Source organism: Streptomyces sp. NPDC056738 (genome assembly GCF_042790435.1).
Taxonomy (GTDB): Bacteria; Actinomycetota; Actinomycetes; order Streptomycetales; family Streptomycetaceae; genus Streptomyces.
The window spans coordinates 342,393-399,145 of record NZ_JBHTZF010000001.1; the positions used below are offsets into that span (position 1 = coordinate 342,393).

Below are 56,753 nucleotides of genomic sequence, written 5' to 3' on the forward strand. Positions count from 1 at the left end.
CTCTGTCGTGATGGCCAAGAGGATTGAGTCGGAACTGGTGGTTGACCTGCGAGGTAGGGCGATCGAGACGCTCGACGATTTCTGGGACGCCGTGGCTGAGCCTTGCGGACTGCCGGATTGGTTCGGTCGGAACACGGAAGCCTGGCGGGACACCATCCAGACGCGGGGCATCTCCGAGGTCATCGATGGCTATGACGTCCTGGTCGTGCACGTGGACAAACGAGGAGTCTTCGCTGCCCGGAACCGTGAGGGCCGAGCCCTGCGAAGCGCCTTTTCGGGGAAGCAGTCGCGCCTGGTCGTGCACGAGCCGCTCTGATCACCGCGTCGAGCGCGACCAGATCAGGATGGCTGCCAAGTGCCAAGCAGCCTCGTAGGTCAGGGCAAACTTGTCCGTGCGCATGACCAGACCACGCCATTGCTTCAGACGGTTGAACCACCGTTCGACGGTGTTGCGCTGCTTGTATGCCTCCGCGTTGAAACCTGGCGGCCGACCTCCGCCTCGCCCTCTCCGCAGGCGGTGTCCGACCTGGTCAGCAGGCTGCGGGATGACGGCGCGAATGCCCCGCCGTCGGAGATGGCTGCGGATCGCGCGCGAAGAATAGGCTCGGTCCGCGAGGACGGCCTCCGGTCGAATCCGGGGCCTGCCGAGTCCGTGTTGGGGGACGCGGATCCTGGCCATGACGGCCTCGAATGCCGGAGCATCGCCCGCCTGACCAGCGGTGAGGCAGAGGGCCAATGGCCGTGCCAGGTTGTCGCTGGCCAGATGTACTTTCGTAATCAGGCCGCCACGAGAACGTCCGAGTGCGTGGTCGACGGGTTCTGACCCTCGCGCAGCCCCTTTTTCACAGCCCCGGCCGCGTGCTGATGGGCCCGGCAGGTGGTGGAGTCCACCGAGACCGTCCATTCCACGTCGTCATCGGCGTCGGCGGTGGCCAGGACGGCGGCCAGGATCCGTGCCCAGACGCCGTCGGCGGCCCACCTGATGAGGCGTTTGTGGGCCGTCTGGAAGGAGCCGAGTTCCCCGGCAGGTCCCGCCAGGGCGAGCATGCGGTACTTCCACGCAATGCCCTCAAGGGTGCGGCGGTGGTCGGCCCATCGCCGACCGCAGACTGGATCGGCCGGCATCAGCGGCTCGATCCGGTCCCACATCGCATCAGTGATCACTAACCGGATGGACATGTTCGCTCAACTGACCAGCCCACCAAAGAGACACGCTCTAGGCCGGTACGGCGGGACGTGCTTCGAGCGCCCCATACCGTCGGCCCCGTCGAGGGCAAGGCTCAGCTGGGCAGGCTGCCCCCTGAGTGTTGTGATCGGCCAACGTTCGTCCTGTGCAGCGGACCAGCGAGAGCAGACGGCAACGGTCGAATCGTCCGAGGCGTCACGCAGCGTCATGCCAGGGCTTGTTCTCTGCCCAGTGTCGGACCCAGCCGGCGAATCCAGGCTCGGCGGTGGTGAAGCCGAACTGCGCGCCGAAGGGGAGAGCGCCGACGTCGCTGATCATCCAGATGTGCCCTCGGTGACGCCCGCTGACGATGAGGTGCCAGTTCAACGCACAGCCATCGGTGCCGAGCACGATCGAGCCATGATTGAAGACCTGTTCAAGGACCTCGTCGGCGTCCTCGGCAGGGTCCGCGTCGTCCTCCCACGTCCAGGCCTCCGCCAAGGGGAACGGCTTGCTCAGGTCACGTTCCTGTTCTTCGCCGCCCCAGTCGTTCGGCAGCTCCGCGACTGGCATGAGTCCATACTCAGGCGGACCGGAGTGTGAGCCGTCCGATATCTCAGCGACGAAGGTCCGATACGGCTCGGGCAGCACGATCCCGTGTTCTGCCTCGAAGGCATGCACTGCCTCCCACCCAAGAGCCGACTCGTCTCCGTCGTCCACGGCGAACGCCGCACGGAGCGCCGCCAGCTCAGCAGGGTCAGCCTGATCAATGTTCATGCGGCATGGATACCACCCCGCACTGACAACCCCCTGCGCCCCTCTAGGGATGGCTGTGGGGTATCCGGCCGCACGGTCGATGATGCGGTCCGCTGCCGACCTGGAACCTCGAAGAGCGGGGCGAGCTGGCGCATCGTCAAGTTTGTTCGCCAGTAAGCCGCGACGGGTGGGACCCGGTCCACCTGCGGAAGCTCCATGGCCGACCCTTTCGGGCGGCTTTGACGCCATGATCACACCAGAGACGGCAAGATCTCGCGCGTGACCAGCAGTGAAGAGGCGACACTTAGCAGTGGTAGCCCTCCGGGCACTCAGGGAACAGCACTCCGAAGAACAAGAAGCAGAGAATCGGCACACTGGACACCGTGGCCATGATCAGGAATCGTCCGCGTGCCTCTCGACGGTCCTTGACCTGAGCCACTACGAAGCCCGCGGTCGGTGCGACCGCGGCGGTGAACAGCGCCGTCAGGCCGAACATCCAGCCGATCTCTCGCCGCACGTCCGGTAGCCCCATCGCATACGCGATCGCCGGGGCGAACAGAAGGACGGGGGCAGATGCCCACCACCACGACAGAGCGCTGATGATCCGATCCGTTCGTGCAAGCTCCAGACCAGTCGATCCTCTTACCCCGTGACGGCTCTCCGGAGCGATCCCAGACGATGGCATGCCCACATCGTAGGCACCTCAGAGAAACACGTGGCAGTCTTGAGCGGGGACCATCTCGTCAACGGGGCTATCCAGCACGGCTCCGAAGCCGCGAGCACACCAGATGCTCCAAGCGGAGCTCCTCAAGGCCCGTGAGCGGCTCGTCCGGATCGAACAACTCGCGGAGCGCGTCAAAGAACCTGCGGTACAACTCAGGGAGGCCGAGCTCGGTACCAGGGACCACGCACATCCCTGCAACCCGACCTGCGTGCACACCTCGTGGAATGCAGGTTGCCGGGTGAAGCCTCGAGGCCAGCGAGATTGCACCTGTCCGGGTCCTCAGCGTCGGTGACCGCCAGGCAATTCCGCAGAGCATCGTAAGATCAGCGCTCTCACTGGGGGTGCAATGCGAATAGCGGGGCAGGACGGCGAGCGGCAGAAGTACGCGCTGACCTCGGACGAAGACGACAACGACTTCTGGGGCCCGGCGTACGAAGCCGAGGGCCTTTTCACGCCGCTGCCGGATGAGAAGGGCGCACGCCGAGTGCGCCTAACAGGTCTCCTCCCACAGGGGGGCCTACTGAAAAGTGTCGGCCATGTCGGCAGTCGTCGCGCCCCGGCGGGGAACGCCTGGATCAACCTCCTTGATGGCGACGGTGTCACCATGGGGTCCTACTTCGTCGGCCAGGTCACCGTCGTCGATGTCGAGCCCTCCGCTCGCGGAGCCGGCCTGGTCGACGTCACGGTGACACTGTGGTGCGAGGACGCGCTACCCGGGGCGGACGCGGCATGGGACTTGATCCGCGCCGGTCAGCTTGATCACACCGGCACGTGGCACGATCTTGCCTCCGAGGACAGACGCGCGTGGCTGTCGGTCGCGCTGTGGTCCCGGGGGTACCGGCAGCAGGGAAGGCCCGATGCTCCGACAGGGCAGGTGTTCACCATCGATGGCCAGTTCATCGTCGACGAGGACAGCTTCTACTGCGCGATCGGCGAGGCCATCAATGGGCCCGGCGGATACTTCGGCTGGAACCTGGACGCTCTGGATGACTGCCTGATCGGTGGATGGGGCGCCTCCACACCATTCACCCTGCTCTGGGGTTCCTCAGCCCAGGCTCGGGCGCGGTTGGCCGAGCGCGTGCCAGTGGGCGATCGGGACGTTTCGTTGTTCGACCTGCTCCTGGAAATCTTCGAGGGGCAGGGCGTGAGCGTCGTCCTTCGATAACAGGCATGGAGAGAATCCCGGCATGGTGATGGCACGGCACTGGTACTCCTCGTCGCCCGTCGTGGACGGGCATCCACTCTTGGACGAGCCGAGCTTCTGGCCCGCGTACCTGGTGAACTTGTCCGAGGGGCACCCACCGAAGGGCTTCGGGTCCGATGCGGGCGATGCCGCAGCCATGCTGGACCGGCTCCACGATCCTTCGGCCTGGCCGACGTTCACAGTGCCGCTGGCGGGCGGCTTCGCGGTCGTCGTGCATTTCAACAGCGGCGAGGAGTTCACGTCCACGGACTACTTCCTCACGCATCCCGAGTGGAGTCAGGATCTCGTCCTGGCCAGCGACGACGAGGACCGTATCGGTCCAGGGCTGTGCTGGCCCGAACTCGCCGCCCTGCTTGAGGGGCCACCGGATGCGGCAGGTGTCACCGACCCTCACGCCCGTCTCCTCCTTCTGCTGCCTGTTCTCGGGGACAAAGCCGTTCCGGAGGATGCCGCGACGGCGGTGGTCGAGGCTCTGGTCGCTCAGGGTGCGCCCGAGGCGGGCGAAGCGTTGGCCAGACAGCTCCTCCATGGGCATCCCATGTGGGGTGCCCAGCACTGGTGGTTCGACGATGACGAACAGAGTTGGCTCTGCGAGGGCAGCCACAGTCCCCGCAAGACCCCCCTCGGTGACTATTTGCCGCCACACCAGCGAGCCGCACTCGAAGCCTGCCTCACTCTCCGCCAACCGTCACACGCCGCGGTGACGACAACCTGGTGAGTGGGGCATCGAAGGCCGGCAACTGGACCTAGGTCGTGCCCTGCTTGGGCGGTGTCTCGATTGGTGATCGGGTTGCGTCTACAGGTCCCGCCACTCACCCAGCTCGTAAGGTCTCCCCGTCCGGATGAAGTCGCGCACGAGGGCTCAGGCTCGATCGACGGAGAGGACGTAGTCGCCACTGAAGACAGCCAGGTCGTCCATGATCGGTACGTGTACGACTGCATCCGCCGCGGCCGTGCCATCGCCGACGAGGAGAGACGACCTCTCAGCGTTGCTGAACAGATGGATGACTGCTTGATCATCTTGGAAGCCCAGGGTCAGCCGGGGATACTCGCGCCCCGTCAGGCCGACTTCCAAGTACCCGCGACCACGCGAGCGCAGTGCGGTGAAGTGGTCCGTCAGACCCGCAAGGTCGGAGCTTTGTTCGTTCGTTGACAGTCGTCGCGATTCCAGGTCCGTTGCCGTCCACGACACGTCCATCTCTGCCACCTCCCTTCGCGTAGCCAATCTGCCCGGACTTCAAGCATGCCCTGAGCAGCAAGGGCCCGGGCGGTGGATTGCCTCGAATCCAGGGCGGAGAACGGGGAGAGTGCCGCCGAGCTGCGGGTGGGCGAGCGGGTCGGTGGAACGGTGGTGCCGAACCCGGCGTGAACGGGGCTAGGCCGGTCCTGGCGAAAGGGTCGCCGGGCCCTCCCCGGCTCAACGAAGCCCGGCCCGACACGAGGGCCACGTCGCCCCGTCCGCGCGCACGCACGTTCCGCACGAGGCAGGACCGTGCGTGCGCGCATCCCGGGAACCGGCATGGCGTACCGCCGATCAGGCTCGTACCGTCAGACCCGGAACTGGTTCTCCGGGACCGGAAGGCCGTAGTGCTCGCGCAGCGTCGTGCCTTCGTACTCCTCTCGGAACAGGCCCTTCTCGCGCAGGATCGGTAGCACGTGGTCCACGAACGCCGCGAGGCCCGACGGCAGGGCGGGGGCCATGATGTTGAAGCCGTCGGCGGCTCCGCCCTCGAACCAGGCGATGATCGTGTCGGCGACCTGTTCGGGTGTGCCGACGAACTCGAAGTGGCCTCGTCCGCCGCCGAGTCGGGAGATGATCTGGCGGACCGTGAGCCGTTCGCGTACGGCGAGGTCGATGATCAGGTCGGAACGGCTCTGTGCACCCTCCAGCTTCGGTCTCGCGAGGATGAAGTCCGGGAGCGGCTCGTCGAGTTCGAAGACCGTGGGCTCGGTCTCGAACACGGCCGCCAACTGGCGCAGCCCGTACTCCGGGATACGCAGCTCGTCGAACTGCCGGGCCAGTGCGCGGGCTTCGGACTCGGTCGACCCGATGTACGGAACGATGCCGGGCAGCACGATCACGCCCTCCGGGTCGCGGCCCGCGGCCACGGTCCGTGCCTTGATGTCCGCATAGAAGGCTGCCGCTCGCTCGTAGGTCGTGTGGGCGGTGAAGATGGCCTCAGCGTGGCGGGCCGCGAAGTCCCTGCCGTCCTCGGACGAGCCGGCCTGGACGAGAAGCGGGTAACCCTGCGGCGGGCGCCGCACGTTGAGGGGGCCGGCCACCTTGAAGTGGCTGCCCTGATGGCCGAGCCGGTGCAGCCGTTCGGGGTCGGCGTAGCGTCCGGTGGCCTTGTCCGCGACGACGGCGTCGGACTCCCAACTGTCCCACAGGGCCTTGGCGACCTTGAGGAACTCGTCGGCGCGGGCGTAGCGCTCGGCGTGGCTGGGGCGGTCGTCGAGTCCGAAGTTGGCCGCCTCGTCCGCCCCCGCCGAGGTGACGATGTTCCAGCCGGCGCGGCCGCCGCTGACGTGGTCGACGGAGGCGAGCCGGCGGGCGAGGTTGTAGGGCTCGTTGTACGTCGACGAGACGGTCGCGATGAGGCCGATGCGGCTCGTCGCCTGGGACAGTGCGGTCAGCAGGGTCAGGGGTTCGAGCTGGCCCGGTGGCCGGAACTCGCCCGTTCCGATGAGGGCCGGGCCGTCCGCCAGGAACAGCGAGTCGAACTTGGCGCTCTCGGCGAGCTGCGCCAGCTCGATCCAGTGCCGCAGGTCGAAGTCCGCCCGGGGGTTGCTGTGCGGTAGCCGCCACGCCGCCTCATGGTGGCCCGCTTCCATGAGAAAGGCGTTGAGGTGGAGCCGACGCTGTCGCTCGGTCACGGGTTGTCTCCTTCGTGTGTCGAGGTGGATGGCGGTGTCAGTTGAAGGTCAGCTTGGAGCTGTCGTAACCGGCCGGGAGGAGGTTGTCGGTGATGGAGTCGAGGTCGACCTTCTTGGTGATCTGGCCCGCTTCCAGGAAGGCGTCCGCGAGCTTCTGCTCCAGTTCGATGTCCGACTTCTCGACCGGCGTCACCCTGTTGGAGTAGGCGGCCAGGGAGGCCTTGGCGTCGGCCAGCGGGATGCCCTGTTCCTGCGCAAGCGCCTTCGCGTACTGATCCGGGTGCTTGATGGCCCAGGCGTACTCGCGGGACAGCCTCTTCAGGGCGTCCGTGAGCGCCGCGCGCCTGGTCTTGTCCTTGAGCGACGTGTCACTCGCGACGTAGTAGCTGCTCGTCTGGTCGATCGGCGGGAGGCCCTTGACCAGGATCCGCGCGCCGTTCTTGACCGCGATCGCCGACTGCGGGTTCCAGATCGACCAGGCGTCGACCTTGCCGGTGTTGAACGCCGTCGCGGCGGCTGCCGGGTCGAGGAAGACCAGCTTCGCGTCCTTGGGGCCGAGACCGACGCTCTTCAGCGCGTTCAGGGCCAGTCCGTGGGCGGAACTGCCCTGCGGGACCGCGATCCGCTTGCCCTTGAGGTCGGCGGCCGTCCTCAGCTTCGAGCCCTTCGGCACGATGATGTTCTCCACCGCCTGGTCGGGCGTGAGCGAGCGGTTCACCGCGACGATCTTGAAGCCGTACTCCTTCGCCGCGCCGGTGATCGGGGGCACGTCGCCGACGCTGCCCAGGTCTATGTCTCCCGAAGCGGCGGCTTGCACGAGTGGTGGGCCGTAGGTGAAGCGCGCGAACTTCACCTTGTAGGGCGCGTTGTCGAAGACGCCGGTCAGTTTCGCCAGCGCCTCGCTGCCGTCACCGCCGTTGTCCCCGATCGTGAAGGTGTACTTGCTCCACTCGGGGTGCTTCTCGCTGCTCGCGTTGCCGGCGTTGCTCAGCGGTGCGGTGGTCTCGGAGGACGATCCGCAGGCGACGAGGGTGCTTGCGAGGGTGAGGGGAGCGACCACGGCGACGAGTCGGGAGGTTGTCTTGCGCATGGGATGTCCTGGGCTTTCTGTGATCGGTACGAGCGTTGGCGGTCGTGCCTTTGCTCGAACGGGCAGTCGTGCACTTACTGGAATCGGTGTTGGTGTTGGTGTTGGTGTTGGTGTTGGGATCTGGGGGTCAGTGCTGTCCGGCCAGGCCGAGGTCTTCCAGGAGCCGGGCGCGGAGTTCCTCGCGGGCCACACTCGCCTCGCGGTCCGCGGCGGAGAGGTGAACCGCGTGTGCGGCACCGATGCGTCCGTCGCTCATGACGAGGATGCGGTCCGCCAGAGCGATCGCCTCGTCGATGTCGTGGGTGACCAGCAGCATCGCGGCCTGGTGTCGGGTGCGCAGTGCGCGCACGAGGTCGTGCATGCGCAGCCGCGTGATGGCGTCGAGGGCGGCGAACGGCTCATCGAGCAGGACAAGTTCAGGCTCTGAAACCAACGCCCTTGCCAGGGAGACCCGTTGGGCCTCTCCGCCGGAGAGCTCCTTGGGCCATGCCTTCTCGCGGCCCGCGAGCCCGACCTCGGCGAGCACGTCACGGGCCCGCTGGTCCGCGTCGGCTCCGTGCAGGCCGAGTGTGATGTTGCGCTGGACGCGCTGCCACGGCAGCAGCCGGTCGGCCTGGAAGACGACGGCCCGCTTCGCGGGGACCTCCACGCGGCCTCCGTCGGGCCGGTCCAGTCCGGCGAGCAGCCGCAGGAGCGTGCTCTTCCCGCAGCCCGAGGGGCCGAGCAGGATCACCAACTCGCCGTCTTCGATGGTGAGATCGAGCCGGTCGAGGACGACCCGGTCGCCGAACTGCCGGACGACCCGTTCCACGATGACGCCGGTCCGGCGGCGGAGGTCGGTCGCGACTGTGCTGCTCATGACGCCTCATAACTCGGGCGCCACCGCAGCAGCACCCGTTCGAGAACACGGACGAACTGGTCGGCGAGCAGGCCGAGGAGCGAGTAGATCACCAGCCCCACGAAGACCTGGTTGGTCTGGAGATAGGTCTGTCCCTGTGTGATGAGGAATCCGAGTCCCTTGTCGGCGTTGACCGTCTCCGCGGCGACGAGGCCGAGGACGCTGTACGCGAGGGAGAATCGGAGACCCACCAGGAAACCCGGCAGCGATCCAGGAACCAGGACCCTGGTCACCAGGCGCCACCTGCCGGCTCCGGTCGTGCGGGCCATCTCGATGAGGCGCTGGTCGACGCCGCGGATCGCGGCGAACAGGTTGAGGTACATCGGCACGCCGGCACCGAAGGAGATCAGCAGCACCTTCGTGAGCTCGTCGATGCCGAACCACACGATCATCAGGGGCAGTACGGCGAGCAGGGGGATCGTGTTGAGGACCTGTACGAGGCCGTTGAACAGATACTCGCCGCTGCGCAGCAGCCCGCCGAGCACGCCGGTGACGATGCCGACGGACAGGCCGATCGCGAGACCGATACCGGCCCGCTGGAGCGAGACGGCCACGTCCGGGCCGAGCACGCCCTGCTGCCACAGGTCGACGGCGGACCGCACGATCGAGGTCGGCGCCGGAGCGTAGGTCTTCGTCACCACACCGGCCCGGGCGAGCAGCTCCCAGAGCAGGAGGATCGCGACCGGGGTCGTGTAGATGCCCAGCGGCCAGCGCAGCCGGTCACGAAGTGTCGCGAGCGCCGTCCGTCGGCGCGCGTCGCGGGGAAGGAACACCTCGCGTTCCCGTACGGCGTCGGTCGCGGCGTCAGGGCCCTTGAGAACGGCCGGCGCCGGGATGCGGACCTCCGTCATGCCGCCACCGCCAGGACGCTGGTGTAGTGCGAGGCGTCGCCCACGAGTTGTTCGCTGCGGCGTCCGTCGACGCCGACCGGGACCTCTCCCGCGACGGTCACCCGGTTCAGCAGTCGCGGGTGGTCGTCGTAGTTGTCGACCGCGTAGTGCTGGGTGATCCGGTTGTCGAAGATCAGGAGCTGCCCGGGAGACCAGGTCCAGCGCAGGATGTTCTCCGGACGCGTCACGTACGACTGGAGGATGCGCAGCAGATCCGCCGAGTCGCTGTTCGGCAGACCGACGATCCGCTTGGCGAACCCGCCGATGAACAGGCCCCGTTCACCGGTCAGCGGATGGACGCGTACGACCGGGTGCTCGGCCTCGTACGGCGTCGAGACGAAGATCCTGTCGTACTCCCGCTGTTCCGCCGTGGCGGCCGCGGGGCGCGCGTAGTCGTACTGGTTGGTGTGCACGACGCGCAGCGAGTCAGCGAGGTCGCGGAGCGGCCGGGGCAGATCGCGGTAGGCAGCGGCGGCGTTGGCGATGAGTGTCTCGCCGCCGTAGGGCGTGGTCACCAGGGACCTCAGGGTGGTGACCTGCGGCGGGTTGACCACGAAGGTGACGTCGGTGTGCCACTCGTTGGCCTTGGAGGTCTCGCTGTCGACGGCCAGCACGTTGGTCGTGCCGTCGGCGGCCGCCACGTTCGGGTGGGCGGTGGTGAGTTCGCCGAACCAGCGGGCCACGCGCTCCTGGCCGGAGTTGTCGAGACCGGCCTGGTCGAAGACGAGCGCCTTGTGCTCGTTGAGGGCGTCTCGGAGTGCCGTGAGCGTGGAGTCGGCCTGTGGAGCCGTGAGGTCGACGCCCTCGACCAACGCGCCGATGCGGCCGGTGAGTTTACGGATGGACACGGGCATGAGGTGGTCCTTCTCGGGGAGGTGGCACGCCACCGGGTGTGATGGGGCACGCCACCGGGTGTTGGGGCATGGAAGACGGCAGCGACGGATCGCCTCACGGACCGAACGACCGGAGACCGAGCAGATGTCGTGGTGGCGACACAGGGGCCGACGGCCTTTGGTCACGCGGGAAGGCCGGCCGTGCGAGCCGTTCGAGGGGGCTGACGTCAGCTCGCCGCACCGGGGCCGCCCTCCTCACCGACCGCGGTCGGTGCGACGGCTCACCCGCTCTCCGACGACTGGGACGACTGCCGACCCGTCCGCGCGGCCTCCCCGCTCATGCGGGTCCCGCACGGCGGACAGCTCAGCCCGCAGCCGGGAAGGGGGAAGCGCAAGGTGAGGTCATGGAAGCAGTCGCTCAGACGTCGGAGGCGACGATCCCGCGCGGCAGCGGCGCGGCACAGGCGGTTCGGTACCGCCTCGGTCAGACGCGCACCGTCGGTGCGAGCCGACGGCCGCCGGGGACGATCAGCCGGGTCAGCGACAACAGAACGTACTGGCGACGTGCGCCAGATCGATGTGGCGCCGCCGGGTGAGGTCCACGCGCGGATTCATGAGACGGGAGTTCAGCAGACGGTCACCACGGCGGTCAAGGAAATCAGGGCGGGTCTTGCATGGCGGACACGGAGGGTTTCTCCGGTTGTCCGGGCACGACGTCGTGCCGGGCGGTGCTTGCCCTCGACGCGTACGGCAGGACTTGGCGTGTGCGAGGCCGCCTGGCACAACGGACCGGTCAGGTCTGAGCCTTCGCACGCCCGGAGCGAGCCGGTCCGGCACGCCCTCGAACGCATGAAACACCGCCGTCTGGCTGGTTCCTGACGACGCCGTGTGGTTACCTGGGCTCATGACCGTGCTCGTGACCCGCCGCCACGTCGATTATGTGCGTGTCACCACCACTGGTTGTCCGGCCGCGAGCTGACATCGCGCTCAGGCCTCTGACCAGCACCTTCTTCACCGCCCAGCGCTGACCGCTGCCGCCGTACCGGCCGTGGTCGATACGCCGTGGGTCCTTCGTCCGTCCTCGGCGACGTAGGTCCTTCATGCGTCCTCGGCGCCGTGGCTCCTCCATACGTCATCGCCGACGCGGTTCATCCATACGTCCCCGGCGACGTGGTTCCTCACGTCCCCACGGCGCCGTGCGCCCCCGCGCGCACGTTCCCGTTCCCACCCTCCGTACAGGGAGCAGCACCATGACCCAGCCCATCGATTCCGTCACCGCCGGCCACACCCCCGAAGAGTCTCCCGGGGGACCTGACACCTCGGCATGGTCGTTCGAGACCAAGCAGATCCACGCCGGAGCCGCGCCCGACCCGACGACCGGCGCCCGGGCGACGCCGATCTACCAGACGACGTCGTTCGTGTTCCGTGACACCCAGCACGCGGCCGACCTCTTCTCGCTGGCCGAACCCGGCAACATCTACACCCGCATCCACAACCCCACCCAGGACGTATTCGAGCAGCGGATCGCCGCGCTGGAGGGCGGTGTCGCGGCCGTCGCACTGTCCTCCGGACAGGCCGCGGAGACCCTGGCGATCCTGACGCTCGCCCGTGCGGGCGACCACATCGTCTCCAGTACCTCGCTGTACGGCGGTACGTACAACCTCTTCCGCCACACGCTCCCCCGGCTGGGTATCGACGTGTCCTTCGTCGACGACCCCGACGACGTCGAGGCGTGGCGGGCGGCGATCCGGCCGAACACGAAGGCGCTGTTCGCCGAGACGCTGGGCAACCCCCGTGGCAACGTGCTGGACGTACAGGCCGTCGCCGACGTGGCCCACGCCGGAGGCGTGCCGCTGATCGTGGACAACACGGTCCCGACTCCCTATCTTCTGCGGCCACTTGAGCACGGCGCGGACATCGTCGTGCATTCCGCCACCAAGTTCCTGGGAGGGCACGGCACCACCATCGCGGGGGTGGTCGTCGACGGCGGCACGTTCGACTTCGGCGCGCACGCGGACCGGTTCCCGGACTTCACCGAGCCGGACCCGAGCTACCACGGCCTCCAGTACTGGCCGGCGCTCGGCCCGGGCGCCTTCGCCGTCAAGCTTCGGGTGCAGTTGCTGCGCGACCTGGGCCCGGCGCTGTCCCCGCACTCCGCCTTCCTGCTGCTGCAGGGTGTGGAGACGCTGAGCCTGCGCATCGAACGGCACTCGGCCAACGCCCAGGCTCTCGCCGAGTGGCTGGAGGGCCGCGACGAGGTCGCCGCCGTCCACTACCCGGGGCTGGAGTCCAGCAGGTGGTACGACGCCGGGCAGAAGTATCTGCCGCGCGGTGCCGGTGCCGTGGTCTCCTTCGAGCTGCGGGACGGGGTGGAGGCGGGCAAACGGTTCGTGGACGCGGTCGAGTTGTTCAGCCATCTCGCCAACATCGGCGACGTACGGAGCCTGATCATCCACCCGGCGTCCACCACCCACAGCCAGCTCGACGACGAGCAGCTCGCGGCCACCGGCACCTCGCCCGGTCTCGTGCGCCTGTCGGTCGGCATCGAAAACCTCGCCGATCTGAAGGCGGACTTGGAGGCAGGCTTCCGCGCCGCCAAGGAAGCGTCCTGAACACCGCATTGACGTCCCATCAGGAGCCCCTCCCACCGGCCACCGGTGCCTGGCGGGAGGGGGACCCGCCGGGGTTGCGCCAGTGGTTCACCCGGGAGAAACCTCTCGCGCTGGAGGCGGGCGGTGAACTGCCCGGTGTGCGGCTGGCGTTCGAGACGTGGGGACGGCTCGCGCCGGACGCCTCCAACGCCGTTCTGGTGCTGCACGCCCTCACCGGGGACAGTCACGTGGCCGGACCGGCCGGACCCGGACATCCCACCCCCGGCTGGTGGGACGGCCTCGTCGGACCGGGCCGCGCCCTGGACCCGGACCGCTGGTTCGTCGTGGCCCCGAACGTCCTCGGCGGCTGTCAGGGAAGCACCGGGCCGTCCTCGCTCACACCGGACGGACGCCGCTGGGGCGGGGACTTTCCGTTTCTGACACAGCGCGACCAGGTGGCGGCCGAGGCCAGTCTGGCCGATGCGCTCGGCATCGACCGCTGGGCCCTGGTGGTCGGCGGATCGATGGGGGGTATGCGGGCGCTGGAATGGGCCGTGTCGTATCCCGAGCGGACCGGTGCGCTCCTGGTCCTCGCCACGACCGCCGCGGCGAGCGCCGAGCAGATCGCCTGGGCCGACGTCCAACTGCGTGCCATCCGTTCCGACCCGAACTGGCGGGGAGGCCACTACCACGACAGCGGCCCGGGCCCGGACACCGGACTCGGGCTGGCCCGCCGGATCGCCCACGTCACCTACCGCAGCGAGCCGGAGCTCCGCGTCCGCTTCGGCCGTACGCCGCAGGGCACGGAGAATCCCTGGAACGGGGGCCGGTACCAGGTCGAGTCCTACCTCGGCCATCACGCGGCCAAGCTGGTGAGACGCTTCGACGCGGGCAGCTATGTCGTGCTGTCGGAGGCCATGAACAGTCACGACCTCGGCCGGGGCCGCGGCGGCGCGCGCGCGGCCCTGCGCCGGGTGACGGCCCCGACGCTCGTGGCCGGAGTCGACTCGGACCGCCTCTACCCACCGGCGCAGCAGGCGGAGCTGGCGGCCGGTATCTCCACCGCGGACGGTCTCCGGCTGATCGAGTCCGATCACGGCCACGACGGCTTCCTCATCGAGGTGGAGCAGGTCGCCGCGCTGGTCGACGAACTCGTTGCGCGGAAACCCGTCGGGCAGGAGGGGGCGGGGCGACAGAGGCCCTGACCGATGGGTGCATGAGGCCCGACCGGGCCCTCTTCAGGGACCGATGGCCCCTGCCGGACCGCCGCCTTGAGGGACCAATGGCCCCTGCCCGGCCGACGCCGCGCGAGCCTTCCATGGAAGGGGCGGAGGGCATTCCTCCGCTGCACCGCCACCGCGGGGAGGCGAGACACGTGTGCACGCTCGCCCAGGCCGAAGGGGCGGATGGGACGTCACGCGGAAGGTGAGCACCGTGAACGCAGCACCTCTTGACGCGAACACCATCGAGGACCTCGTGGCGGACGCCACCGCCGCACCCTCGCTGCACAACGCGCAGCCCTGGGCATTCCGCTTCCTGCGGGACTCGGGCGTCCTGCGGCTCTACGCCGATCCGGACCGCGCGCTTCCGCACACCGATCCGGAGAACCGCGGCCTGCACATGGGGTGCGGCGCCGCGTTGCTCAACCTGCGCGTGGCCGCCGCTGCGGGCGGGCGGGCGCCGGACGTCCGGCTGCTCCCCGATCCCGCCGACCCCAGGCTCCTCGCCGAGGTGGGTCTGATCGGCACGGGCCCGCCCGACAGCGCGCTCGCCCGGCTGGCCCCCGCGATCCGGCGCCGTCACTCCAGCCGCTTCCCCTTCCGCGACGAGGAGATCCCCGTACCCACGCGAGAACGGCTGGCCGAGGCGGCCCGTCTCGAAGGCGCGGACCTGTTCTTCCCCGACCCTTGGCATGTGCGATCGATCCTCGAACTGGTCCAGGACGCCGAGGCCACGGAGGCGTTCGCCCCGGGAGTGCACGAGGAGACGATTCGATGGACGCGGCCTGAGCCGTCGACCGGCGACAAAGCGTCGGACGGTATCCCCGGCGAGGCGTTCGGTCCGCTGCAGCGCGGCACGTCGGTCCCCGTACGGGACTTCGCCCTCGGCCGTCCAGTGCCCGGGCGGGGCTGGGCGGCCTTCGAGAAGAACCCGAACATCGCTCTGCTCGGGACGGCCCGTGACAAGCCCCGGGACTGGCTGTGCGCCGGTCAGGCACTGGAGCGGGTCCTGCTCCAGGCCACCGCGGACGGACTGGTCGCCTCCCTCACCTCCCAGCCGACGGAGTGGCCGGACATCCGGTGGGCCGTCCGCGACCCCGCCTCCGCCATGGCGAACGTCCAGATGGTGATCCGGCTCGGCCACGGTCCGCAGGGCGCGGCAAGCCCACGCCGGCCCGTGACCGACGTGCTCGACGTCCGCTGACGCCACCCGCTCCAGTACGCGCAACCCTGCCGCGCCCTCCCCACCACTCGGCGCTCAGCACTCGGCACTCGACACGCAGCACGCAGCACGCAGCACGCAGCACGCGGAGACGTGTTCGTCCATGCATCCCGCCTCAGCCGTGTCCGTGACCCGACAGGGCCGAATGTCGCAGGTGAGGGCTGAACGGCCCCTGCCGTCACGCATCCGTCGGGACGACCGTGAAAGTGACCCTTGAACCGCGGATTCGCGGCCGAGTGAACCGCGGGTTCACGGCCAAGACGGAAGGCGGTGGAGACAATGACACTCCCCCTCGTCGTGGGTGTCGACGGATCGGACGGCAGCCTGCTGGCCCTCGACTGGGCGATGGACCTGGCCGCACGCGGTCGGCTTCCGCTGCGGGTGGTCCACGCGTCCGCATGGGAGCGCTACGAGGCAGCGCTGCCGGCGCTGAGCCGCGAACGCTCCTCCGGCCAGGTGCTGGCGGAGCACATCGTCGCTTCGGCGGCGGAACGGGTCCACCGGCACAACCCCGACCTGGACGTCTCGACGGAAGTGACACCGGCGGAAGCCGTTTCCGCGCTCCTGGCGGAAGCCCGGAACGCCACGGCCCTGATCACCGGTTCACGAGGCCGCGGAGAGCTCAAGGGGGCCCTGCTCGGTTCCGTCGGACTGTCGGTCGCGGCCCGCGCCGACTGCCCTGTCATCGTGGTCCGGGGCGACAAGGCGGCTCTCGCCGGATCCCATGGCCGCATCCTGCTCGGCGTCGGCGACCCCGCCCTGTGTCGTGAGGCGGCCCGCTTCGCGTTCCGGGAAGCCGAGGCGCGTGGATGTGAGCTGGACATCGTCCGCGCCTGGCGATGCCCGGCCGGCGAAGGGGCCGACGCCGCCGGACCGGCCGAGGACCCGGCGCACCGGCACGAGCGACAGGCCGCTCAGCTCATCGAGGACCTCGTCGCCGACGCGTCCGTCGCCCGTCCCGACGTCCGGTTGCGCCGGACGACCGTGGAGGGCGAGGCACGCAAGGCGCTGGTCCACCGGTCGGCCGCGGCCGACCTCGTGGTCGTCGGCGCGCGTCGCAGGTCCGGTCACTTCGGACTGCAACTCGGACGCGTGGCCCACACCTTGCTCCACCACGCCGCCTGCCCCGTGGCGGTCGTACCGGAAGGGGACTGATCTCCATGACCGGCACTCCGCACATCGTGAGTGATGTGATGACTCATACGGTCGTGGCCGTGGGGCGCGACGCTCCGTTCAAGGAGATCGTGCGGACCCTGGAGCAGTGGAAGGTCAGCGCCATGCCCGTGCTGGAGGGCGAGGGGCGTGTCATCGGGGTCGTCTCCGAGGCCGACCTGCTGCCCAAGGAGGAGTTCCGCTACGAGGAACAGGACCTCTCCCGGCAGCGACAGCGCCTGCACGACACGGCCAAGGCCGGTGCGACCAGGGCGGCGGAACTCATGAGTACCCCGGCCGTCACGGTCCACGCGGACGCCACGCTCGCTCAGGCGGCCAGGATCATGGCCGTCCGGCACGTCAAACGGCTGCCCGTCGTCGACGGCGTCGGCATGCTCGTCGGCATCGTCAGTCGCGCCGATCTGCTCAAGGTGTTCCTGCGGTCCGACGACGAGATAGCCGAGGAGGTCCGCCGCACGGTGGTGTCGTGCCTCTTCCCGAGCTTCAGCCACGCCATCCACGTGAGCGTGAGCGAGGGAGTCGTCACCCTGCGCGGTCACATCCACGACACCTCACTGATCTCCGTCGCGGTGCGCCTGGTCCGCGCCGTCGAGGGCGTAGTGGACGTCGAACCCCGGCTCACCGGTGAGTCGGAGGCCGTCGGCGGGCCGCGGACGAGCGGTTCCTGAACCGCGGGCTGCGCCGACGGCCCCTGGCCGCTGCCGTTCGGGCTTTCGGCGGCCCGAACGGTCCCCGTGGGACGCTCACACCACCGGAAGCTCGGGGCGGACGAGCGTGCCCGAGGTCCCGTGGACGATCTCGTACGCGGCGTCCAGTGCACCGATCGCGGCCAGTCCCCCGGTGCGTTCGACGAACCGGGCCGCCGCCTCCGCCTTGGGGCCCATCGAGCCCTCGGGAAAGTCTCCGCCGCGCAGTTCGGCGGGCGTGGCGCCGAGTACGGGACGCTGACCGGCGGTGCCGTATTCGGTGTAGACGCAGGGCACGTCGGTGAGGATGAGCAGGAAGTCGGCCTTCAGGTCCTCGGCGAGCAGGGCCGCCGTGAGGTCCTTGTCGACGACGGCCTCCACCCCGGTGAGCGCTCCGGTGTCGAGGTCGGCGGTGACGGGGACACCTCCGCCGCCCGCGCAGACGACGATCGACCCGCCGACGAGAAGTTCGTGGACGGTCTCGGTCTCCAGGATCCCATCGGGTGCCGGTGAGGGAACGACACGGCGCCAGCCGGTGGTGTCGGCGGCGATGTGCCAGCCGCGCCTACGGGCGAGGGCGCTCGCGATGTCGTACGGATACACCTGGCCGATGAACTTCGTGGGGTGCTCGAAGGCCGGGTCGTCGGCCCGGACGAGGGTGTGGGTGACCAGTGCGACGGTCCGGCGTCCGGGCAGGGCGTCGTGCAGGCCGCGCACCAGAAGGGAGCCGATCATGCCCTGGGTCTGCGCGCCGAGCAGGTCGAGCGGGTAGGGGGCGCTCAGAGCCGGATCGGCGGCGCTCTCGCCGGCGAGCAGGCCGATCTGGGGGCCGTTGCCGTGCGTGACGACGATCTCATGATCGTGGGCGAGGGCGGCGATCGCGCCGACGACGCGGTCGATGTTGGCCACCTGGACCGCCGCGTCGGGGTGTTCGCCGCGGCGCAGCAGGGCGTTGCCGCCGAGAGCGATGACGATGCGCATGCCTCAGTCCTCCAAGGTGGCGATCAGGACGGCCTCGGCGAGCGGGCGGTCGGTCCTGCGCCCGGTCGCTCCGGGTGAGTCGGTCCGGACACGATCCTTCGCGACGGCGGTGTTCGAGGCCAGTGGCCGAACCTCCCTGACAGGGGCCGATGGTCCCGACCTTCCTGTCCCGGTCGGCCCACCGGCACGGCGCGTCACCGGCCGGCATCCGCCCGCCGCCGGAACTGTGTCACGGTGGTGGTAGCACGCTCGCGAAGGTGGGCCGACCGGCCCCGCGAAGGGGCCCGACAGCATCTGCCCCTCCGTCCGCGCCGGTCGGAGGCTGGAGTCGCACACTCCAGCCCGCAACCCGACAGAGGAGACCGGCGACATGGTCCGCTACGTGTACGACTTCGCCGAGGGCGGCCGCGACCAGGCCGCCCTGCTGGGCGGCAAGGGAGCCAACCTTGCCGAGATGACACGGCTGGGGCTGCCCGTCCCGCCGGGCTTCACCGTGACCACGGACGCGTGCCGGGCCTTCCTCACCACCGGGAGCGAGCCGGACGGCCTGATGCGGGAGATCTCCGACCGGCTCACGGTCCTGGAGGAGGCGGCCGGCAGGCGACTGGGGCAGCCGGACGATCCGCTGTTGCTGTCCGTGCGCTCCGGGGCGCGCTTCTCCATGCCCGGCATGATGGAGACGATCCTCGACGTCGGGCTCAACGACGAGTCCGTCCTCGGTCTGGCGAAGGTCTCCGGAAACGAGCGCTTCGCCTGGGACTCCTATCGCCGCCTCGTGCAGATGTTCGGCAGCACGGTCATGGGTGTCGACAGCGCTCTCTTCGAGGGTGTCCTCGCCGACCTCAAGAAGGCGCGGGGCGCGGCGAGCGACGTGGACCTCACGGCGGCGGACCTGGCGGGGCTCGTCGAGTCGTACCAGAACCTCGTCCGGCAGGAGACCGGTGAGTACTTCCCGCAGTCACCCGCCGAGCAGCTCCGGCAGGCGGTCCTCGCCGTGTTCGAGTCCTGGAACGGCGAGCGCGCCCGGATCTACCGCCGCCGTGAGCACATCCCCGACGACCTGGGCACCGCGGTCAACGTGCAGACCATGGTCTTCGGCAACCTCGGCGCGGACTCCGGCAGCGGCGTCGCGTTCACGCGGGACCCGGCCACGGGACGGCCCGGCCTGTACGGCGACTATCTCGCGAACGCTCAGGGCGAGGACGTCGTGGCGGGCATCCGCAACACCGTACCGCTGACGGCTCTCGCCGACCTGGACCCGCTGTCGTACGAACAACTCCGCTCCCACATGCGGACGTTGGAGTCGCACTACCGGGATCTGTGCGACATCGAGTTCACGATCGAGCGCGGCCGGCTGTGGATGCTGCAGACCCGGGTCGGCAAGCGCACCGCGGAGGCCGCGTTCGCCATCGCCAAGGAGCTGGCCGAGGAGGGTCTGATCACTCCGGACGCGGCGCTGGCCCGGGTCAGCGGGGAAGGTCTCGCCCGGCTGATGTTCCCCCGGTTCGACACCTCGGCCGTCGGCGAGGCACTGGCGCACGGTCTGCCGGCCTCCCCGGGCGCGGCCGTGGGCGCCGCCGTGTTCGACTCCGCCGAGGCGGTACGACGGGCCGCGGCCGGCGAGAAGGTCGTCCTGGTCCGTCAGGAGACCACCCCGGACGATCTGCCCGGCATGATCGCGGCACAGGCGGTGCTGACCAGCCGTGGCGGCAAGACCAGCCACGCGGCCGTCGTCGCCCGCGGCATGGGCAAGGTCTGCGTGTGCGGGGCCGAGGAGATCACGGTGGACACCGCGGCGCGCCGGTTCACGGTGGGGGACACCGTCGTCGAGGAGGGCACGGTCGTCTCCGTCGACGGTTCCGAAGGTGCCGTGTACCTGGGCGCGGCCCCGTTGGCCGACTCCGCGGTCATGCGGTACTTCGAGACGGGCGAGCGGTCCGACGCGCTGGTCGAGGCCGTCGCCGGCGCCATGGAACAGGCGGACGGCATGCGGCGCCTGGAGGTCCGCGCGAACGCCGACACCCCCGAGGACGCGGCCCGCGCACGGCGGTTCGGCGCCCAGGGAGTCGGCCTGTGCCGCACCGAGCACATGTTCCTCGGCGAGCGCCGCAGGCTGGTCGAGGCGATGATCCTGGCCCGTGACGAGCGTGAGCGCGAGCGGGCCCTGGCCGCGCTACTGCCCCTCCAGCGGGACGACTTCATCGGCATCCTGGAGGCGATGGACGCGCTGCCGGTCACCATCAGGCTCATCGATCCGCCCCTGCACGAGTTCCTGCCCGACCACACCGGGCTCACCGTGCGGATCGCCGCCGCCGAGGCCCGGGGCGAGCGGCCGGACCCGCACGACACCGAACTGCTCGACGCGGTGAACCGGATGCACGAGGAGAACCCGATGCTCGGGCTGCGCGGCGTTCGGCTGGGACTGGTCGTCCCGGGGCTGGTCGCCATGCAGGTCCGCGCGATCGCCGAGGCGGTCGTGGAGCGCACCCGGGTCGGAGGGCAGCCGCGGGCGGAGATCATGGTGCCGCTGGTGGGCGCCGTCGAGGAACTGCGCATCGAGCGGGCGGAGGTGGAACGGGTCCTGGCCGAGGTCTCCGAGGAGTCGGGCATCCCCGTGCACTGCCCGGTCGGCACCATGATCGAGCTCCCGCGCGCCGCGCTCACGGCCGGCCGCATCGCCGAGGAGGCGGAGTTCTTCTCCTTCGGCACCAACGACCTCACCCAGACAACCTGGGGCTTCTCCCGCGACGACGTCGAGGCCGCGTTCTTCTCGGCCTACCTCGACAAGGGCATCTTCGCCACCTCTCCGTTCGAGACCCTGGACCGCGACGGCGTGGGCCGACTGGTCCGCATCGCCGTGGCCGAGGGCCGCGCCACACGACCCGAGCTGAAGATCGGTGTCTGCGGCGAGCACGGCGGGGACCCCGAGTCGGTGCACTTCTTCCACGCGGCCGGGCTGGACTACGTGTCCTGTTCACCGTTCCGCGTTCCCGTGGCGCGCCTGGAGGCCGGACGTGCGGCGCTCTCCGCGACGCGGACGAGCGACAGCAGGTGAGGACGGCGAGCGGGGCGGGTGGGTTCCGCGGGAACTCGTGATCCGCAGGACCGTGTGAGTCCGCAAAAACAGCGGCCCGGTCGGTGCGTGCACCGACCGGACCGCCCGGCGTGGCTCAGGCCGCGGGGACGGCGAGGTCCTCGTGCGACGGTGCGCCGAGCACCACCTTCAGGGCGCCGGTGTCGGCGGCGCGGGAGAAGACGTCGTAGGCCTTCTCCATGTCGTCCAGCGGGAAGGTGTGGGTGACCAGGTCCGCGGTGGGCAGCCGGCCGGCGGCGGCCATGCGCAGCAGGGTCGGGGTGGAGTGGGTGTCCACCAGACCGGTCGTGATGGTCACGTTCTTGATCCACAGGTCTTCCAGGTGCAGCGTCGCCGGCTTGCCGTGGACGCCGATGTTGGCGACGTGGCCGCCGGGCCGCACCATGCGTGTGCACAGCTCGAAGCTCTCCGGCACCCCGACCGCCTCGATGACCACGTCGGCGCCGAGACCGTCGGTGAGGTCGGCGATGAGCTGCTCCGGGTCCTCCCCCGCGTCGGCCACCGCGTCGGCGCCCAGCCGACGGGCCGCCTCCAGCCGGGACGCGGCCAGGTCGACGGCGACGATCCGCTCGGGCGAGTAGAGCCGCGCCGTGGCGATCGCCGCGAGACCGATGGGTCCGGCTCCCACGACGGCGACGGTGTCGCCGGGGCGCACGTGCCCGTTGAGAACACCGACCTCGTACGACGTCGGGAAGATGTCCGCGAGCAGGACGGCGTCCTTGCTCACGACGGCTCCGGGCAGCGCGTGCACCGACAGGTCGGCGTAGGGGACGCGCACGTACTCGGCCTGGGTGCCGTCGATCAGATGGCCGAGGATCCAGCCTCCGCCACCCCGGCACTGCCCGTACATGCCCTCCCGGCAGAAGCGGCAGCGGCCGCAGGAGCTGATGCAGGAGATCAGCACCCGGTCGCCCGGACGTACGGTCCGTACATCGCTGCCGACCTCCATGATCTCGCCGACCGCCTCGTGCCCGAGGACCGTTCCGGGACGCACTTCGGGGACATCACCTTTGAGGATGTGCAGGTCCGTGCCGCAGATGGTGACGGCGCCGACCCGCACGATGGCGTCGGTGGGTTCCTTGACCGCCGGGTCCGGGACATCCTCCCAGGCGGACTGCCCGGGGCCGTGGAAGACGTAACCCTTCATGATCGCCCTCACCCTTCCCTGTCCGGTACGAGATGATCTCTTGAGTCCAGTTTGTTCCGTTGCGTGGTGTTCCGCTTGGGCCCTCCGGCCCTCGATCCCCGCCGCCCGGCCCATCGCGCTCGGGCACAGGACCGGCTGACCGAAGGAGCCGTGGCAGCCGACGTGAGAGCTACCGAACGCAGGCGAGCGAGGCCGCGATGTCCTTCGCCCACTCCTCTATGACCGCGAAGTCCCGGAAGTCTCCGCCCTTTCCGGAGCTGATGATCATCTTGGCGATACGCCCCTTGGCTCCTTCCTTCAGGCACCCGCCGAAGGTGATGTGGCCCTGGACGTCCAGCTTGTTCATGGTCCGCTGGACGCCCCGCACCGGCGGGATGTCCCGGTCGGCGGCGGAGCTGTCGAGCGGTCCGCTGCTGAAGAGCCACACCGGACGGTGCGCGAGCTCCGCGCGATGCCGGCGGACGAACGCTCGCGCGTCCTTGTGCCAGCGTCCCGCGTAGAGTCCGCCGCCGACCACGACGGCGTCGTAGTGCGCCAGGCTGGTGACCGACCGGGCCGGAAGGGCCCGGGCCGTCAACCCGCCCTCGCGCAGGGTTTCCGCGACCGTTTCGGCGATCTCCGCCGTCGATCCGTTCGTCGTTCCATAGGCGACCAGCACGGTCTCGGCCATGACGGTCCGCCTCCTTTCACGTCCGCGTCGCTCGGTTCGCGTTCGGCTCTCGACGTCGGCGCAGCCAGTCCTCGGTCACGACGTTCCTCAGCGCAGCCTGCGCAGATACGGGTCCTGGGGGTGACGGGGCAGCAGACGCACCCGTGCGTCGAGCACGGTGATGCCGCCCGCCGTCGCCAGTACGGGGTTGAGGTCGGCCTCAGCGAGCTGCGGCAGGTCCGCGGCCATCCGGGACAGCCGCTGGAGCAGTTGCTCCAGTCCTTCGAGGTCGACGGGGGTGTTGCCGTTCGCGCCCAGCAGCAGCGGGGCGCACCGCGGCGAGGTGATCAGTTCGTGGACGTCCCGGTCGGTGAGCGGGGCGAGGCGGGCGGCGTGATCGGCCAGCACTTCGGTGACCGTGCCGCCGAGTCCGAACAGGACGAGCGGTCCGAAGACCTCGTCCTGGACGACGCCCGCGAGGAGTTCGGTGCCGCGGTCGGCGAGGGGTTGCAGGACCACCCCGGTCATGAGGCCGGCGAAGCGGGTCTCCAGGTCGCGGAACGCGGCGCGGATCTGGGCGTCGCCGCGCAGGTCGAGGTGGACGGCCCGCTGCTGGGTCTTGTGCAGGAGGCCCGGCCAGTGGGCCTTCATGACCACCCGGCCGTCGAAGCCGCGCAGCCGGTCGGCGGCGAGCACGGCGTCGTCCTCGGTCTCGGCCCAGGCCCACGGGATCTGCGGGACGCCGTAGCAGGCGAGCAGTTCGGCGCAGGTGCGCGGGTCGAGCCAGCCTCCGTCGGGGTGGGCGGTGAGGTGGTCCTCGACGACCGTGCGGGCCCGCCGGGACTCGACGCCGGCGGGGTCTGGGACGGTCCCTTCCGGCCGGGCCAGCCAGGCGGAGCGCCGGGCCGCGTGCGCCAGGGCGCGGGCCGCGGCCTGCGGTTCGGCGTAGGAGGGGATCGTTCCGCCGTCCCCGGCGGCGAGCAGCAGCACGGACCGGTCCTGCTCCAGACGTACGGCGATCACCGGCCGCGCCCTTCGGGCGGGAGCCGCGGTCACGGCCCGCACCAGGTCGTCGCCGGTGGCCGCGGCGACCGCCGTGGGCACCAGGGCCACGACGACCGCGTCGATGCCGGAGCAGCGGGTGAGGCGGTCCACGCACGCGGTGAGCTGTTCCTCCGACACGGCGGCCGTGGCGTCGACGGGGTTGCCGACGGCGGCGCCGTCCGGCAGCACTGCCAGGAGTTCGTCGATCACGGCGGGGGTGAACGGAGGGAGGACGAGCCCGGCCTCCGCGCAGGCGTCGGCGGTGAGCACCCCGGCGCCGCCCGCGTTGGTGACGATCGCGACGCGGCTGCCCTCCGGCAGCGGCTGGGAGTGGAACAGGGCCGCGGTTTCGAGGAGCTCGCCGACCGAGCGGGTCGCGGTGATGCCCGCCTGGGTGAACAGGGCCTCGCGGGTCATGGTGCGGGTGGCGGCGGCCGCGGTGTGGGAGGCCGCGGCCTTGCGGCCCGCTGCGGTCCGGCCGGCGTCGACCGTCAGCACGGGGATGCGGCGGGTCACCCGCCGGGCGGTACGGGAGAAGGCGCGCGGGTTGCCGAAGGACTCCAGGTGCAGCAGGGCGAGGCCGGTGCGGCCGTCGCTCTCCCACCACTGGAGCATGTCGTTGCCGCTGACGTCGAACTTGTCGCCCAGCGAGGCGAACGTGGAGACGCCGATGCCCAGCCGGGACAGTCCGTCGAGCAGGGCGATGCCCACACCGCCGGACTGCACGGCGATACCGGCGGTCCCGGGACGCGGGTGATCGGCGGCGAAGGTCGCGTCGAGACGGAGATCCGGGGCGGTGTTCGACACGCCGAGGCAGTTGGGCCCGACCAGCCGCATGCCGTGGGTGCGGCAGGCGGTCAGCAGCGCCTGCGCCTGCGCGTGGTCGAGGCCCGCGGTGACCACGACGAGCGCGCGGACCCCGGACTCGCCGCACTCCTCGGCGACGGCCGGCACCGCGGCGGCCGGTACGGCGACGACCACGAGATCGGGCGTCTTCGGCAGGGCCGCGACCGACGGATGACACGGCACCCTGAGCACCGATTCGACACCCGGATTCACGGCGAACAGACGACCGGTGAAGCCGCCCGTGCGCAGGTGGTTGAGCACCGCCCGGCCCACCGAGCCCGGCGTGCGTCCCGCCCCGACGACGGCCACCACCTCCGGTCGCAGCAGCGGCAGCAGACTGGCCACATCGGCGGCCCGCCCGCGAGCCTCGACCGCCGCCAGATAGGCGTCGTCCTGGTCGAGGCGGATGACGCAGCGCACTTCCGGCCCCTCGAAACGGCGGGTCATGCGCAGCCCCAGGTCGGCGAAGAGACGCAGCACCGCGTGGTTCTCGCTGAGCGCGTCGGCGGTGAAGGTGGTGATCCCCTCGGACCGGGCGGCCGAGACCAGATGCTCGACGAGCAGGGTGCCGACGCCTCGGTGGTGCAGTCCGTCGGCGACGGCGATCGAGATCTCGGCGCCCCTCCCCTGCGCTGCACCGTCCGGACCCGTGGCTGCCTGGTCCGCCCCCGTGGCTGCGCCGTCGGGCCCTGTGGCTGCCCCCTCGGCCACCGCGTCCCCGCTCTTCGCGGCCACGTCCGGCCCGGTCGGCCCGCACTCCTCCCCACCGGTGTCGTACTCGGCGAGGCCGACCACGCGGCCGTCCGTCTCTGCCACGAGGGCGCGGTAGCCGGAATGGGCGGGGCGGCAGGCCCGGTCGGCGGCGAGTTCGGCCGAGCGCCCGCCGAGCGAGAAGAACCTCAGGCGCAGGTTCTCCGGCGACATCTCCTCGTAGAAGCCACGCAGCCGGTCGTGGTCGCCCGGGAGCGCCGGCCGGATGCGTACGGTGGTGCCGTCGGCTAGCAGGGCGTGGACAGGGTGCCGTTCGAGCAGGTCGTCCGTCATCGCGGGCCTCCTCCATGCTTCGGTATCTCGATCGTCCGTCGGTGCGGAGAGGGTGCACAGGGGCTGGACGGGCCGCCCCGGGGCCGGTCGGCCCCGCCGCCCCCGCCGACCGGCCCACCCCTGGTGAGCTCATCGGACCGGACCGGGCCAGGAGCGGTCGCGCGGCGCCGGGCCGTCCCGGCTCACACCGGTTCGGGGACCACCGCGACCGGGCAGGCGGCGTGGTGCAGGACTCCGTGAGCGACACGGCCGAGCTGGAGCCCGAGACGGCCGGGATGGCGCCGGGCACCGACCACCAGCAGGCCGGCGTCGTGGGACGCGTCCAGGAGGGCATGGCGCGTCGGTCCCTCGACGGTGCGGCGACGCAGGTCGATGTCGGCCGGCACCTCCTCCAGTGCCTCGCCGAGCACCTTGGCGGCCCGCTCCTCGTGCAGCCGCGCGGGCTCACCGGTGAGCAGCGGGTGGTCCACGCTCTCGTACGCGGGGCAACGCCAGGCCCGTACGGCGTCCAGGGGCACCCGGCGCAACCGCGCCTCTTCCGCGGCGAACCGCAGCGCCGCCGAGCCCTTGCTCGTCCCTCCGACACCCACGACCACGCGGCGCGCGGGTGTGGCACCGACCTGGTTGTCGTGGGAGCCGCGCAGCACGATGACCGGGCAGTCGGCGTACGCGGCCACCGCAAGGCTGACGGAGCCGAGCAGCATCTCGACGAAGTCGCTGCGGCCGCGAGTGCCGAGGACCAGCGCGGCGGCGTCTCGTCCTTCCCGGACCAAGGCGTACTCGGGCTCCTCGGCCAGGATCTCGGCCGACACGTCGAGGTCCGGGTGACGCCTCAGGGCCCGGCGGAGGCCGACCGCCACGATGTCCTCGGCTCGGACCTCTTCGAAGGGCTTGTGCTCCGCGGCGAGTGCCGTGCCCTCGTAGCGCTCCCAGAGGGAGGCGTACACCACGCGCAGGGGGACGCCGCGCAGGGCGGCCTCGTCCGCCGCCCAGTCCGCGGCCCGCAGGCTCGGCTCGGACCCGTCCACGCCGACGACCAGTGGCGCCTCGCGGAAGGCTCCGCGCAAGGAGCCCGGACGGAGCCCGGAGTTCTGGTTCTGGTGTTCGTGTACGGCCATGGCGGGAACCCCTTCGGGACGGTCGGGTCAGTGCCTGACCCGTCTCACCTTCGTCCCGTAGCAAGCTCGGCGCCCGATGCCGAAGGGCCGGTGCCGTGGAGCCGAACAGCCCTACGTTCCAGGCCTGTTGGCATCCGTTCCGTCGTCCCGGCCCAAGGCGCCGTCGGTCACACCACGCTCACCGGATGGCGCACCACCGCGCCGAACAGGTACCCCTGTGTGTTCGGCATCGCGGTGTCCGGCTGGGTTCGGCCGGCCGTGTCCGTGGCACGGGCCAGCAGGTGCGTGGCACCGGGTGTGTCGGGCTGCCAAGGAAGGGACCATCGGGTCCAGGTGCCGGAGCGGGGCCGGTCGTGCAGCCGGGCGCGCCGCCAGTTGGCCCCTCCGTCCGTGCTGACGTCGACCTTGGCGACACCTCCCGCACCCGACCACGACCGTCCGTGCAGCACGTGCCGATGGCCGGCCGCGAACGTGGCGCCGCTCGCCAGCTCGAAGGCGCTCTTCGTGGTCTGCCGGGTGAGCGGCGCGCTGCCATCCTCGGGGTAGCCGGCGCCGAACAGCCGGTAGAAGGTGGTGTTCCAGGGCGAGTAGAGCGGCTGCGCGGACACCTCGATGTCGCCGACCCATTTGATCGAGGCGATCCCCACCCAGGAGGGCACCAGCACCCGTACCGGATGGCCGTGGTCGTACGGCAGGCGCTCACCGTTCATCTCGTACGCGAGCAGGACGTCGTCCAGGGCCTTGGCGAGCGGCAGCGGACGGCGTACGCGTCCCAGGCTCTCCCCGCCGCTGACGTACTCGGCGTCCAGACCGCGCGGCTGGACGTCCACGGCCCGCGAGGACAGACCTGCCCTGCGCAGCACGTCCGCGAGCCGCACCCCGCGCCAGCGCGCGACGCCGACGGCTCCCAGGGTCCAGGCGGTGCCGGTGACCGTGTCGCCCTGTTGGGTCGTGTAGTAGGAGCGGCCGTTCCCGGCGCATTCGACGAACGCGGTGCGGGTGACGGCGGGCAGCGCGCGCAGGTCGTCGTACCCGAACTCCACCGGCCGGTCCTCGCCGGGGCTCCCGCGTAATCCGCTCCCCCACAGGCGCAGGCGCCAGTCGTCGGCGTTCAGGACGGGGGTCGCGGTGTGGTTGCGTACGAAGAACCGTTCGTTGGGCGTGTGGTGGCCGGTTCCGCTCAGTGCCTCCCAGCGGGTCTCGGCGTTGGTGCCGCGCTGGATGAACCACTCGGCGGGCAGCGGCTTGACGATGGGACTGTCGATGGCGTGGGCGGGCCGTACGCCGCCGAGCGCGGTTCCGGCGGCGGTCGCGGCGAGCAGGGTGAGCAGCCGACGGCGGGTGACCCCGTCGGCCCTGGCCTCACCCGCGAGCCACTGGCGCAGCCTGCGGCGGTCGTACTCGGTTTCGTGGCGTCGGCCCGCGGACGTGGGTGAAGGCATGGCGGCTCCTCGTCATGACGGCGCGAGAGGGGCGGGAGGGGCGGGAGATACGAGAGGCTCGGCGCGAGTCGGTGTCGTTCTGCGGGAGCGATGGACTGCGGCGCTCTCAACCGGCTTGTGCGGAGCAGGAGTTCACTGACGCGCAGAGGCGCCGGAAGGCACGTGATCAGCCGGTCGTCCGACACAGCGCGGCGGCCACGCGGACGAGGTCCACGGCGCGGCGGCGGGTCAGAGGCTCCGGTGTCGGCATGGCGGGATGTAAGCACGTGGGGCGGGAGGCGTCAACGGAGCACGCCTGTCGGCGAATCCGGCCTCCTGGCCTGTTGGCCGATGTGGACGTGGGGAGAGATCGTCCCTCGAACGCGAGGGCCGGACCGGTCGCCGCCGTGCGTCACAAGACTGACATGCAGCCGTCACACTCGAACGGAATGCGCGCTCACCGGGCGCCCGTTCCACCTGACATGACTGTTGGAGTAGCACTCAACGCATCCGACGCGGAGAACCAGGTCGACGCCAGTGTGCGTCTGGCCGAGGAAGCGGCGGCGGCCGGTCTGCGGTCGGTCTGGTTCGGCCAGACCTTCGGCGCGGACTCACCCCAACTCGCCGCGCTCGTCGGGCGGGCGGTCCCGGAACTCCACGTGGGCACGTCCGCGATCCCTGTCTTCGGCCGCCATCCGCTGATCGTCTCCAGTCAGGCGCAGACCGCCCAGGCCGCGACCCACGGCCGCTACCACCTCGGCCTGGCCCTGGGCACGAAACTGATCACGGAGACCGGCTTCGGCCTGCCCTTCGAGCGTCCCATCGCCAGGCTGCGCGAATTCCTCACCGTGCTGCGCCAGTTGACCGAGACCGGCACGGCCGACTTCCGCGGTGAGCTGCTCTCCGCCACGACTCCCCTGTCCGCTCGCGTACCGGGCGCCGAGTCGGGCGTTCCGCTGCTGGTCGCCGCCATGGGCCCGCAGGCGCTGCGGGTCAGCGGTGAGCTTGCGGACGGGATCCTGCCCTACCTCGCGGGACCTCGCGCCCTCGCGGAGCACATCGTGCCCGCGCTCACCGCCGCGGCCGAGGCCGCCGGACGGCCCGCGCCCCGGATCGTGGCGCTGGTGCCCGGCGTGGTCACGGACGACGTGGACGCGGTACGGGCCAAGGCCACCGAGACCCTCTCGTTCTACGAACAGATCCCGTCCTACGCCCGGGTCATCGAACTGTCCGGCGGTCGCCGAGCCGCGGACCTGGCCGTGATCGGCGACGAGAAGACGGTCGAGGCCGAGGTACGGCGTTACCGCGACGCGGGTGCCACCGAGGTCGTGTTCTCGGGCACCGAGATCGCGGGAGCGGCGGACCGGCGCCGAACCTGGGCGCTCCTCGGCGAACTCGCGGCCTGAGCCCAGCGCCTCACCGACCCACCGGTCCACGGGCCCCCGACTCCACCGACCCGCCTTTGGCCGACCCTCAACGGCCGACCTACCGACCCGCTTACCGAAGCGACGATTCCCCGACTCACCGACTCACCGACTCACCGACCGCGACCGCGACCGCGACCGCGACCGCGACCGCGACAAAGAACCCCGCACCCCCGCACGAGGGCCACCCTCACGCGGCTTGTACCGAAGGAGAGTTCATGACCAGCGAGGCGACCACCACAGACCTGCACGCCTTCACCGAGCAGTGGCTGGACTGGTACCGCGGACAGGAGGCCCGGCTCGCCGCCCCCCACGGCTTCCTGGCGATCACCGGCCTCCACTGGCTCGACGACCGCCCGCAGCGCTTCCCCGACGCGCCCGGCGCATGGCACACCGGCCCCGACGGGGTCGTCGTCACCCTCGACGACGGTGAGGAACTCGTCGTCGACGGGACACCGGTACATGGTGAGCACCACTTCGGCGTGCTGCCCGAACGCGGTGGTGTCGAGGCGGTCTGGAAGGACGCCGTCATCGAGGTCGCCAAGCGGGGCGGTCACGACATCGTGCGCCCCCGGCACCCGGACGCACCGCTGCTCAAGTCCTTCACCGGAACGCCCGCCTACGCCCCCGACCCGCGCTGGGCCGTGACGGGCCGTTACGTCCCCTTCGACGAGCCGCGTCCCACCACCGTGGGCGCCGCGGTCGAGGGCTTGGAGCACGTGTACGACGCCCCGGGCAGGATCGAGTTCGAACTGGACGGACGTCCTCTGTCGCTGACGGCGTTCCCCGGTCATGTCCCGGGCGGGCTGTCGGTTCTCTTCACCGACGCGACCTCCGGGGTCACGACCTACGCCGCCAACCGGAGCCTGTCCGTCGAGGCGCCCGACTCCGACGGGACGGTCGTCCTCGACTTCAACCGCGCCACGAACCTGCCGTGCGCCTACACCGACCTGGCCACCTGCCCGCTGCCCCCGGCGGAGAACCGGCTGCCGGTGTCCGTCGAGGCGGGTCAGAAGATCCCGCGCGAACGCGGCGGTGCCTGAACCTGGCTCGCTCCACCGGACTCGGGCGGTTCGCTCCGCCGGAGTCCGGTGCCGCCATTGACGTAGAAGAGAACCGCTCCGTACGATCACGAACGGCATTGAGTGTCAGCGTCAAGCCCTGGCTCGCTGACCGGCAACCCTCCCGCGCGGTGGGGTGCTCCAGGTGAAAGCCCGGCGGTATCAGCGACGATCACCGCAAGCGCGTGGCCCCACGACCGGGGCCGGACCTGTGGAGGAACCTTATGCGGCACGGTGGTGGCTCCGACGCCTCCTTCGCCGTCGCCGTGGTGTTCTCCCGGCTGGCGCGCCGACGTCACATCGACCTGAAGCGCTCGACGAGCTGCTTCTGTCAGGCCTGACGGCCCCTTCCGCAGCCGGGCGCCGGCGCCTCCCTTCGGCGGTGCACCTCGGTGAGGCCCACCCGCGTCGACGTCGATGAGATGCGCGGGCTGTCGACGCCCATGAGGCCTGCCGACAGCCGGCATCCGTGACCAGCCGTCACGGCACGCGTCCGCACCCGGCGCCCCCTTCCCCCGATCTCTCTGATCTCTCCAATCCGCTTCCGCTTTCCGCTTTCCGCCCGGCCCCTGTCCGCAGGTCATCGCCCGTCACCGGCATCGCGCCGACGGGCCCGCGTTCCCGTGCGCGGTCGTGCCTCGTACGACGCCCCGTGCCCGGCGACACCAAGAGGAGACTCCTCCGTGAGAGCACGTCCGGAATTCACATCTCCCCGATCTCCCCGGTCCACCCGTTCTCCCCGATGGGCAAGGCTCACCGCCCTTCTCACCACCAGTGTGCTGCTGGCCGCCTGCGGCTCGGGCACCGACGGCTCCGCAACCGGGAGCGGCAAACCGCGTTCCGGCGGGACGCTGACCTTCGCCGTGGGTTCGGACGCCGGTTGCGTGGATCCCCAGCAGGTCGGCAGCAACGACACGATCTACTCGGTGCGCCAGATCGTCGACTCCCTGACGGACCAGGACCCCAAGACCGGCAAGATCGTGCCGTGGCTGGCGAAGAGCTGGGACATCAGCGCCGACGCGACCGCCTTCACCTTCCACCTGCGCTCGGGTGTCACCTTCAGCGACGGGTCCCCCCTGACCGCCCAGGTGGTCAAGGACAACTTCGACGCGGTGCCGAGACTCGGCGTCCTGGGAACCCTCGCCGAGGGGTACCTGAGCGGCGCGAAGAGCACCACGGTGGTGGACCCGCTCACGGTCAAGGTGACCTTCCAGCAGCCCAACGCCCAGTTCCTGCAGGCGACTTCGACCCACTCGCTGGGGATCGAGTCGTCCGCGAGCGTGAAGCGGTCACCTCAGCAGAAGTGCAGTGACGGGGTGGTCGGTTCCGGGCCCTTCGTGCTGAAGCGCTATGTGCAGAACCAGTCGGTCACGCTGGCCAAACGCCCCGGCTACGCCTGGGGTTCCTCCCGGTGGGGCAAGAAGGGCGAGGCCTACCTGGACAAGCTGGTGTTCAAGGTCGTGCCGGAGGCGGGCGTACGGGCCGGCAGTCTGCGCTCCGGACAGGTGGACGCGATAGGCAGCGTGGGCAGGGCCGACGAAGCGGCACTCAAGGGCGGTCAGGTCGCCTTCCAGCGCCGGGCCAATCCCGGGATCACCTTCGGACTCGGCTTCAACAACGCGCGGCCGGGCCTGAAGGACGCCAGGGTCCGCCGGGCCATCCTGGCCGCCATCGACCGGAAGCAGATCGCCGACACCGTCTTCCCCACCGGTACCCGGCCGGCCACCAGTGTCCTCGCGCACACCACACCGGACTACACCAGCCTCGCCTCCGAGCTGACCCTCGACACGGCCAAGGCGAAGTCCCTGCTGGACCAAGCCGGTTGGAAGGCGGGCGCCGACGGCACCCGCGTCAAGGACGGCAAGAAGCTGAGCCTGACCATCGACTGGGTTCCCAACGCGGCGACGAACCAGCCCGCGTTGGAGCTGGTGCAACAGCAACTGAAGGCCGTCGGGGTTCAGGTGACCCTCAAGCAGCTCCAGCTCCCCCAGCTCACGCCGATCCAGCAGGCGGGCTCGTACGAAGCGATCTGGGGCAACATCACCCGCGCCGACCCCGACATCCTGCGCAGTTCCTTCTCCACGCAGCTGGCCAACTTCTACCGTGTGCCGGCGAGCGGTCTGGACACGACACTCTCCGCCCAGGCCGCGACCACCGACCCGACCGAGCGCGGTCGACTGGTGGCCCAGGCACAGCGGTCGATCGTGCGGGACGCCTACAACGTGCCGGTGGTGGAGCTGCAGACGCAGCTCGGCGTGTCCACGAAGGTGCACGGTCTCGCCTTCGACGCCTCCAGCCGGATCCAGTTGCACGACACCTGGATCGGCTGACCCGTGCGCGGCTATGTGATCAAGCGGCTCGCCCAGGCGGCCGGCGTGCTGTGGGCGGCGTACACCGTGTCGTTCCTGGTCCTCGACTTCCTCCCGGGCGACCCGGTCACGGCGATGGCCGGTGCCGGGATGGAGTCGGGGCAGGTCGATCCCCGGCAGATCGCGGCTCTGCGGCACGAGTACGGCTTCGACAAGCCGGTGCTCGTGCAGTACGCCGAGTACCTCGGCCGGGCGGTGCAGGGGGACTTCGGCGACTCGGTGGCCACCGGCCGTCCCGTCGCCTCGACGCTGGCCGACGCTCTGCCCCAGACCCTCCAACTGACATCGACGGCGCTGCTGTTGGCGGTGGTGCTCGGCGGCGGCCTCGCGGTGGCGGCGACGTACACCACGCGGCGGTGGCTGCGGCAGCTCCTGCTGTCGCTGCCGCCGCTGGGGGTGTCCGTCCCGACGTTCTGGGTGGGGCTGCTGCTGGTCGAGGCGTTCTCCTTCCGGCTGCGCTGGTTCCCCGCGTTCGGCAACGACGGGCTGCGCGGGCTGGTGCTGCCGGCGCTGACACTCGCGATACCGACCGGCGCCCAGATCGCCCAGGTGCTGGCGAAGAGCCTGCTCACCGCGCTCGACCAGGCGTACGTGGAGACGGCCCGCGCGAAGGGCGCGGGCCGGTGGCGGGTCCATCTGCGACACGCGCTGCGCAACGCGTCCCTGCCGGCCCTGACGGTCGTCGGCCTGCTGGTGGGACAACTGATCGCGGGTTCGGTCGTCGTCGAGACGGTGTTCTCGCGTGACGGCCTGGGGCGCGTGACCGCGGCGGCCGTCACGGCCCAGGACATCCCGGTGGTCCAGGGGGTGGTGGCGTTCGGCGCGCTGATCTTCGTGACGACGAATCTGGTCGTCGACCTGGTGTATCCGCTGCTGGATCCGCGGATCGTGGTGGCCTCGGGCGGAAGGGCGGGCGTCGCATGAGTCAGAGCCTTGTCGACGACCCGGCCGAGGCCGCGCTCGGCCTCGCCCGGCCTCTCGCCACGGAGCCCGAACCCGTACCGGGAGGTCGTACCGGCGTCGGGCGGGTGCTGCGGTTCCTGGCCCGTCGGCCCGGGCTGCTGGTGTCGGTCGTCGTGCTCGTCCTGGTGGTGCTGGCCTCCTTCCAGCCCCGGCTGTTCACTTCGCGGGACCCGCTGAAGGGGGTGCCGACGGAGAACTTCCGCGGTCCGAGCGGTGCGCACTGGTTCGGCACGGACGAGCTGGGCCGCGATGTCTTCGCCCGGGTGGTCCATGGAGCGCAGTTGTCCCTGAAGGCCACCCTGATCGCGGTGCTGGTGGCGTTCGTGGTGGGTGGCCTGCTCGGTCTGGTCGCGGGGTTCGTGGGCCGCTGGGTGGACGACGCTCTGATGCGTTTCGTCGACGTCCTGCTGTCCATCCCCGCGCTGTTCCTGTCGCTGGCGCTGGTGACGGCGTTGGGATACGGGACGGTGAAGGTGGCCGTCGCGGTGGGCATCGCCAGCGTCGCCTCCTTCGCCCGGGTCACGCGCGCCGAGGTGCTGCGGGTGCGCCAGGCCGTGTTCGTGGAGGCGTCGCGCTCCTGCGGGGCCCGCTGGTACTCGGTGCTGGGCCGGCATGTGCTGCCCAACGCCGCCGGCCCGGTGATCGTCCTGGCCACCCTCGACTTCGGCGCCTCCATCCTGGCCGTCTCGGCGCTGAGCTTCCTCGGCTACGGCGCTCCCCCGCCGGCCCCGGAATGGGGCACGTTGATCTCCGAGGGCCGCAACTACCTGGCCAACGCCTGGTGGCTGACCGCGCTGCCCGGTCTGGCGATCGCCGCGACCGTCCTGGCGACCAACCGCGTCGCGAGGGCGCTGGACGGCGAATGGACCCGGCAGCGATGACCGACGCACACGAGAACGGCGAAGACGTGACCACATCCGTGCCGAAGAGCCGCCCTCTGCTGGAGATCCGGGGCCTGTCCGTCTCGTACCGCACCCGCGGCGGCACCGTGGCTGCGGTCCGGGGCGTGGACCTCGACGTCCGGCCGGGCGAGGTGACCGCGGTGGTCGGTGAGTCCGGCTCCGGCAAGAGCACGACCGCGCACGCGATCACGCGGCTGCTGCCGGAGAACGCGGCCATCGACAGCGGCACGGTCCGCTTCGGCCGGCACGACCTGGCCACGCTGTCGGAGGGCGAACTGCGTACCGTACGCGGGGCACGGATCGGGCTCGTCCCGCAGGACCCGACCGTGTCGCTCAATCCGGTGAAGCGGATCGGTGAGCAGGTCGCCGAGGTGCTGCGCATCCATGGTCTGGCGACCCGCCGGTCGGCCGCCGCCGAGGCCATCGCCGTGCTGGACCGCGCGGGGCTGCCCGACGCCTCCGTACGGGCCCGGCAGTATCCGCACGAACTCTCTGGCGGTATGCGGCAACGCGCCCTGATCGCCGTCGCGATCGCCGCCCGGCCCGAGCTGATCATCGCCGACGAGCCGACCAGCGCGCTCGACGTCACCGTGCAGAAGGTCATCCTCGACCATCTCCAGCATCTGGCCGAGGAGTCGGGCACCGCGGTCCTGCTGGTGACCCACGACCTCGGGGTCGCCGCCGACCGGTCGCAGCGGCTGGTGGTGATGTCACAAGGGCTTGTGGTGGAGGCGGGGCCCACGCGTGACGTCCTCGCCGACCCTCAGGACGCGTACACGCGGCGTCTGCTGGCGAGCGCGCCGAGCATGACCACCGCGCGGCGCCGCCCACCCGTAGCCGCGCACGCATCCGTACCCGCGCGCGCATCCGGACCCGCGCACGCACCCGTACCCGCCCCCGTACTCACGCACGTGCCCGCGCCTGCGCCCGCGGCGGAGACGTCACCCCTGCTGGAGGCGCGCAACCTGGTCAAGGAGTTCCGGCTCCCCCGCACCGCCGAAGGGTCTCGCACCCTGCGCGCGGTCGACGACGTCAGCTTCACCCTGCGCCGCGGACAGACCCTGGCCCTGGTGGGCGAGTCGGGCTCGGGCAAGTCCACCACCGCCCGGCTGGTGCTCCGGCTCGCCGACGCCACCTCCGGGCAGATCCTGCTCGACGGCACCGACGTCACCACCGCACGAGGTGCCCGTGCCCGGGAGCTGCGCCGACGCGCCCAGTTCGTCTACCAGAACCCGTACGCCTCCCTCGATCCGCGCTTCTCCGTGGGTGAGGTGATCACCGAACCGCTGCGCGCCTTCAAGGTCGGAGACCGTGCCGCCCGGCTCGCCCGCGCCCGCGAGCTCCTCGACCGGGTGGCGCTGCCCTCGGCCACGCTGGCGCGCCGCCCGGCGGAACTGTCCGGCGGCCAGCGTCAGCGCGTCGCGATCGCCCGGGCGCTCGCCCTCTCCCCGGACCTGGTGGTGTGCGACGAGCCGGTGTCGGCGCTCGACGTGTCGGTCCAGGCCCAAGTGCTGGAGCTGCTGGCCGAGTTGCAGGCCGGCACAGGGGTGGCCTACCTCTTCATCTCCCACGACCTGGCCGTCGTACGGCAGATCGCGGACCAGGTCGCGGTCATGCGGGCGGGCCGCGTCGTGGAGACGGGCCCTCCGGAGGACCTCTTCACCCGGCCCCGTCACGCGTACACCCGCGAGCTGCTCGCGGCGATCCCCGGCGGGCGGGTGGCCTCCCCCGCCTCCGCGACCATCACCAACTGAAGGGCCGGCGTCCCATGACTGCTCCCAACATCACCTCCCTGGCCTTTCTCACCCCGGGCAACTTCGCCGACGACGACCCGTACACCGGTCTGGAGGAGACGCTCCAACTCTTCGAGTACGGCGAGCGGTTGGACTTCGACGGCGCCTGGATCCGGCAGCGGCACCTCGAACACGGGGTCGCCTCCGCGGCCGTGTTCCTCGCCGCGGCCGGCCAGCGCTCCGAGCGGATCGAACTCGGGACCGCCGTCATCCCGATCGGCTACGAGAGTCCCTTCCGCCTCGCCGAGGACCTGGCGCTGGCCCGACGTACTGTCCCGGGGCCGGCTCCAGATCGGGTTCAGCACCGGCATGCCGCACGCCGACCTGCTCGGCGATCTCGTGTACGACGGGGACTGGCGCGCCTTCGACCTGTCGTACGGCAGGATCGCCCGCGTCCTGGACAACCTGCGCGGCGACCACATCGGCGGACCGGACACGGTCATCCACTCGCCGGGGAACACCCAGCGCCCCAGGCTGCAGCCGCACAGTCCCGGGCTGGCGCGCCGCATCTGGTATGGCGGCGGGAGCCTGCGCTCGGTGCGCTGGGCCGCGGAGAACGGTCTGGGTCTGCTGTCCGGCAACATCGTCTCGGGTGAGGGGACCGACGATTTCACGACGGCCCAGCTCAATCTGCTGGCCGCCTACCGCGATACGCCGTCCGTACGAGCCACGGAGCGACCGGGGCGGGTGGCGCTCGGCCGGGTGATCGTGCCGTTCGACAGCGCGGACGCGACCGGCCGGGCCCGCTACCGCGCCTACGCGGCCGGCCGCCACGCCCGCACCCTGGCACCCCAGGGCCCGAAGCGGACGCTGTTCGCCCCCGACGTGGTGGGCACCGCGGAGCAGATCCTCGAACAGCTCACCGCCGACCCGGTCCTCGCGCAGGTGTCGGAACTGCGCCTTGAACTGCCGTACGAGTTCCACCGGGAGGAGTACGAACAGATCCTGCACGACACCCGGCACCTGATCGCCCCCGAACTGGGCTGGCGCCCGGCATCCCTGACGGTGCGGCAGACCGTCGGCTGAATCCAGTCCCGGAACCGGGAAGAGCCGGCGGCCCTCGACTCGCGCGCGAGTCGAGGGCCGCTGTGCGACCTCGGGTGAGGACCGCCGTGCGACGGGAGTCAGCCGTGGACCGCCACGGCGTTCCGGGTACCGCGCGCCGCACGCTCTGCGTCGCGTTTGGCGACCTCTTCCCGGACGATCGGGATCACGTACCGGCCGAAGTCGATCGCGTCGTCCAGCAGGTCGTAGCCGCGGGCGGAGAGGATGTCGACGCCGAGGTCGTAGTAGTCCAGCAGGGCCCGGGCGACCGTCTCCGGGGTTCCGACCAGGGCGTTGGAGTTGCCCGCGCCTCCGGTCGCGGCGGCGGTGGGGGTCCACAGGGCGCGGTCGTAGCGCTCCCCCGCCTCCGCGATGGCGATCAGCCGTTGCGAGCCGGTGTTCTGGGGCCGGCCACCGACGCTGTGCCGCCTGGTGAGCGGCTCGCCGTTCTCCTGCCGGGCCTTGATCGCACCGACCGTGCGGTGGGCCTTCTCCCAGGCCAGTTCCTCGGTCGGGGCGATGATCGGGCGGAACGCCACCTGGATGCGCGGGACTTCGGCCCGGCCCGCCGCCTTCGCGGCCGCTTTCACCGCCTCGATCTGCTCGGCAGTCTTCTCCAGCGGCTCGCCCCACAGGCAGTAGATGTCGGCCTCGGCGCCTCCGGCGGCGTACGCGGCGGGTGAGGAGCCGCCGAAGGACACGCCAGGACGCGGTTGTTGCACCGGGAACACGTCGCTCACGAAGTCGTGGAAGCGGTAGTGCTCGCCTTCGTGGTCGAAGGGCTCGTGGGTGGTCCAGATCTTCTTGACGATCCGGATGTACTCCCGTGTGCGGGCGTAACGTTCGTCCTTGGTGAGGGTGTCGCCCTCACGACCCTGTTCGCGGTCGTTGCCGCCGGTGATGAAGTGCACGGTGAGCCGGCCCTCGCTGATCTGGTCGAGGGTGGCGAAGGTCTTCGCGGCGAAGGTCGGGTACGAGACGTTGGGCCGGTGGGCGAGCAGGATCTGGAGCCGGTCCAGCCTGCTCGCGATGTAGGCGGCGGCCGGGGCGGGATCCGGCGATCCGGAACCGTAGGCGAACAGCACCCGGTCCCAGCCGTTGTCCTCGTGCGCCCGCGCGAGCCGGAGCGTGTACTCCTTGTCGAAGGCGGCGCCGGAGCGCGGGGTGGTCTCGGAGCCGTCATGCGTGGCGGCGATGCCAAGGAACTCCACGGGCATGGGAAATGGCCTTTCTGCGGTCCTGTGGGTGTGCCCGGATCCGGGCTCGGGGCGCGTCGGGCGACGGGTGCGCGTGTCCGGTCGCGCGGACCGCCCGTACACGAAGGCGAAGACAAATAGGCAGGCGAAGACGAAGGAGGAGCGAAAGGGAAGGGCGGCGGGCGGGTTCAGCGCGTGCTCAGCACGCGCTCGCGGCTCGCGGCGATGCCGCGAGGAACGAACCCCGCCCGGGACGGGTCACCGAGGGAGGGACGGCCGTTCGGGACGGGTCACCGAGGGAGGGACGGGCCGTTCGGGACGGCCCGCTGTCGCGTCAGGCGCAACAGGCGGCGGACCACACCCGACCGAAGTCGATGTGGTCGCGGGTGACCAGGCGATGCTCCGCGTTCATGCGACTCATTGAGCAATACATCTGGCGTCCCGTCAACTGCGGCCCGCATGCCGGACGACCGGCCTTGGCCGGTACCTTTCGGGCCCGTTCCACCGTCCGTGGGACCGCTCCCGCGGATTTCCTATCGATTTACTAGGAAACCATTGACCGCAGGTCCACGGGATGCGCAGGATGATGTACATGCCCCCCACGCAGCAGCGACTGGTTCGCCGTCGGCACGTCGACTTCGGTCACGTCGCCAGCGCCGTCTGTCGCGCCGCGTAGGACGCCTGGCGCACTCGTCGCGGGTGCCGCCGGGCCTTCGCTCCCCGCGGTGATCCCGCGACGCCGCCGCCCGCCCGCCGTCCCGCCCCGACCCCGGGCAGGACCCGGCGGCCACCGCATCCCCGCCGTCCGGCGCACGGGCAACCTCCGCGTGGCGGCCCGGCAGGACATTCCCGACCAGGCGCCCGACCGCCGATTTGAGGACACCATCATCATGGCCGTTGCCACCGCACCGCCCGGAGCCGACTCCGCATCCGACCGGACCGGACCGGACCACGCGCACTGGCTGCGCGCGGCCCGCGAGACGGCCGACGACCTGGCCACGGACGCGGTGGCCAGGGAGCAGGCGGGCAAGACCCCCTTCGACGAGGCGTCCCGGCTGCGCGAGGCGGGACTTCTGACCCTGCTGGTACCGGCCGACGCGGGCGGAGGAGGGGCGGACTGGACGACGGCCTACGCCGTCGTCCGGGAGATCTCCGCCGCGGACGGCGCGATCGGCCAACTGCTGGGCTGTCACTACTTCTTGTCGTGGAGCGCGCTGTCCTTCGCCGACTCCGCCCGCGCCACCGAGGCCGTGCAGCGCTCGTCCAAGAAGCCCTATCTCTGGGGTGGCGGCTTCGCACGTCAGGAACCGTCGCTGAGGCTGGCCAGGAAGGGCGGCGGCTTCGTCCTGGACGGCCGGCAGAGCTATGCCACGGGAGTCCTGGTCGCCGACCGTCTTGCCGTGCGGGGCGAGCGGACCGACACCGGTGAGCCCTTCGCCGTCATCGTCGATCCCGCCCATCCCGGCGTACGGATCGAGGGCGATGCGGACGCCTTCGGGCAGCGGCTCGCGGCCGGCGGCAGTGTGGACTTCCACGCCGTGCCGGTCGCCGCCGCCCACGTACTCGGATCGCTGTCCGCGGACGAGGACGTCCTGTCGCCGCTGACCGCCTTCACCTCGCCGGTCGGACACCTTCTCTCCGTCCAGCTCCTGCTCGGCATCGCCGAGGGGGTGCTCACCGAAGTACGCGAGTACAGCAGGGCGGGCCACCGGCTCCGGAACCCCGCCTGCCCGGACGGCTCCGCCCCCGACCCGCGGACCCTGACCCTGCACGGGGAACTCACCGTCCTCACCCGCTCCGCCGCGGCACTCGCCGAACAGGCGGTACAAGCCGTGCACGGCGGACTGGCACGAGGAGAGGACCTCGACTACGACGAGTACGCGGAGATCTCCGTCCTCGTGGCCATGGCCGAGGCCGCCGCGTCCAGGGCCGCGCAGGAGTCCACCACCCGCGCCCTCGACGTCATCGGCGCCCGCTCGGCGTCCACACGGCTGGGATTCGACCGCTTCTGGCGCAACGCGCGCACTCACACCTTGTACGAGCCGGTCGGTCACCGTCTCCGTGACGTCGGGGACTACTTCCTCAACGGCGCGCACCCTCCGTTCGTCCTGCCCGTCTGAACCGGAGAGCGAGAAACCGAACCGAGCCGTACGGGATAATGCGCACATGCGGATTTCAGCCAGGGCGGACTACGCGGTACGGGCCGCACTGCAGCTCGCAGCATCACGGGACGAGCTGCCCTTGAAGGCGGAGGCCATCGCCGACGCGCAGGACATTCCGCACAAGTTCCTCGAAGGCATCCTGAACGACATGCGCCGGGGCGGACTCGTGCTGAGTCAGCGCGGCGGCAACGGCGGCTATCGTCTGGCCGGACCCGCCGCGTCCATCACCATCGCCGACGTCATACGCGCCGTGGACGGGCCTCTCGTCTCGGTGCGCGGGGTGCGCCCTCCGGACCTGACCTACACCGGACCCGCCCAGTCGCTGCTCCCCCTGTGGATCGCGCTGCGGTCCAACGTGCGCGAGATCCTCGAAGGCGTCTCGCTCGCCGACGTCGCGTCGGCCCAACTCCCGGCCGAAGTCTGCGCGTTGACCGAGCCCCCGGCAGCCTGGACCAACCCCTGACGCCGAGCGCACGCGTCACTCCCCTGACGTCACGCGCCCCCCTGGCTCCCCGTACGCCACGCGCCCCCATGGCCCCCGCGAGGCATTCGGACCGCGCCCTTCCTCTGGCCGGATCCGCCCGTGGCCGGAGCCGCCGGGTGGGCCGCACGGTTCAGGCCGACATCGCCCTCGGCGGAACGGCCGACGTTTCCTGGGTGACTGCCCGGGCACCCGGGCTGCGCTGATCATTCGCCCGCGACACCGCGCGCCTCCCGGACCCGAAGGAGACACATGCTCTTCCTCGTCGCCGCTTTCCTGCTCCTCGGAGTGGTGGTGGGTGCCGCCGCGCACCTGCCGCTGCCCGTCACGCTCGCCGCGTCCGCCGTCATCGGGTGCTGGCTGCTCGTCTACGGTCTGCGCAAGCACCGTCCCGACGGTGACGCGGCACGCAAGGGTGCTTCCTACCGTGGCGAGGAGGCCCGGTGAGCCGGCTCATGACCGACACGGCCCACACGACTTCACGCCGCGACCCGTACGTCCTGGCCGCGGCGTCGTTCGTTCTCGGACTGATCGGACTCCTGGTCTTCAACCTGTTCCTGGGACCGACCGCCATCGTCCTCGGGCTGCTCGCGCTGCACCGCGGCACCACCCACCGTCACCGCGCCTACCTCGGGATACTGCTCGGCGCCGCCGACCTGATCGTCCTGGCCTTGGTCACCGCCGCGGACAACACCGTGACCTGGCACATCTGAGCACCCGGGCAGGCGCGGCGCACTGAGCGCGGGAGCCCGGGTGGGGCAGTGGTCGAGAACCGGCTCCAGGCGCCGGCGCGGCGCCGGGCCCGGTTCTCCCCGAGGGCTTCCCCACGGCTCCCGGTCACTGGCACATCTGGCCCCCACACGTCGAAAGCACCAGGTCAGCCGGGCATCCGATGCTTCCGCAAGTGGCGCAACATTCCGGCAACACGGCTTTCCCCATCGGATCGGTAGGGTTCGATCCATGCCTCCCACCGACCGCATCCGAGACCACGCCGGCCAGGGCGCGACCACCGTCGCCGCCCACCGTGCGCGGCGCCGGCTGCGCGCCGACCGGGCCCGGCAGCTCGCCGATCTCCTCCGCCACCAGCTCCTCACCGGCGGCTTTCCCACGGACACGTTGCCTCACGAGTCGATCCTCGCCGGCGACTACCGCGCCTCCCGCAACACCGTCCGCCAGGCCCTCGACCTGCTGCGCGCCGAAGGGCTCGTCGAACGCCAGCCGGGCGTCGGCACCGTGGTCGTCGCCCGGAAGTACCGTCACGGCCTCGACCGCCTGATGGGCCTCGCCGAAACCCTCCACGAGCACGGCCGCGTCACCAACGAGGTCCGTACGGCGGGCCCCGCGCCGGCGCCGGCCCCGGTCGCCGAACGCCTCCAGGTCCCGCCCGGCACCGACGTCCTCTACATCGAACGCCTGCGCCGCCTGGCCGGTCTCCCGCTCTCCCTCGACCTCACCTACATCCCCCTCGACATCGGCACCGCCCTGCTCGGCGCCGACCTGGAGAACACCGACGTCTTCCGCCTCCTGGAGACCATCACCGGCCGGCCCCTGGGCCACGCCGAGATCACCCTGGAGGCGGTCACCGCGGACGCGCACTCCGCCGCCGTACTCGAAGCCCCGCGCGGCACCGCCGTCCTCATGCTGGAACGGCTCACGCACCTCGCCGACGGCCGCCCGGTCGACCTGGAGTTCATCCGGTTCCGCGGCGACCGCATCACCATGAGCGGCCTCCTGCACCGCTCGCGCTGAACACAACCACCTTCCTCCGCACGACCTTTCGGGAGACAGCCATGCCCTTGGCGCCCCAGCGGGCCGACGTGCCCGTGACCATCGACCAGTCGAAGTGCATCGACGGCTGCACGCTCTGCGTGGACATGTGCCCGCTGGACTCCCTCGCCATCGACGAGAGCAACGGCAAGGCGTACATGCACGTCGACGAGTGCTGGTACTGCGGCCCGTGCGCGGCCCGCTGTCCCACCGGAGCCGTCACGGTCAACATGCCCTACCTGCTCCGGTGACCGGTCCCGAGAGGTCTCGAACTCCCATGAAACGCACAGCAGTCGGCGCGGCTCTCCTCCTGCTCCTCCCCCTGACGGCGTGCGGCGGCACCGCCGCGGCGGGAGGCGACGGCTCCACCGTCACCGTCACGGTGGGCTACCAGTCCAAGACCATCAACACCGTCACGGCGGGCACCCTCCTGCGCTCGCTCGGCGCCTTCGAGAAGGAGCTCGACGCCCTCCACGACGGCCACACCTACAAGGTCGACTGGCAGGACTACGCCACCGGCGCCCCCATCACCGCCCAGATGACCGCCGGCAAGATCGACATCGGCTCGATGGGCGACTTCCCCCTCCTGATCAACGCGGCCCGGGGCAAGCAGCTCAACCGCCCCACGCGCCTGGTGTCGGTCACCGGCTACAACCTCCGCGGCGGCCTCAACACCATCGTCACGGCTCCCGACTCCACGATCGGCTCGCTCGCGGGCCTCAAGGGCAAGAAGGTCTCGACGAGCATCGGCTCGGCCGCCGACGGCACCCTCATCCGGGCCCTGCGACGCGCCGGCGTCGATCCCGACAAGGGCGTCCAGAAGCTCAACCAGCAGCCCGCGGTGGGGGCGTCCGCGCTCTCCGCGGGCAGCGTGGACGCGCTGTCCCAGTTCGTCGCCTGGCCGGGCCTGCTCGCCTACCAGGGCAAGGCGAAGGCCCTGTACGACGGCGCCGAGCTCGACCTGCCGACCTTCCACGGCGTCACCGCCCGCGAGGACTTCGCCGAGAAACGGCCCGCCGTCCTGGAAGCCTTCCTCAGGGCCCAGGCGGAGGCCACGGACTATCTCGACGCCCACCCCGTCGCCGCGGCCGAGAAGGTGGCCGAGGCCACCGGGCTGCCCGCCGAGGTCGTCTACCTGTACAACGGCGCCCACGGCATCTCCACCTTCGACCCGGCGCTCAAGCCGCGGCTCGTCGACGCGCTGAAGCAGGACGTGACGATCCTCAAGGCCGCCAAGCTCACCGGCGACGTGGACGTCGACGCCTTCGTCGACGACCGGTACGTCAGGAAGGCCCTCGGAGCCGGCTACGCCGAGCACCTGGCCACCCGGCCCGCGACCCCCGCCGGCGAGGTGTGGCCCAAGGGCGCCGAGCGGACCCGTACCTTCAAGTCCCCGGCGCGACTGCTGAGTTACGTCGCACGGCACAAGGCCACGATCCGCGCCGCGTACGTACCCGACGCCACCACCGGCACCCTCTGGTTCGCCGACAAGGCGGTCTGGGTGGACGACGGCGGCCGGCTTCTCCCCTTCGTCGCACCGGCGACCGCGAAGGCCTACGTCGCCGGGCGCACCGGCGCCCGTGTCATCCCGTACGCCGACGCGCTGCGGCGGGCGTCATGAGCCGGGACGCGCGCCGGACGCACCGAGTCCCGTCCGGCGGCGCCGTACAGGGCGGCCCCGTCACGCCCCGGAAGGAACGACGAGACGGACGCCTCACGCTCCGCTATCCGCGCCGGGCGGGCCGGTTCGCCCTGCGGTTCGGCTCACTGGCCGGCGCTCTCGGCGTCTGGCAGGTGCTGACCGGCCTCGACGTCGACCTGTGGCTGCGCTTCTCGCAGTTCCCCACGGTCGCCGACGTGGCCCGCGCCTTCGCCGACCGGCTGTCCGGCCCCGACTACTGGACGGACCTCACCGACAGCCTCACCCGCATCCTCACCGGCTTCCTGCTGGCCGCCGTCCTGGGCGTGGCCACGGGCGTGCTCGTGGCCCGCTCCCGCCTCGCCGAGGACCTGCTCGGCCCGCTGCTCGAAGTCGTCCGGCCCATCCCGGCCATCGCCCTGGTACCCGTGGCGATCCTCCTGTTGCCCTCGAACGAACAGGGCATCGTCTTCATCACCTTCACCGCCGCCTTCTTCCCGGTGCTCGTCTCGACCCGGCACGCCGTGCGCGCCCTGACACCGGTGTGGGAGGAGGCGGTGCGGACGATGGGCGCCGGACGTCTGCGCGTCCTCGGCTCGGTCGTCCTGCCGGGCGCGCTGCCCGGCGTCTTCGGCGGTCTCTCGGTCGGCCTCGGAGTCTCGTGGATCTGTGTCATCTCCGCCGAGATGATCTCCGGCCAGTACGGCGTCGGCTATCGCACCTGGCAGGACTACACGATCGTCAACTACCCAGGCGTGTTCGTGGGGATGGTCACGATCGGCGTCCTCGGCTGGATCACGTCGACGGCCGTGGAGCTCCTGGGCCGTCGCCTCACGCACTGGCTGCCTCGTACGTCGTACGTCCCCGGCGCGCGGGAGGCACGCGGCGCCACCGTCCCCGTACGGGCCCTGCCCAGGACCGATAAGGACGTGCCCCATGACCAGTTCGTCTGACGTCCGTTCACCGTCGCGCACCGGCGCTGCCCTCGCCCTGCGCGAGGCCGTCCTCGGCCGGCCGGGAGCGCCCGTGCTGCACGGGGTGGACCTCCAGGTCGCCCCCGGCGGGATCCTCAGCGTCGTCGGCCCCTCCGGCTGTGGCAAGTCGACGCTGCTGCGCACCCTCGCCGGGCTGCTGGCACCCCTCTCCGGAGAGGTCACCCAGGACGGACGCCGGCTCACGGGCCCCTCCGCCGACCGCGCGCTGATCTTCCAGGAGGACGCCCTGCTGCCCTGGCGGTCACTGCGCGCGAACGTCGAACTGCCCCTCGCCATCAAGGGATTGCCGCGCACCGAACGCCGCGCCCGGGCGGAGTCCTGGCTCGCCCGGGTCGGACTCGCCGAGCGGTCCGGTCAGTTGCCCCACCGCGTGTCCGGCGGCCAGCGGCAGCGCGCCCAACTGGCCCGCGCGCTGGCGCCGGAGCCGCGCGCCGTCCTCATGGACGAACCCTTCGGCGCCCTCGACGCCCAGACCCGTGCCGGCATGCAGGATCTGCTGGTGGAGGTGCTGCGCGGGACGGGCGCGACCGTGGTGTTCGTGACCCACGACGTCGACGAGGCCCTGTTCCTCGGCGACCGTGTGGCCTTGTTCGGCTCCGGCCGGCCGGTCGCGCTGCACGACGTGCCCCGTCCACGCGACCGCGCGGCGCACGACGACCCGGCACGCGTGGCGCTGCGACGCGAAGTCCTCTCCTCGCTCGGTACCTGAAAGGCCCTTCGGTGACCACCTCCGTGCACACCCCCCTGGAGATCCCCGCCCTCGCCGACGCCGAGGAGCTGAGCTGCGACGTCCTCGTCATCGGAGGCGGCACCGCCGGCACCATGGCGGCGCTGACGGCGGCCGAACACGGTGCGGACGTCCTGCTGTTGGAGAAGGCGCACGTCCGCCACTCCGGCGCGCTCGCGATGGGCATGGACGGCGTCAACAACGCGGTCGTCCCGGGGCGCGCGGAGCCCGACGACTACGTCGCGGAGATCACCCGCGCCAACGACGGCATCGTCGACCAGTCCACCGTCCGCCAGACCGCCACCCGCGGCTTCGCGATGGTGCGGCGCCTGGAGTCGTACGGGGTGAAGTTCGAGAAGGACGAGCACGGCGAGTACGCGGTCCGCCAGGTGCACCGGTCCGGCTCCTACGTGCTGCCGATGCCCGAGGGCAAGGACGTCAAGAAGGTCCTGTACCGGCAGTTGCGGCGGCGGGAGATGCGGGAGCGGATCCGCATCGAGAACCGGGTGATGCCGGTGCGCGTGCTGACGGCGGGCGGCAGGGCCGTTGGCGCGGCCGGGTTCAACACCCGTACGGGGCGGTTCGTCACCGTCCGCGCCGGCGCCGTGATCCTGGCGACCGGCGCCTGCGGCCGGCTCGGCCTGCCCGCCTCCGGGTACCTGTACGGCACGTACGAGAACCCGACCAACGCGGGCGACGGCTACGCGATGGCGTATCACGCGGGCGCCGAGCTCACCGGTATCGAGTGCTTCCAGATCAACCCGCTGATCAAGGACTACAACGGTCCGGCCTGCGCCTACGTGGCGAACCCCTTCGGCGGCTACCAGGTCAACCGGCACGGAGAGCGGTTCGTCGACTCCGACTACTGGTCCGGTCAGATGATGGCCGAGTTCGCCGCCGAGGTGGCGTCCGACCGCGGCCCGGTGTACCTGAAACTGAGCCATCTCCCGGAGGAGTCGGTCGCGGCCCTGGAGACCATCCTGCACTCGACCGAGCGTCCGACGCGGGGCACCTTCCACTCCGGGCGCGGCCACGACTACCGTACGCACGACGTCGAGATGCACATCTCCGAAATCGGGCTGTGCGGCGGTCATTCGGCCTCCGGGGTACGGGTGGACGACCACGCCCGTACGACCGTCCCGCGCCTGTACGCCGCCGGCGACCTGGCCTGCGTACCGCACAACTACATGATCGGCGCGTTCGTGTTCGGCGACCTGGCGGGCGCGGATGCCGCCCGGTTCACGCCGTACGAGGGCGAGTTGCCGTCCGGGCAACTGCGCGAGGCCCATGAACTGATCTACCGCCCGCTGCGCAACCCGGACGGCCCCCCGCAGCCCCAGGTCGAGTACAAACTGCGCCGTTTCGTGAACGACTACGTGGCGCCGCCGAAGTCCGGGGCCCGGCTGTCCCTCGCCCTGGAGGCGTTCGAGCGGATGCGGGCCGACATCGCCTCGATGGGCGCGCGCACCGCGCACGAGCTGATGCGCTGCGCCGAGGTCACCTTCATCCGTGACTGCGCGGAGATGGCGGCGCGGGCCTCGCTGGCCCGTACGGAGTCCCGCTGGGGCCTCTACCACGACCGCCTCGACCACCCCCGGCGTGACGACGCGTCCTGGTTCCACCACCTGGACCTGTACAAGTCCCCTTCCGGGACGATGGAGTTCACGGCCCGGCCGGTGGCTCCGTACGCGGTGCCCGTCGACGGCTTCCGTCCGGTCGGCGGTCCTTCCCGCCGTCTCGGCGAGGTCCACCCGCAGCAGGTGGCGACGGCCGGGACCCGGGAAGCCGCGCCGGTGGCGAGGGGGTCCGAGCCCACACCGACGGATCCGGCCCACCCTCACGGTGCCGCCCCCGAGACACCTGCCACGCCTCGCCTGCTCCAGCTCCTCTCGCTCGCCGACGAGCAACCCGAACTCGCCGCCATCGCGCCCTACTTGACCGACTCCGATCCCGTCGTCCGCAGGACCGCCGTCACCGTGTTGACGGAGACCGTGCCGACCGGCACCGGACCGGCGCTCGCCGCCGCGCTCGTCGACACGGACGCGGGTGTGCGCGAGGCCGCCGCGGGCTCGCTGCGCGAGCTCGTCGAGACGCTGCCGCCCGAGGAAGCCCTGCGGGAGGGCCTCGCCTCCGCCCTGTCCTTTGACGATCCCGTCGTCCGCGCCGCCGCGCTCGACGTCCTGCGCGCTCTTCGCCTCGGTGACGCCGAACTGTTCCGGAGGTCCCTGTCCGACTCCGGCATCGCCGTCCGCATCGAGGCCGTACGGGCGCTCGTGTCGGTCGACGCCACCGAAGAGGTCGCCCGTGCGGCCGGGGACCCGTCCCGCGAGGTCCGCGTCACGATCGCCAGGGCGCTGGGCACCGCCGTCGCCGGGCGGCCCGGCGCCACGACGCCGGAGGCTTCCGGGCCGAGCCGGGCCCGTGCGGTCCTGACCGAGCTCGTGGCCGACGCGGACGCCCTGGTGCGAGCGGCCGCCTTCGAGGCGCTGGCGACCACCGGGTGCCCGGCACCGCTGGACGCCCTCGCCCTGGCCGCCCTGTCCGACACGGCCTGGCAGGTCCGGGCCGGCTCCGCCAAGGCCCTGTCGGCCGCGGACCCCGGCACGGCGGTCCCCGCCCTCGCCAGGACCCTCGCCGACCCGAACGCCGACGTACGCAAGGCCGCCGTACTCGCGCTGACCCGCCACGGGACCCGCGAGGACGCCCGCGCGGCCCTGGCCGGCGCGACGACGGACCCGGACGCGGACGTACGGGCCTACGCGGCGCGAGCACGGTGAAGACGCCCCGGCTTGAGCAGTGCGGCATTCGCCCCGGATCGCACGAATTGAGCCATTCGTGTGACGATGGCTGAGGGGCAGGGGCCCGCCCCCTCGAGTGTCACGCGAGGTGTCCGCACGGAAGACCGAGGAGGTCCTGATGACGGACCTGACCACCCGCTCAGCGAGCACCAAGAACGAAACGGGCGAGGCCACGGGGATCCGGCGCTCCGGCACCGGTGATCCGGGAGGCAAGGGACGGACCACGATCGCCGACGGCGTGGTGGCCAAGATCGCGGCGGCGTCCGCACGCGAGGTGGTGGGCGTCCACGGCCTCGGCACGGGCATGACCCGGGCCCTCGGGTCCGTCCGCGACCGGGTGCCCGCCGGGCGCCCCGGTCAGACCCGCGGCGTGAGCGTCGAGGTCGGCGAACGGCAGACCGCCGTGGACCTCGACGTCGTCGTCGAGTACGGCTACCCCATCACGGACGTGGTCGCGGACATGCGCGTCGCCGTGATCACCGCCGTCGAGCGCATGACCGGTCTGGAGGTCGTGGAGGTGAACGTCGCCGTCGGCGACGTGCGCCTGCCGGACGAACCGGAAGAGGAACCGCAGGACGGCCCTCGCGTGACGTGATCCGCCGCCCCGGCACCGGAGGCTCGCATCCACGGGCCACCGTGGAAGAACGCTCAGGAGGTGCGTCGCCGTGGACGAGAAGGACCACGCGGACGGTGTCCGTCTCACAGCACGCGAACGAGCCGCGCTGGCGGAGATCGAGGAGGGGCTGCGACAGGACAACGAGCCGGACCCCGAGCCCGCGCCGCGTCGCCGGTCCGGTGGACGGCGCCTGCCGATAGCGGTCGTCCTGATGCTGATCTGCTCGGTGGTCCTCGCGGTGGTCGGTATCACGACGTCGCAGGCCGCACTCCTCTGGTGCTTCGCGGTGCTGTGGCCGCTGACCGTGCTGCAGCTCGTCCGGCTGCTGGGCCGCTGGATCAGAGCCACGGGCCCTTTCACTCCGTGGTTCTGACCGGTTCACGGCCGCCGGGTCCGGCACAGGTCGTCCCGGCTCCCCCGCGCGGACAGGTCGGCCACGCCGCCGCCACCGCCGCGCGGGGCACCATGCTGCGGGCGGTGGCCCGGGTGAGCCGTGTCTCACAAGGGCGGCGGCGCTTGTCTATGCAACGAGTTGCATAGAAAGCTGTGCACCATGGCGCTCGAACACGCGATCCTCGTCTCCCTGCTGGAAAAGCCGGGGTCCGGCTATGAGCTGGCCCGGCGGTTCGAGCGGTCCATCGGATACTTCTGGACCGCCACGCACCAGCAGATCTACCGCGTGCTCAAGCGCATGGAGAGCGAGGGCGTCCTCGCCGTCCGGGAGGTGCCGCAGCAGGGGCGGCCGGACAAGAAGGTGTACTCCGTCGCCGGCCCCGGGCGTACCGCGCTGTCCCAGTGGCTGCACGAGCCGATCGAACCGGAGAGCATCCGTCACGAGCTCGCGGTGAAGATCCGCGCGGCCGCCTTCGACGACCCGGCGGCGCTCGTCGACGAGGTCGAGCGGCACCACCGGATCCACAGCGACCGGCTCGCGCGCTATCTCGCCGGGGAGCTGCGCGACTTCACCGGTCCTGACGCCCCCGCGCCGCTCGACGCCGGTCAGCAGCTCCAGCACGTCGTGCTGCGCGGCGGCATCGCGTACGAGCGGATGACGATCGCCTGGCTCGACGACGTCCTCGCCACGCTCCGCACCCTCGGCACGACCGATGTCACCGGCGCCGACCCGCGGAGCGGCCCCGCGCGCAGGCCTGCCTGACGCACCCCGGCTTCCCTCTCTTCCCGTCACGCAGTCCCTACCCCCTCACCCCTCGGAAGGCGAACCTCTGTGACCACCACTCCGTTGCTGTTCAACCCGCACACCTACGACCCGGCGCACTTCGACCCCGAGACGCGCAGGCTGCTGCGCGCCACCGTCGACTGGTTCGAGGAGCGCGGCAAGCGCCGCATCATCGAGGACTACCGCACCCGCGCCTGGCTCGGCGACTTCCTCGCCTTCGCGGCCAAGGAGCGCCTGTTCGCCACGTTCCTCACCCCCGCCTCCGCCGCCACGGACGAGGACCAGCGCTGGGACACCGCCCGGATCGCCGCCCTGAACGAGATTCTCGGCTTCTACGGTCTCGACTACTGGTACGCCTGGCAGGTGACCATCCTCGGCCTCGGACCGGTCTGGCAGAGCGAGAACACCGCGGCCCGCACGCGTGCCGCGGATCTCCTGTCCCAGGGTGAGGTGTTCGCCTTCGGTCTGTCCGAGAAGGCCCACGGCGCCGACATCTACTCCACCGACATGCTGCTGGAGCCCCAGGCCGACGGCGGATTCCTGGCCACCGGCTCCAAGTACTACATCGGCAACGGCAACGCCGCCGGCCTCGTCTCCGTGTTCGGCCGCCGCACCGACGTCGAGGGCCCGGACGGATACGTCTTCTTCGCCGCCGACAGCCGCCACCCGGCGTACCACCTGGTGAAGAACGTCGTCGACTCCTCCAAGTTCGTCAGCGAGTTCCGCCTGGAGAGCTACCCGGTCGCACCCGAGGACGTCCTGCACACCGGCCGGGCCGCCTTCGACGCCGCCCTCAACACCGTCAACGTCGGCAAGTTCAACCTCTGCACGGCCTCGATCGGCATCTGCGAGCACGCGATGTACGAGGCCGTCACCCACGCGCAGAACCGCGTCCTCTACGGCCGCCCCGTCACCGCGTTCCCGCACGTCCGCCGGGAGTTGGCCGAGGCGTACGTCCGGCTCGTCGGCATGAAGCTGTTCAGCGACCGCGCCGTCGACTACTTCCGTACGGCGGGTCCCGAGGACCGCCGCTACCTCCTCTTCAACCCGATGACGAAGATGAAGGTGACCACGGAGGGCGAGAAGGTCATCGACCTGATGTGGGACGTGATCGCGGCCAAGGGCTTCGAGAAGGACAACTACTTCTCCCAGGCCGCCGTCGAGATCAGGGGCCTGCCCAAGCTGGAGGGCACGGTCCACGTCAACCTCGCGCTGATCCTCAAGTTCATGCGCAACCACCTGCTGGACCCGATCGACGTGCCCGCCGTACCGACCCGTCTCGACGCGGCCGACGACGACTTCCTCTTCCGGCAGGGACCGGCGCGCGGCCTGGGTTCCGTTCGCTTCCACGACTGGCGCGCCGCCTACGACGCCTACGCGGAGGTCCCGAACGTCGCCCGCCTCCGCGAACAGGCTGACGCGCTGTGCGAGTTCGTGACCACCATGGCCCCCGACGAGGCGCAGAGCCGCGACCTCGACTTCCTCCTCGCGGTGGGGCAGTTGTTCGCGCTGGTGGTGCACGGACAGCTCATCCTGGAGCAGGCGCGCCTGACGGACCTGGACGAGTCCGTGCTCGACGAGCTGTTCTCCGTGCTGGTCCGTGACTTCTCCGGACACTGCGTCGAACTGCACGGCAAGGACTCCGCGACCGAGCCGCAGCAGGCCTGGGCCCTCGGCGCGATCCGCCGTCCCGTCGTGGACGAGGCCCGTTCGGCCGAGATCTGGAAGCGCGTGGAGGCACTGTCGGGCGCGTACGAGATGTCGCTGTAGCGGCGCCGCGACGAGACGGCCTGTGCGACCGGCGTCGATCCGACACCGGTCGCACAGGCCTTCCACGCGTGCCCCCGCCACGCCCCGAACTCCTCCGGCCCGCCCGAAGTGATGCGCACCTTCGGACCGATGTGATCAGCAACACCCCCAAGTAGGGTGCTCTGCCCCGGATTTCCGGAACGTCGCGGCCATGCCAAACATCCTCAAGAGCGGAAATTCTTGGCCCACACCGTGCTCGCACGGTGTTCGACAGAGCTCGAGGAAGCATGACGAGGCGTAAGTCCGTGCCACGGCGCGGATGGCGGGGGTCCGGGGGACCCGCGCGCTGGATATCCGGAGGGGCCGCTCTGGCCCTGTCCCTCACGGTGCTGGGAAGTGCCGACGCGGTCGTGGCGACGCCCGCACGGGCCGCCGAGGTCGTGGCTGCCGACGTGACCGAGGCCGTGGACATCCCGTCCGCGCGCGCTGCCGCGCGGGCCGCGGGCCACAGGGTCGAGGCGCTCTCCGAGCGGAGCGAGACCTCCACGACCTGGGTGAACGAGGACGGCTCGCTGACCACCGAGGTGTCCGCCGGCCCCATCCGCTTCTACGACCAGGACACCGGGGCCTGGCGCTCGGTGGACGTGAACCTGACCCGGGGCGCCGACGGGACGGTCGAGTCCAAGGCTCACCCGCAGGGGCTGAGACTGGCCGGACGCGGTACGGGCGGCACCGTCGGGCGGGCGTCCCTGACGGGCTCGCGGGCGGTACGGGCCGACGCGGGCCGCGCCTCCGACCTGGTGACGCTCGGCGAGGGGGACGGGCAGATCACCCTGCAGTGGAAGGGCGCCCTGCCCGCGCCCACGCTCAAGGGCAACCGGGCCGAGTACGAGAACGCGCTGCCGGGCGCCGACGTGGTCGTCGAGGCCACCCGCACCGGCTTCGAGCAGTTCGTGGAGATCAAGCAGCGACCGGCGGGAGACTCCTACAGCTACACGCTGCCGCTCAAGGCGCGCGGTCTCACGGTGGCCCAACGACCCGACGGCAGCGTGCTGCTGACCGACCGGCGCAGCGAGAAGACGGCGGTCATGCCGGCGCCCGTGATGTGGGACGCCTCGGTCGACGCGGTCTCCGGTGAACACACCCGCAGGGTGCCCGCGGCCATGAAGGTCGTCCACGACGGGTCGTCCGTCGACCTCGTGGTGACGCCGGACGCCGCGTTCCTCGCCGACCCGAGGACCACCTACCCGGTGACGGTGGACCCTTCCACCTCCGCGCTGTCGAACGTGATGGACACCTACGTCCAGCAGGGCGAGACCGGGGACCTGTCCACCGACACCGAACTGGACCTGGGCAACCCGGGGACGAAGAACTCGGACGGCACCCCGCGCACCGCGCGTTCCTTCATCACCTGGAACACCGCGCCGATCGCGAACGCCCTCGTCAGCAACGCCCGGCTCAGCCTCTGGAACTTCCACTCGGGCAACACGGACTGCAAGGCGGCGCCGTGGGAGGTGTGGTCCGCCGGAGCCGCCTCGACCGGCACCCGATGGACGTCCCAGCCGGCCTGGAACTCCCGGACGTCCACCTCCACGGAGACGCGCGGCAACTCCGCCTGCACCTCGGCGTCCGACGGATGGATCAACGCCGACGCGACCTCGCTGGTGCAGGGTTGGGCCTCCGCCAAGACCACCCGCGGCACGCTGGGGCTGCGTGCCGCCGACGAGAACGTCGTCGCGCAGTGGAAGCGGGTCAACTCCGCGAACGCGGCGGCCAATCCGCCCAGACTCACCGTGACCTACAACTACCGGCCGCGCACCGGCACGAAGCAGCAGGCCGGTCCCCCCTTCACCCAGGACAGGACGGGAACCTGGCGCGTCGACACGACCACGCCGACCCTGCGCGACACCTTCGCCGACCCGGACGGCGACCAGGTCGACGGCACGTTCCAGATCTTCGACGCCGCGACCAACACCCAGGTGGGTGACCTCCTGGTGTCCAAGTTCACGGCGAGCGGCACCCCCGCCGAGGTCGCCGTGCCCGACGGCGTGCTGCGGCACGGCAGGACGTACCGGTTCCGTACCTCGCCGTACGACGGCACGCACTACAACACGGAATGGTCGGCCTGGGCCACCTTCAGCGTCGCCGCGCTCCCGGACACACCGCAGGACCTTCAGGCCGGGGCCGAGCAGACCCTGACGCCGATCATCTCCGCCGTCGTCACGGATCCGGCGCAGGGCCGCGTCAGCGCCGAGTTCGCGGTGAAGGACTCGGCCGGCAACGCCGTACCCGGACTGAACCTCACGCCGGTGTGGACGGACAGCGGCCGGCGAGCCGCCCTCCGGCTTCCCGACCGGGTCCTCACCGACGGCGCCGCGTACCGCTGGACCGCCCGCGGCTGCACCAGCGTGGGCTGCTCACCGTGGTCGGCTCAGCAGACCATGAACGTGCGCGAGAAGCCGCTGCCCGCGGCACCCGACAGCAGGACGCTCACCCTCGCCGACGACACCCTCGACCAGGTGTCCACCGCGACCGACTGTGCCACCACCCCCTGCCCCACCGCGCCCGACGGGGAACTCCGGATCGGACCGGCCGGCGGACACCAGTGGGCGACCCGTTTCAAGGCGGACCTCTCCGGCCTGCCCAAGGGGGCCCGGGTCACCTCGGCCACGCTGTCATTGACCCGCTCCGACTGCGCGGCCGACTGCACCGCACAACAGCCCGGCGTGTACGAGTTGTCGTCCGCCTGGACACCCGCCGAGAGCGGCGGAGCGCTCCTCGACGCGGCCGGAACCGACGACTACGCGTCCGCCACACCCCTGCCGGACCTGGACCTCGGCCCGCTGGTCCAGTCCTGGACCGAACGGGGAGAGAACCAGGGGTTCGCCCTGACCGTCCCGGCCGACGCGCACGGGGCGGCCTACCGCTCGCACACCGCCTCCGACGCGGACACGCGGCCCCGGCTGACGATCCGGTACCTTCCGCCCGCAGCTCCCGGAGCGGTCACCGACGTCGTGACGGTCCCCGGTGACTCGGGCCTGTTGGCCACCTGGAATCCGCCGCTCGACCCGGGCGCGGCCGGTGAGCTCCGCTACGCGGTCCAGGTCGAGAAGACCGACGGCACCGTCGTGGCCGAACAGGAGGCCGTCACACCGCGTGCCGTGTTCACGAAGCTCGACAACACCGTCCCGTACCGCGTCTCGGTGCGGGTGAGGAA

Annotated in this window: 49 protein-coding genes, 3 pseudogenes and 1 riboswitch (1 of these 53 only partly in view); of the genes and pseudogenes, 34 read left to right on the forward strand and 18 right to left on the reverse strand. The window is 71.0% G+C overall.

Annotated elements, in window-relative coordinates:
* The first annotated feature begins 10 nt into the window (after positions 1-10).
* Positions 11-316, forward strand: coding sequence for a barstar family protein (locus ACFRIC_RS01310; RefSeq protein ID WP_382778407.1), 306 nt, complete (start codon positions 11-13; stop codon positions 314-316).
* Here the strand turns inward: ACFRIC_RS01310 and ACFRIC_RS01315 are convergent, their stop codons facing one another.
* The 5 genes and pseudogenes from ACFRIC_RS01315 to ACFRIC_RS01335 all read right to left on the reverse strand — a co-directional run bounded on the left by ACFRIC_RS01315 (position 317) and on the right by ACFRIC_RS01335 (position 2,606).
* Positions 317-877, reverse strand: coding sequence for an IS5 family transposase (locus tag ACFRIC_RS01315; protein ID WP_382778862.1), 561 nt, complete (start codon positions 875-877; stop codon positions 317-319). It lies immediately after the preceding gene.
* On the reverse strand, positions 778-1,179 hold the full coding sequence (locus ACFRIC_RS01320; RefSeq protein WP_382778408.1) for a transposase: 402 nt from the start codon (positions 1,177-1,179) through the stop codon (positions 778-780). The genes ACFRIC_RS01315 and ACFRIC_RS01320 overlap by 100 nt, the downstream gene beginning before the upstream one ends.
* Before the next feature lie 202 nt (positions 1,180-1,381).
* Positions 1,382-1,942, reverse strand: a complete 561-nt coding sequence (locus tag ACFRIC_RS01325) for an SMI1/KNR4 family protein (RefSeq protein WP_382778863.1) — start codon at positions 1,940-1,942, stop codon at positions 1,382-1,384.
* Between the two features lie 42 nt (positions 1,943-1,984).
* Positions 1,985-2,159, reverse strand: a pseudogene (locus ACFRIC_RS01330) (transposase family protein); the annotation flags it as partial.
* Between the two features lie 66 nt (positions 2,160-2,225).
* Entirely contained in the window at positions 2,226-2,606 is a 381-nt protein-coding gene (locus ACFRIC_RS01335; RefSeq protein ID WP_382778409.1) for a hypothetical protein, read from the reverse strand.
* Positions 2,607-2,991: 385 nt separating this feature from the next.
* Here ACFRIC_RS01335 and ACFRIC_RS01340 point away from each other — a divergent pair, with 385 nt between their 5' ends.
* Both ACFRIC_RS01340 and ACFRIC_RS01345 read left to right on the forward strand, forming a co-directional pair.
* Positions 2,992-3,810: a barstar family protein gene (locus ACFRIC_RS01340; protein WP_382778410.1), complete on the forward strand. Its 819-nt coding sequence runs from the start codon at positions 2,992-2,994 to the stop codon at positions 3,808-3,810.
* 22 nt (positions 3,811-3,832) lie between these two features.
* Positions 3,833-4,567, forward strand: a complete 735-nt coding sequence (locus ACFRIC_RS01345) for a hypothetical protein (RefSeq protein WP_382778411.1) — start codon at positions 3,833-3,835, stop codon at positions 4,565-4,567.
* A gap of 144 nt (positions 4,568-4,711) precedes the next feature.
* On the opposite strand, the gene ACFRIC_RS01350 is transcribed toward ACFRIC_RS01345, so the two are convergent.
* From ACFRIC_RS01350 to ACFRIC_RS01375, 6 genes are all read right to left on the reverse strand, one after another.
* The gene (locus ACFRIC_RS01350; RefSeq protein WP_382778412.1) at positions 4,712-5,056 is read right to left on the reverse strand and encodes a hypothetical protein; all 345 of its coding nucleotides are present in this window, start codon (positions 5,054-5,056) and stop codon (positions 4,712-4,714) included.
* A 341-nt stretch (positions 5,057-5,397) separates the two neighbouring features.
* Positions 5,398-6,726 (reverse strand): LLM class flavin-dependent oxidoreductase, encoded by a 1,329-nt coding sequence (locus tag ACFRIC_RS01355; protein ID WP_382778413.1) that lies wholly within the window; start codon positions 6,724-6,726, stop codon positions 5,398-5,400.
* Between the two features lie 37 nt (positions 6,727-6,763).
* Positions 6,764-7,816 (reverse strand): ABC transporter substrate-binding protein, encoded by a 1,053-nt coding sequence (locus ACFRIC_RS01360; RefSeq protein ID WP_382778414.1) that lies wholly within the window; start codon positions 7,814-7,816, stop codon positions 6,764-6,766.
* A gap of 127 nt (positions 7,817-7,943) precedes the next feature.
* Positions 7,944-8,675: an ABC transporter ATP-binding protein gene (locus ACFRIC_RS01365; protein WP_382778415.1), complete on the reverse strand. Its 732-nt coding sequence runs from the start codon at positions 8,673-8,675 to the stop codon at positions 7,944-7,946.
* A complete protein-coding gene (locus tag ACFRIC_RS01370; RefSeq protein WP_382778416.1) occupies positions 8,672-9,565 on the reverse strand; it encodes an ABC transporter permease in 894 nt (297 codons plus the stop codon). The genes ACFRIC_RS01365 and ACFRIC_RS01370 overlap by 4 nt, the downstream gene beginning before the upstream one ends.
* Entirely contained in the window at positions 9,562-10,458 is an 897-nt protein-coding gene (locus tag ACFRIC_RS01375) for a TauD/TfdA dioxygenase family protein (RefSeq protein WP_382778417.1), read from the reverse strand. Before ACFRIC_RS01375 ends, ACFRIC_RS01370 begins: the two co-directional genes overlap by 4 nt.
* A gap of 1,229 nt (positions 10,459-11,687) precedes the next feature.
* Here ACFRIC_RS01375 and ACFRIC_RS01380 point away from each other — a divergent pair.
* The 5 genes from ACFRIC_RS01380 to ACFRIC_RS01400 all read left to right on the forward strand — a co-directional run bounded on the left by ACFRIC_RS01380 (position 11,688) and on the right by ACFRIC_RS01400 (position 17,311).
* Positions 11,688-13,049, forward strand: a complete 1,362-nt coding sequence (locus ACFRIC_RS01380) for a bifunctional o-acetylhomoserine/o-acetylserine sulfhydrylase (RefSeq protein WP_382778418.1) — start codon at positions 11,688-11,690, stop codon at positions 13,047-13,049.
* Positions 13,046-14,233, forward strand: a complete 1,188-nt coding sequence (locus ACFRIC_RS01385; protein WP_382778865.1) for a homoserine O-acetyltransferase — start codon at positions 13,046-13,048, stop codon at positions 14,231-14,233. Before ACFRIC_RS01380 ends, ACFRIC_RS01385 begins: the two co-directional genes overlap by 4 nt.
* A 229-nt stretch (positions 14,234-14,462) precedes the next feature.
* Positions 14,463-15,452, forward strand: coding sequence for an Acg family FMN-binding oxidoreductase (locus ACFRIC_RS01390; RefSeq protein WP_382778419.1), 990 nt, complete (start codon positions 14,463-14,465; stop codon positions 15,450-15,452).
* Between the two features lie 297 nt (positions 15,453-15,749).
* Positions 15,750-16,625, forward strand: coding sequence for a universal stress protein (locus tag ACFRIC_RS01395; protein WP_382778420.1), 876 nt, complete (start codon positions 15,750-15,752; stop codon positions 16,623-16,625).
* 5 nt (positions 16,626-16,630) lie between these two features.
* On the forward strand, positions 16,631-17,311 hold the full coding sequence (locus ACFRIC_RS01400; RefSeq protein WP_382778421.1) for a CBS domain-containing protein: 681 nt from the start codon (positions 16,631-16,633) through the stop codon (positions 17,309-17,311).
* Between the two features lie 75 nt (positions 17,312-17,386).
* Here the strand turns inward: ACFRIC_RS01400 and ACFRIC_RS01405 are convergent, their stop codons facing one another.
* Positions 17,387-18,310, reverse strand: a complete 924-nt coding sequence (locus tag ACFRIC_RS01405) for a carbamate kinase (protein WP_382778422.1) — start codon at positions 18,308-18,310, stop codon at positions 17,387-17,389.
* A gap of 370 nt (positions 18,311-18,680) precedes the next feature.
* Here ACFRIC_RS01405 and ppdK point away from each other — a divergent pair, with 370 nt between their 5' ends.
* The gene (gene ppdK / locus ACFRIC_RS01410) at positions 18,681-21,365 is read left to right on the forward strand and encodes a pyruvate, phosphate dikinase (RefSeq protein WP_382778423.1); all 2,685 of its coding nucleotides are present in this window, start codon (positions 18,681-18,683) and stop codon (positions 21,363-21,365) included.
* A gap of 115 nt (positions 21,366-21,480) precedes the next feature.
* Here the strand turns inward: ppdK and ACFRIC_RS01415 are convergent, their stop codons facing one another.
* The 5 genes from ACFRIC_RS01415 to ACFRIC_RS01435 all read right to left on the reverse strand — a co-directional run bounded on the left by ACFRIC_RS01415 (position 21,481) and on the right by ACFRIC_RS01435 (position 28,694).
* Positions 21,481-22,551: a zinc-dependent alcohol dehydrogenase family protein gene (locus tag ACFRIC_RS01415; protein ID WP_382778424.1), complete on the reverse strand. Its 1,071-nt coding sequence runs from the start codon at positions 22,549-22,551 to the stop codon at positions 21,481-21,483.
* A 169-nt stretch (positions 22,552-22,720) separates the two neighbouring features.
* Positions 22,721-23,221: a flavodoxin domain-containing protein gene (locus ACFRIC_RS01420; RefSeq protein WP_382778425.1), complete on the reverse strand. Its 501-nt coding sequence runs from the start codon at positions 23,219-23,221 to the stop codon at positions 22,721-22,723.
* Positions 23,222-23,308: 87 nt separating this feature from the next.
* Positions 23,309-26,134, reverse strand: coding sequence for a GNAT family N-acetyltransferase (locus tag ACFRIC_RS01425; RefSeq protein ID WP_382778426.1), 2,826 nt, complete (start codon positions 26,132-26,134; stop codon positions 23,309-23,311).
* A gap of 182 nt (positions 26,135-26,316) precedes the next feature.
* A complete protein-coding gene (locus ACFRIC_RS01430) occupies positions 26,317-27,252 on the reverse strand; it encodes a universal stress protein (RefSeq protein WP_382778427.1) in 936 nt (311 codons plus the stop codon).
* A 167-nt stretch (positions 27,253-27,419) separates the two neighbouring features.
* Positions 27,420-28,694: a sulfite oxidase gene (locus ACFRIC_RS01435; RefSeq protein ID WP_382778428.1), complete on the reverse strand. Its 1,275-nt coding sequence runs from the start codon at positions 28,692-28,694 to the stop codon at positions 27,420-27,422.
* Positions 28,695-29,155: 461 nt separating this feature from the next.
* Here ACFRIC_RS01435 and ACFRIC_RS01440 point away from each other — a divergent pair, with 461 nt between their 5' ends.
* The 9 genes and pseudogenes from ACFRIC_RS01440 (at position 29,156) to ACFRIC_RS01480 (ending at position 38,211) form a co-directional block, all read left to right on the forward strand.
* Positions 29,156-30,079 carry an LLM class F420-dependent oxidoreductase gene (locus tag ACFRIC_RS01440; RefSeq protein ID WP_382778429.1) on the forward strand — a complete coding sequence of 308 codons (924 nt, stop codon included), beginning with the start codon at positions 29,156-29,158 and terminating at the stop codon, positions 30,077-30,079.
* Positions 30,080-30,315: 236 nt separating this feature from the next.
* A complete protein-coding gene (locus tag ACFRIC_RS01445) occupies positions 30,316-31,140 on the forward strand; it encodes a DUF1684 domain-containing protein (RefSeq protein ID WP_382778430.1) in 825 nt (274 codons plus the stop codon).
* A gap of 94 nt (positions 31,141-31,234) precedes the next feature.
* Positions 31,235-31,348: riboswitch (SAM riboswitch) on the forward strand.
* A 34-nt stretch (positions 31,349-31,382) separates the two neighbouring features.
* Complete coding sequence (locus ACFRIC_RS01450; RefSeq protein ID WP_382778431.1) at positions 31,383-31,499, forward strand: putative leader peptide; 117 nt, start codon at positions 31,383-31,385, stop codon at positions 31,497-31,499.
* A 435-nt stretch (positions 31,500-31,934) separates the two neighbouring features.
* Complete coding sequence (locus ACFRIC_RS01455; RefSeq protein WP_382778432.1) at positions 31,935-33,488, forward strand: ABC transporter substrate-binding protein; 1,554 nt, start codon at positions 31,935-31,937, stop codon at positions 33,486-33,488.
* A 3-nt stretch (positions 33,489-33,491) separates the two neighbouring features.
* Positions 33,492-34,451, forward strand: coding sequence for an ABC transporter permease (locus tag ACFRIC_RS01460; protein ID WP_382778433.1), 960 nt, complete (start codon positions 33,492-33,494; stop codon positions 34,449-34,451).
* The gene (locus ACFRIC_RS01465; protein ID WP_382778434.1) at positions 34,448-35,371 is read left to right on the forward strand and encodes an ABC transporter permease; all 924 of its coding nucleotides are present in this window, start codon (positions 34,448-34,450) and stop codon (positions 35,369-35,371) included. The genes ACFRIC_RS01460 and ACFRIC_RS01465 overlap by 4 nt, the downstream gene beginning before the upstream one ends.
* A complete protein-coding gene (locus ACFRIC_RS01470) occupies positions 35,368-37,146 on the forward strand; it encodes a dipeptide ABC transporter ATP-binding protein (RefSeq protein ID WP_382778435.1) in 1,779 nt (592 codons plus the stop codon). Before ACFRIC_RS01465 ends, ACFRIC_RS01470 begins: the two co-directional genes overlap by 4 nt.
* A gap of 14 nt (positions 37,147-37,160) precedes the next feature.
* Positions 37,161-37,403: pseudogene (locus ACFRIC_RS01475) on the forward strand (LLM class flavin-dependent oxidoreductase); the annotation flags it as partial.
* A gap of 91 nt (positions 37,404-37,494) precedes the next feature.
* Positions 37,495-38,211, forward strand: a complete 717-nt coding sequence (locus tag ACFRIC_RS01480; protein WP_382778911.1) for a hypothetical protein — start codon at positions 37,495-37,497, stop codon at positions 38,209-38,211.
* Between the two features lie 98 nt (positions 38,212-38,309).
* Here ACFRIC_RS01480 and ACFRIC_RS01485 read toward each other — a convergent pair whose 3' ends face one another.
* The gene (locus ACFRIC_RS01485) at positions 38,310-39,446 is read right to left on the reverse strand and encodes an LLM class flavin-dependent oxidoreductase (protein WP_382778436.1); all 1,137 of its coding nucleotides are present in this window, start codon (positions 39,444-39,446) and stop codon (positions 38,310-38,312) included.
* A gap of 869 nt (positions 39,447-40,315) precedes the next feature.
* Here ACFRIC_RS01485 and ACFRIC_RS01490 point away from each other — a divergent pair.
* The 16 genes and pseudogenes from ACFRIC_RS01490 to ACFRIC_RS01565 form a co-directional block, all read left to right on the forward strand.
* Positions 40,316-41,545, forward strand: a complete 1,230-nt coding sequence (locus tag ACFRIC_RS01490; RefSeq protein WP_382778437.1) for an acyl-CoA dehydrogenase family protein — start codon at positions 40,316-40,318, stop codon at positions 41,543-41,545.
* A gap of 46 nt (positions 41,546-41,591) precedes the next feature.
* Positions 41,592-42,050: an RrF2 family transcriptional regulator gene (locus ACFRIC_RS01495; RefSeq protein ID WP_382778438.1), complete on the forward strand. Its 459-nt coding sequence runs from the start codon at positions 41,592-41,594 to the stop codon at positions 42,048-42,050.
* Between the two features lie 270 nt (positions 42,051-42,320).
* Positions 42,321-42,515 carry a hypothetical protein gene (locus ACFRIC_RS01500; RefSeq protein WP_382778439.1) on the forward strand — a complete coding sequence of 65 codons (195 nt, stop codon included), beginning with the start codon at positions 42,321-42,323 and terminating at the stop codon, positions 42,513-42,515.
* Positions 42,512-42,781, forward strand: coding sequence for a DUF4190 domain-containing protein (locus tag ACFRIC_RS01505; protein WP_382778440.1), 270 nt, complete (start codon positions 42,512-42,514; stop codon positions 42,779-42,781). Before ACFRIC_RS01500 ends, ACFRIC_RS01505 begins: the two co-directional genes overlap by 4 nt.
* Before the next feature lie 247 nt (positions 42,782-43,028).
* Positions 43,029-43,817: a GntR family transcriptional regulator gene (locus ACFRIC_RS01510; RefSeq protein ID WP_382778441.1), complete on the forward strand. Its 789-nt coding sequence runs from the start codon at positions 43,029-43,031 to the stop codon at positions 43,815-43,817.
* 41 nt (positions 43,818-43,858) lie between these two features.
* Positions 43,859-44,086: a ferredoxin family protein gene (locus ACFRIC_RS01515; protein WP_351693958.1), complete on the forward strand. Its 228-nt coding sequence runs from the start codon at positions 43,859-43,861 to the stop codon at positions 44,084-44,086.
* 26 nt (positions 44,087-44,112) lie between these two features.
* Complete coding sequence (locus ACFRIC_RS01520; protein WP_382778442.1) at positions 44,113-45,456, forward strand: ABC transporter substrate-binding protein; 1,344 nt, start codon at positions 44,113-44,115, stop codon at positions 45,454-45,456.
* On the forward strand, positions 45,453-46,427 hold the full coding sequence (locus ACFRIC_RS01525; RefSeq protein ID WP_382778443.1) for an ABC transporter permease: 975 nt from the start codon (positions 45,453-45,455) through the stop codon (positions 46,425-46,427). Before ACFRIC_RS01520 ends, ACFRIC_RS01525 begins: the two co-directional genes overlap by 4 nt.
* Positions 46,411-47,178: an ABC transporter ATP-binding protein gene (locus ACFRIC_RS01530; RefSeq protein WP_382778444.1), complete on the forward strand. Its 768-nt coding sequence runs from the start codon at positions 46,411-46,413 to the stop codon at positions 47,176-47,178. The genes ACFRIC_RS01525 and ACFRIC_RS01530 overlap by 17 nt, the downstream gene beginning before the upstream one ends.
* Before the next feature lie 11 nt (positions 47,179-47,189).
* The gene (locus ACFRIC_RS01535; protein ID WP_382778445.1) at positions 47,190-49,973 is read left to right on the forward strand and encodes a fumarate reductase/succinate dehydrogenase flavoprotein subunit; all 2,784 of its coding nucleotides are present in this window, start codon (positions 47,190-47,192) and stop codon (positions 49,971-49,973) included.
* A 139-nt stretch (positions 49,974-50,112) separates the two neighbouring features.
* Positions 50,113-50,589: an Asp23/Gls24 family envelope stress response protein gene (locus ACFRIC_RS01540; RefSeq protein WP_382778446.1), complete on the forward strand. Its 477-nt coding sequence runs from the start codon at positions 50,113-50,115 to the stop codon at positions 50,587-50,589.
* Between the two features lie 70 nt (positions 50,590-50,659).
* Positions 50,660-50,983, forward strand: a complete 324-nt coding sequence (locus ACFRIC_RS01545) for a DUF3040 domain-containing protein (protein WP_382778447.1) — start codon at positions 50,660-50,662, stop codon at positions 50,981-50,983.
* A 180-nt stretch (positions 50,984-51,163) separates the two neighbouring features.
* Positions 51,164-51,766: a PadR family transcriptional regulator gene (locus ACFRIC_RS01550; RefSeq protein WP_382778448.1), complete on the forward strand. Its 603-nt coding sequence runs from the start codon at positions 51,164-51,166 to the stop codon at positions 51,764-51,766.
* Positions 51,767-51,835: 69 nt separating this feature from the next.
* On the forward strand, positions 51,836-53,557 hold the full coding sequence (locus ACFRIC_RS01555; protein WP_382778449.1) for an acyl-CoA dehydrogenase family protein: 1,722 nt from the start codon (positions 51,836-51,838) through the stop codon (positions 53,555-53,557).
* Between the two features lie 353 nt (positions 53,558-53,910).
* Positions 53,911-55,680: pseudogene (locus ACFRIC_RS01560) on the forward strand (DNRLRE domain-containing protein); the annotation flags it as partial.
* A gap of 297 nt (positions 55,681-55,977) precedes the next feature.
* Positions 55,978-56,753 carry the 5' portion of an amidase domain-containing protein gene (locus ACFRIC_RS01565; RefSeq protein WP_382778867.1) on the forward strand. 1,138 nt of this gene lie beyond the right edge of the window, so 776 of the gene's 1,914 nt are visible here — the first part of the coding sequence; it begins with the start codon at positions 55,978-55,980; the stop codon falls past the right edge of the window.

What these genes read in the sequence shown, in the direction of transcription:
- ACFRIC_RS01510 (WP_382778441.1), top strand. Translation starts at nt 43,029, where the DNA reads ATGCCTCCCACCGACCGCATCCGAGACCACGCCGGCCAGGGCGCGACC.
- ACFRIC_RS01490 (WP_382778437.1), top strand. Translation starts at nt 40,316, where the DNA reads ATGGCCGTTGCCACCGCACCGCCCGGAGCCGACTCCGCATCCGACCGG.
- ACFRIC_RS01395 (WP_382778420.1), top strand. Translation starts at nt 15,750, where the DNA reads ATGACACTCCCCCTCGTCGTGGGTGTCGACGGATCGGACGGCAGCCTG.
- ACFRIC_RS01415 (WP_382778424.1), bottom strand. Translation starts at nt 22,551, where the DNA reads ATGAAGGGTTACGTCTTCCACGGCCCCGGGCAGTCCGCCTGGGAGGAT.
- ACFRIC_RS01550 (WP_382778448.1), top strand. Translation starts at nt 51,164, where the DNA reads ATGGCGCTCGAACACGCGATCCTCGTCTCCCTGCTGGAAAAGCCGGGG.
- ACFRIC_RS01450 (WP_382778431.1), top strand. Translation starts at nt 31,383, where the DNA reads ATGCGGCACGGTGGTGGCTCCGACGCCTCCTTCGCCGTCGCCGTGGTG.
- ACFRIC_RS01515 (WP_351693958.1), top strand. Translation starts at nt 43,859, where the DNA reads ATGCCCTTGGCGCCCCAGCGGGCCGACGTGCCCGTGACCATCGACCAG.
- ACFRIC_RS01400 (WP_382778421.1), top strand. Translation starts at nt 16,631, where the DNA reads ATGACCGGCACTCCGCACATCGTGAGTGATGTGATGACTCATACGGTC.
- ACFRIC_RS01435 (WP_382778428.1), bottom strand. Translation starts at nt 28,694, where the DNA reads ATGCCTTCACCCACGTCCGCGGGCCGACGCCACGAAACCGAGTACGAC.
- ACFRIC_RS01335 (WP_382778409.1), bottom strand. Translation starts at nt 2,606, where the DNA reads ATGCCATCGTCTGGGATCGCTCCGGAGAGCCGTCACGGGGTAAGAGGA.
- ACFRIC_RS01370 (WP_382778416.1), bottom strand. Translation starts at nt 9,565, where the DNA reads ATGACGGAGGTCCGCATCCCGGCGCCGGCCGTTCTCAAGGGCCCTGAC.
- ACFRIC_RS01405 (WP_382778422.1), bottom strand. Translation starts at nt 18,310, where the DNA reads ATGCGCATCGTCATCGCTCTCGGCGGCAACGCCCTGCTGCGCCGCGGC.
- ACFRIC_RS01470 (WP_382778435.1), top strand. Translation starts at nt 35,368, where the DNA reads ATGACCGACGCACACGAGAACGGCGAAGACGTGACCACATCCGTGCCG.
- ACFRIC_RS01420 (WP_382778425.1), bottom strand. Translation starts at nt 23,221, where the DNA reads ATGGCCGAGACCGTGCTGGTCGCCTATGGAACGACGAACGGATCGACG.
- ACFRIC_RS01340 (WP_382778410.1), top strand. Translation starts at nt 2,992, where the DNA reads ATGCGAATAGCGGGGCAGGACGGCGAGCGGCAGAAGTACGCGCTGACC.
- ACFRIC_RS01525 (WP_382778443.1), top strand. Translation starts at nt 45,453, where the DNA reads ATGAGCCGGGACGCGCGCCGGACGCACCGAGTCCCGTCCGGCGGCGCC.
- ACFRIC_RS01430 (WP_382778427.1), bottom strand. Translation starts at nt 27,252, where the DNA reads ATGGCCGTACACGAACACCAGAACCAGAACTCCGGGCTCCGTCCGGGC.
- ACFRIC_RS01485 (WP_382778436.1), bottom strand. Translation starts at nt 39,446, where the DNA reads ATGCCCGTGGAGTTCCTTGGCATCGCCGCCACGCATGACGGCTCCGAG.
- ACFRIC_RS01495 (WP_382778438.1), top strand. Translation starts at nt 41,592, where the DNA reads ATGCGGATTTCAGCCAGGGCGGACTACGCGGTACGGGCCGCACTGCAG.
- ppdK (WP_382778423.1), top strand. Translation starts at nt 18,681, where the DNA reads ATGGTCCGCTACGTGTACGACTTCGCCGAGGGCGGCCGCGACCAGGCC.
- ACFRIC_RS01440 (WP_382778429.1), top strand. Translation starts at nt 29,156, where the DNA reads ATGACTGTTGGAGTAGCACTCAACGCATCCGACGCGGAGAACCAGGTC.
- ACFRIC_RS01380 (WP_382778418.1), top strand. Translation starts at nt 11,688, where the DNA reads ATGACCCAGCCCATCGATTCCGTCACCGCCGGCCACACCCCCGAAGAG.
- ACFRIC_RS01345 (WP_382778411.1), top strand. Translation starts at nt 3,833, where the DNA reads ATGGTGATGGCACGGCACTGGTACTCCTCGTCGCCCGTCGTGGACGGG.
- ACFRIC_RS01365 (WP_382778415.1), bottom strand. Translation starts at nt 8,675, where the DNA reads ATGAGCAGCACAGTCGCGACCGACCTCCGCCGCCGGACCGGCGTCATC.
- ACFRIC_RS01480 (WP_382778911.1), top strand. Translation starts at nt 37,495, where the DNA reads ATGCCGCACGCCGACCTGCTCGGCGATCTCGTGTACGACGGGGACTGG.
- ACFRIC_RS01465 (WP_382778434.1), top strand. Translation starts at nt 34,448, where the DNA reads ATGAGTCAGAGCCTTGTCGACGACCCGGCCGAGGCCGCGCTCGGCCTC.
- ACFRIC_RS01540 (WP_382778446.1), top strand. Translation starts at nt 50,113, where the DNA reads ATGACGGACCTGACCACCCGCTCAGCGAGCACCAAGAACGAAACGGGC.
- ACFRIC_RS01500 (WP_382778439.1), top strand. Translation starts at nt 42,321, where the DNA reads ATGCTCTTCCTCGTCGCCGCTTTCCTGCTCCTCGGAGTGGTGGTGGGT.
- ACFRIC_RS01320 (WP_382778408.1), bottom strand. Translation starts at nt 1,179, where the DNA reads ATGTCCATCCGGTTAGTGATCACTGATGCGATGTGGGACCGGATCGAG.
- ACFRIC_RS01310 (WP_382778407.1), top strand. Translation starts at nt 11, where the DNA reads ATGGCCAAGAGGATTGAGTCGGAACTGGTGGTTGACCTGCGAGGTAGG.
- ACFRIC_RS01520 (WP_382778442.1), top strand. Translation starts at nt 44,113, where the DNA reads ATGAAACGCACAGCAGTCGGCGCGGCTCTCCTCCTGCTCCTCCCCCTG.
- ACFRIC_RS01445 (WP_382778430.1), top strand. Translation starts at nt 30,316, where the DNA reads ATGACCAGCGAGGCGACCACCACAGACCTGCACGCCTTCACCGAGCAG.
- ACFRIC_RS01360 (WP_382778414.1), bottom strand. Translation starts at nt 7,816, where the DNA reads ATGCGCAAGACAACCTCCCGACTCGTCGCCGTGGTCGCTCCCCTCACC.
- ACFRIC_RS01325 (WP_382778863.1), bottom strand. Translation starts at nt 1,942, where the DNA reads ATGAACATTGATCAGGCTGACCCTGCTGAGCTGGCGGCGCTCCGTGCG.
- ACFRIC_RS01375 (WP_382778417.1), bottom strand. Translation starts at nt 10,458, where the DNA reads ATGCCCGTGTCCATCCGTAAACTCACCGGCCGCATCGGCGCGTTGGTC.
- ACFRIC_RS01425 (WP_382778426.1), bottom strand. Translation starts at nt 26,134, where the DNA reads ATGACGGACGACCTGCTCGAACGGCACCCTGTCCACGCCCTGCTAGCC.
- ACFRIC_RS01530 (WP_382778444.1), top strand. Translation starts at nt 46,411, where the DNA reads ATGACCAGTTCGTCTGACGTCCGTTCACCGTCGCGCACCGGCGCTGCC.